The 56446-nt window shown below is 57.3% G+C and carries 57 protein-coding genes (1 of these 57 cut by a window edge); 29 read left to right on the top strand and 28 right to left on the bottom strand.

The window, feature by feature from the left end; genetic code table 11:
* Positions 1-182, bottom strand: the start of a protein-coding gene (gene greB / locus DIT71_RS00280) for a transcription elongation factor GreB (RefSeq protein WP_114611208.1). It extends 304 nt beyond the left edge of the window; 182 of the gene's 486 nt are visible here — the first part of the coding sequence; the start codon lies at positions 180-182; the stop codon falls past the left edge of the window.
* Positions 183-461: 279 nt separating this feature from the next.
* Here greB and DIT71_RS00275 point away from each other — a divergent pair, with 279 nt between their 5' ends.
* Positions 462-749 (top strand): hypothetical protein, encoded by a 288-nt coding sequence (locus DIT71_RS00275; protein ID WP_114611207.1) that lies wholly within the window; start codon positions 462-464, stop codon positions 747-749.
* Here DIT71_RS00275 and DIT71_RS00270 read toward each other — a convergent pair whose 3' ends face one another.
* From DIT71_RS00270 to ftsY, 8 genes are all read right to left on the bottom strand, one after another.
* On the bottom strand, positions 750-2225 hold the full coding sequence (locus DIT71_RS00270; RefSeq protein ID WP_114611206.1) for a sensor histidine kinase: 1476 nt from the start codon (positions 2223-2225) through the stop codon (positions 750-752).
* Positions 2212-2892 carry a winged helix-turn-helix domain-containing protein gene (locus DIT71_RS00265; RefSeq protein ID WP_027830077.1) on the bottom strand — a complete coding sequence of 227 codons (681 nt, stop codon included), beginning with the start codon at positions 2890-2892 and terminating at the stop codon, positions 2212-2214. The genes DIT71_RS00270 and DIT71_RS00265 overlap by 14 nt, the downstream gene beginning before the upstream one ends.
* Positions 2893-2996: 104 nt before the next feature.
* Entirely contained in the window at positions 2997-3776 is a 780-nt protein-coding gene (gene hyi, locus DIT71_RS00260) for a hydroxypyruvate isomerase (protein WP_114611205.1), read from the bottom strand.
* Positions 3777-3779: 3 nt separating this feature from the next.
* Complete coding sequence (locus DIT71_RS00255; RefSeq protein WP_114611204.1) at positions 3780-4694, bottom strand: NAD(P)-dependent oxidoreductase; 915 nt, start codon at positions 4692-4694, stop codon at positions 3780-3782.
* Between the two features lie 161 nt (positions 4695-4855).
* Positions 4856-5728: an RNA polymerase sigma factor RpoH gene (rpoH, locus tag DIT71_RS00250; protein ID WP_114611203.1), complete on the bottom strand. Its 873-nt coding sequence runs from the start codon at positions 5726-5728 to the stop codon at positions 4856-4858.
* A gap of 194 nt (positions 5729-5922) precedes the next feature.
* Positions 5923-6921: a permease-like cell division protein FtsX gene (gene ftsX / locus DIT71_RS00245; protein WP_114611757.1), complete on the bottom strand. Its 999-nt coding sequence runs from the start codon at positions 6919-6921 to the stop codon at positions 5923-5925.
* Positions 6914-7597, bottom strand: a complete 684-nt coding sequence (gene ftsE / locus DIT71_RS00240; protein WP_114611202.1) for a cell division ATP-binding protein FtsE — start codon at positions 7595-7597, stop codon at positions 6914-6916. The genes ftsX and ftsE overlap by 8 nt, the downstream gene beginning before the upstream one ends.
* Positions 7598-7603: 6 nt before the next feature.
* Positions 7604-8803, bottom strand: coding sequence for a signal recognition particle-docking protein FtsY (gene ftsY / locus DIT71_RS00235; RefSeq protein ID WP_114611201.1), 1200 nt, complete (start codon positions 8801-8803; stop codon positions 7604-7606).
* Positions 8804-8961: 158 nt separating this feature from the next.
* Between ftsY and rsmD the strand changes: the two genes are divergently transcribed.
* Complete coding sequence (rsmD, locus tag DIT71_RS00230) at positions 8962-9564, top strand: 16S rRNA (guanine(966)-N(2))-methyltransferase RsmD (RefSeq protein WP_114611200.1); 603 nt, start codon at positions 8962-8964, stop codon at positions 9562-9564.
* Positions 9565-9721: 157 nt separating this feature from the next.
* On the opposite strand, the gene DIT71_RS00225 is transcribed toward rsmD, so the two are convergent.
* Positions 9722-10900: a DesA family fatty acid desaturase gene (locus tag DIT71_RS00225; RefSeq protein WP_114611199.1), complete on the bottom strand. Its 1179-nt coding sequence runs from the start codon at positions 10898-10900 to the stop codon at positions 9722-9724.
* Between the two features lie 206 nt (positions 10901-11106).
* On the opposite strand from DIT71_RS00225, the gene mutM reads away from it, so the two are divergent.
* From mutM to DIT71_RS00195, 6 genes are all read left to right on the top strand, one after another.
* The gene (gene mutM / locus DIT71_RS00220; protein ID WP_114611198.1) at positions 11107-11931 is read left to right on the top strand and encodes a bifunctional DNA-formamidopyrimidine glycosylase/DNA-(apurinic or apyrimidinic site) lyase; all 825 of its coding nucleotides are present in this window, start codon (positions 11107-11109) and stop codon (positions 11929-11931) included.
* A gap of 127 nt (positions 11932-12058) precedes the next feature.
* On the top strand, positions 12059-12388 hold the full coding sequence (locus DIT71_RS00215; protein ID WP_114611197.1) for a hypothetical protein: 330 nt from the start codon (positions 12059-12061) through the stop codon (positions 12386-12388).
* A gap of 78 nt (positions 12389-12466) precedes the next feature.
* A complete protein-coding gene (yrfG, locus tag DIT71_RS00210) occupies positions 12467-13156 on the top strand; it encodes a GMP/IMP nucleotidase (protein WP_114611196.1) in 690 nt (229 codons plus the stop codon).
* A gap of 41 nt (positions 13157-13197) precedes the next feature.
* Complete coding sequence (gene hslR, locus DIT71_RS00205; RefSeq protein WP_114611195.1) at positions 13198-13605, top strand: ribosome-associated heat shock protein Hsp15; 408 nt, start codon at positions 13198-13200, stop codon at positions 13603-13605.
* A gap of 62 nt (positions 13606-13667) precedes the next feature.
* Positions 13668-14522, top strand: a complete 855-nt coding sequence (gene hslO / locus DIT71_RS00200; RefSeq protein ID WP_114611194.1) for an Hsp33 family molecular chaperone HslO — start codon at positions 13668-13670, stop codon at positions 14520-14522.
* A 176-nt stretch (positions 14523-14698) separates the two neighbouring features.
* Positions 14699-16231, top strand: coding sequence for a phosphoenolpyruvate carboxykinase (locus DIT71_RS00195; protein ID WP_114611756.1), 1533 nt, complete (start codon positions 14699-14701; stop codon positions 16229-16231).
* A 95-nt stretch (positions 16232-16326) separates the two neighbouring features.
* Here the strand turns inward: DIT71_RS00195 and DIT71_RS00190 are convergent, their stop codons facing one another.
* Complete coding sequence (locus DIT71_RS00190) at positions 16327-16503, bottom strand: DUF2897 family protein (RefSeq protein WP_114611755.1); 177 nt, start codon at positions 16501-16503, stop codon at positions 16327-16329.
* Between the two features lie 84 nt (positions 16504-16587).
* Between DIT71_RS00190 and DIT71_RS00185 the strand changes: the two genes are divergently transcribed.
* Both DIT71_RS00185 and DIT71_RS00180 read left to right on the top strand, forming a co-directional pair.
* Entirely contained in the window at positions 16588-17256 is a 669-nt protein-coding gene (locus DIT71_RS00185) for a DNA-3-methyladenine glycosylase I (RefSeq protein ID WP_114611193.1), read from the top strand.
* A gap of 110 nt (positions 17257-17366) precedes the next feature.
* Positions 17367-17639, top strand: a complete 273-nt coding sequence (locus tag DIT71_RS00180) for an HU family DNA-binding protein (protein WP_114611192.1) — start codon at positions 17367-17369, stop codon at positions 17637-17639.
* Here DIT71_RS00180 and DIT71_RS00175 read toward each other — a convergent pair.
* From DIT71_RS00175 to gshB, 7 genes are read right to left on the bottom strand one after another with little or no spacing between them, the layout of a single operon-like run.
* Positions 17636-18907, bottom strand: coding sequence for a dihydroorotase (locus tag DIT71_RS00175; protein WP_114611191.1), 1272 nt, complete (start codon positions 18905-18907; stop codon positions 17636-17638). The two genes, DIT71_RS00180 and DIT71_RS00175, sit on opposite strands and share 4 nt — an antisense overlap.
* Positions 18904-19917 carry an aspartate carbamoyltransferase catalytic subunit gene (locus DIT71_RS00170; RefSeq protein ID WP_114611190.1) on the bottom strand — a complete coding sequence of 338 codons (1014 nt, stop codon included), beginning with the start codon at positions 19915-19917 and terminating at the stop codon, positions 18904-18906. The genes DIT71_RS00175 and DIT71_RS00170 overlap by 4 nt, the downstream gene beginning before the upstream one ends.
* Before the next feature lie 31 nt (positions 19918-19948).
* On the bottom strand, positions 19949-20458 hold the full coding sequence (gene pyrR / locus DIT71_RS00165; protein WP_114611189.1) for a bifunctional pyr operon transcriptional regulator/uracil phosphoribosyltransferase PyrR: 510 nt from the start codon (positions 20456-20458) through the stop codon (positions 19949-19951).
* 32 nt (positions 20459-20490) lie between these two features.
* Positions 20491-20931 (bottom strand): Holliday junction resolvase RuvX, encoded by a 441-nt coding sequence (gene ruvX, locus DIT71_RS00160; RefSeq protein ID WP_114611188.1) that lies wholly within the window; start codon positions 20929-20931, stop codon positions 20491-20493.
* Entirely contained in the window at positions 20924-21490 is a 567-nt protein-coding gene (locus tag DIT71_RS00155) for a YqgE/AlgH family protein (RefSeq protein WP_199490924.1), read from the bottom strand. The genes ruvX and DIT71_RS00155 overlap by 8 nt, the downstream gene beginning before the upstream one ends.
* Entirely contained in the window at positions 21487-22353 is an 867-nt protein-coding gene (locus tag DIT71_RS00150) for an energy transducer TonB (protein WP_114611187.1), read from the bottom strand. Before DIT71_RS00150 ends, DIT71_RS00155 begins: the two co-directional genes overlap by 4 nt.
* Before the next feature lie 38 nt (positions 22354-22391).
* A complete protein-coding gene (gene gshB, locus DIT71_RS00145; RefSeq protein WP_114611186.1) occupies positions 22392-23339 on the bottom strand; it encodes a glutathione synthase in 948 nt (315 codons plus the stop codon).
* A gap of 296 nt (positions 23340-23635) precedes the next feature.
* On the opposite strand from gshB, the gene pilG reads away from it, so the two are divergent.
* The 11 genes from pilG to znuB all read left to right on the top strand — a co-directional run bounded on the left by pilG (position 23636) and on the right by znuB (position 39238).
* Entirely contained in the window at positions 23636-24028 is a 393-nt protein-coding gene (pilG, locus tag DIT71_RS00140) for a twitching motility response regulator PilG (protein WP_008175635.1), read from the top strand.
* A 32-nt stretch (positions 24029-24060) separates the two neighbouring features.
* The gene (gene pilH / locus DIT71_RS00135; RefSeq protein ID WP_114611185.1) at positions 24061-24423 is read left to right on the top strand and encodes a twitching motility response regulator PilH; all 363 of its coding nucleotides are present in this window, start codon (positions 24061-24063) and stop codon (positions 24421-24423) included.
* Between the two features lie 20 nt (positions 24424-24443).
* Positions 24444-24989, top strand: a complete 546-nt coding sequence (locus DIT71_RS00130; RefSeq protein WP_114611184.1) for a chemotaxis protein CheW — start codon at positions 24444-24446, stop codon at positions 24987-24989.
* Between the two features lie 91 nt (positions 24990-25080).
* A complete protein-coding gene (locus DIT71_RS00125; RefSeq protein ID WP_167507442.1) occupies positions 25081-27156 on the top strand; it encodes a methyl-accepting chemotaxis protein in 2076 nt (691 codons plus the stop codon).
* Between the two features lie 27 nt (positions 27157-27183).
* Positions 27184-28083 (top strand): CheR family methyltransferase, encoded by a 900-nt coding sequence (locus tag DIT71_RS00120; protein WP_114611182.1) that lies wholly within the window; start codon positions 27184-27186, stop codon positions 28081-28083.
* 11 nt (positions 28084-28094) lie between these two features.
* The gene (locus tag DIT71_RS00115; RefSeq protein WP_114611181.1) at positions 28095-35564 is read left to right on the top strand and encodes an Hpt domain-containing protein; all 7470 of its coding nucleotides are present in this window, start codon (positions 28095-28097) and stop codon (positions 35562-35564) included.
* Positions 35564-36616 (top strand): chemotaxis protein CheB, encoded by a 1053-nt coding sequence (locus DIT71_RS00110; RefSeq protein WP_114611180.1) that lies wholly within the window; start codon positions 35564-35566, stop codon positions 36614-36616. The genes DIT71_RS00115 and DIT71_RS00110 overlap by 1 nt, the downstream gene beginning before the upstream one ends.
* 11 nt (positions 36617-36627) lie before the next feature.
* Entirely contained in the window at positions 36628-37089 is a 462-nt protein-coding gene (locus DIT71_RS00105) for a chemotaxis protein CheW (RefSeq protein WP_114611179.1), read from the top strand.
* An 86-nt stretch (positions 37090-37175) separates the two neighbouring features.
* Complete coding sequence (locus DIT71_RS00100) at positions 37176-37670, top strand: Fur family transcriptional regulator (RefSeq protein WP_114611178.1); 495 nt, start codon at positions 37176-37178, stop codon at positions 37668-37670.
* Complete coding sequence (gene znuC, locus DIT71_RS00095; RefSeq protein WP_114611177.1) at positions 37660-38439, top strand: zinc ABC transporter ATP-binding protein ZnuC; 780 nt, start codon at positions 37660-37662, stop codon at positions 38437-38439. The genes DIT71_RS00100 and znuC overlap by 11 nt, the downstream gene beginning before the upstream one ends.
* Positions 38426-39238, top strand: a complete 813-nt coding sequence (gene znuB, locus DIT71_RS00090) for a zinc ABC transporter permease subunit ZnuB (RefSeq protein WP_114611176.1) — start codon at positions 38426-38428, stop codon at positions 39236-39238. Before znuC ends, znuB begins: the two co-directional genes overlap by 14 nt.
* On the opposite strand, the gene DIT71_RS00085 is transcribed toward znuB, so the two are convergent.
* From DIT71_RS00085 to DIT71_RS00075, 3 genes are all read right to left on the bottom strand, one after another.
* A complete protein-coding gene (locus tag DIT71_RS00085) occupies positions 39229-39483 on the bottom strand; it encodes a CDGSH iron-sulfur domain-containing protein (protein ID WP_114611175.1) in 255 nt (84 codons plus the stop codon). The two genes, znuB and DIT71_RS00085, sit on opposite strands and share 10 nt — an antisense overlap.
* An 80-nt stretch (positions 39484-39563) precedes the next feature.
* Positions 39564-40658: a patatin-like phospholipase family protein gene (locus tag DIT71_RS00080; RefSeq protein ID WP_114611174.1), complete on the bottom strand. Its 1095-nt coding sequence runs from the start codon at positions 40656-40658 to the stop codon at positions 39564-39566.
* Positions 40659-40733: 75 nt separating this feature from the next.
* Positions 40734-41651, bottom strand: a complete 918-nt coding sequence (locus tag DIT71_RS00075) for an alpha/beta fold hydrolase (protein ID WP_114611173.1) — start codon at positions 41649-41651, stop codon at positions 40734-40736.
* A 195-nt stretch (positions 41652-41846) separates the two neighbouring features.
* Here DIT71_RS00075 and folE point away from each other — a divergent pair, with 195 nt between their 5' ends.
* The 3 genes from folE to DIT71_RS00060 are packed head-to-tail and all read left to right on the top strand — an operon-like array spanning position 41847 to position 43295.
* The gene (gene folE, locus DIT71_RS00070) at positions 41847-42413 is read left to right on the top strand and encodes a GTP cyclohydrolase I FolE (protein ID WP_114611172.1); all 567 of its coding nucleotides are present in this window, start codon (positions 41847-41849) and stop codon (positions 42411-42413) included.
* 26 nt (positions 42414-42439) lie between these two features.
* Positions 42440-42820 (top strand): dihydroneopterin triphosphate 2'-epimerase, encoded by a 381-nt coding sequence (folX, locus tag DIT71_RS00065; protein ID WP_114611171.1) that lies wholly within the window; start codon positions 42440-42442, stop codon positions 42818-42820.
* Positions 42821-42836: 16 nt separating this feature from the next.
* Positions 42837-43295 (top strand): CoA-binding protein, encoded by a 459-nt coding sequence (locus DIT71_RS00060; protein ID WP_114611170.1) that lies wholly within the window; start codon positions 42837-42839, stop codon positions 43293-43295.
* A 135-nt stretch (positions 43296-43430) separates the two neighbouring features.
* Here DIT71_RS00060 and DIT71_RS18060 read toward each other — a convergent pair whose 3' ends face one another.
* Complete coding sequence (locus DIT71_RS18060) at positions 43431-43616, bottom strand: hypothetical protein (protein WP_227537884.1); 186 nt, start codon at positions 43614-43616, stop codon at positions 43431-43433.
* Between DIT71_RS18060 and DIT71_RS00055 the strand changes: the two genes are divergently transcribed.
* Positions 43604-45673, top strand: a complete 2070-nt coding sequence (locus tag DIT71_RS00055; protein WP_319921915.1) for a bifunctional diguanylate cyclase/phosphodiesterase — start codon at positions 43604-43606, stop codon at positions 45671-45673. The two genes, DIT71_RS18060 and DIT71_RS00055, sit on opposite strands and share 13 nt — an antisense overlap.
* Positions 45674-45731: 58 nt before the next feature.
* Positions 45732-46055 (top strand): hypothetical protein, encoded by a 324-nt coding sequence (locus tag DIT71_RS00050; RefSeq protein ID WP_114611169.1) that lies wholly within the window; start codon positions 45732-45734, stop codon positions 46053-46055.
* 354 nt (positions 46056-46409) lie between these two features.
* On the opposite strand, the gene DIT71_RS00045 is transcribed toward DIT71_RS00050, so the two are convergent.
* The 4 genes from DIT71_RS00045 to DIT71_RS00030 are packed head-to-tail and all read right to left on the bottom strand — an operon-like array spanning position 46410 to position 51507.
* Positions 46410-47918, bottom strand: a complete 1509-nt coding sequence (locus tag DIT71_RS00045; protein ID WP_114611168.1) for a TniQ family protein — start codon at positions 47916-47918, stop codon at positions 46410-46412.
* The gene (locus tag DIT71_RS00040; RefSeq protein WP_167507443.1) at positions 47915-48853 is read right to left on the bottom strand and encodes a TniB family NTP-binding protein; all 939 of its coding nucleotides are present in this window, start codon (positions 48851-48853) and stop codon (positions 47915-47917) included. Before DIT71_RS00040 ends, DIT71_RS00045 begins: the two co-directional genes overlap by 4 nt.
* A 37-nt stretch (positions 48854-48890) precedes the next feature.
* Entirely contained in the window at positions 48891-50864 is a 1974-nt protein-coding gene (locus DIT71_RS00035) for a DDE-type integrase/transposase/recombinase (protein WP_114611166.1), read from the bottom strand.
* 34 nt (positions 50865-50898) lie between these two features.
* Positions 50899-51507, bottom strand: a complete 609-nt coding sequence (locus DIT71_RS00030) for a TnsA endonuclease N-terminal domain-containing protein (protein ID WP_114611165.1) — start codon at positions 51505-51507, stop codon at positions 50899-50901.
* Between the two features lie 268 nt (positions 51508-51775).
* On the opposite strand from DIT71_RS00030, the gene DIT71_RS00025 reads away from it, so the two are divergent.
* Both DIT71_RS00025 and DIT71_RS00020 read left to right on the top strand, forming a co-directional pair.
* A complete protein-coding gene (locus DIT71_RS00025) occupies positions 51776-52441 on the top strand; it encodes a hypothetical protein (protein ID WP_114611164.1) in 666 nt (221 codons plus the stop codon).
* A gap of 655 nt (positions 52442-53096) precedes the next feature.
* Positions 53097-54656 carry a hypothetical protein gene (locus tag DIT71_RS00020; protein WP_114611163.1) on the top strand — a complete coding sequence of 520 codons (1560 nt, stop codon included), beginning with the start codon at positions 53097-53099 and terminating at the stop codon, positions 54654-54656.
* Positions 54657-54947: 291 nt separating this feature from the next.
* On the opposite strand, the gene DIT71_RS00015 is transcribed toward DIT71_RS00020, so the two are convergent.
* A complete protein-coding gene (locus tag DIT71_RS00015) occupies positions 54948-55298 on the bottom strand; it encodes an MbcA/ParS/Xre antitoxin family protein (RefSeq protein WP_114611162.1) in 351 nt (116 codons plus the stop codon).
* A 66-nt stretch (positions 55299-55364) separates the two neighbouring features.
* Positions 55365-55706 (bottom strand): hypothetical protein, encoded by a 342-nt coding sequence (locus DIT71_RS00010; protein ID WP_114611161.1) that lies wholly within the window; start codon positions 55704-55706, stop codon positions 55365-55367.
* Positions 55707-55939: 233 nt separating this feature from the next.
* Here DIT71_RS00010 and DIT71_RS00005 point away from each other — a divergent pair, with 233 nt between their 5' ends.
* A complete protein-coding gene (locus DIT71_RS00005; RefSeq protein WP_114611160.1) occupies positions 55940-56398 on the top strand; it encodes a metallophosphoesterase in 459 nt (152 codons plus the stop codon).
* Positions 56399-56446 lie beyond the last annotated feature (48 nt).

Raw genomic sequence — 56446 nt, 5'->3', positions numbered from 1 at the left:
CGGTCTATTTCCCGTAGCTGTTTCTTGCCGTAGATGTACTCGGCATTTTCGGAACGATCGCCCTGAGCAGCAGCTTCACGCACGGACTGTGTGACCTCCGGGCGCTTTTCCTTCCACAGGTAGCGCAGCTCGTCGCGCAGGGCGCTTTCACCCTCCGCCGTTATGTAGCGGGTTCTGGCCATATAAAAACCATCATTCAGAAATAAAAAAACCCCGTAAAAACGGGGTAAGGCTAGCGCTGTGCTGGAGGGAGAAGCAAGCGGAGTTTCCGCTGGCTTCCATAACTACAGCCTTAATTCTGCACAGTCGAGGTTACACGGCAGTGGCCGTACGATTACGTTTTTTTCAGGGCAGAGATTAGGTTGTTCACTCTAGAGAGCAGCGTTATCGTTCAGCTTAAATAAATGTATTACCACTTGAAGCTTTTTACTGCTCAACACTTTCAGAAACGGGGCACTGACATGAACACCAAAAAACTCATCAACACTGCGCTGAACGGCCTGGACACTATCGGCTACCGGCTTGATCAATACGGCGTTACTGACAGGTTGAACCGCCACAATCTGGCCGCTTTCATCATGCTGGAACAGAAGCATCTGGAAGGCGAGTGGGACAGTTTCCAGGCGAGATACGACCGCCGCCGCTCACAGGTCGACGGATTGCTGACCGCTATCGAGACCCGCACCGCCCCCCTGATCAGGCCTCTGGTCAGCCGCGTCAACCAGTTCCGTGGTGTCGCCAGCAGCTGATCAGGTACCTCTGAGCTCTGCCGGGGAGCTCTGCTCTCCGGCGTCCGAGGCCGGAATTGTCTGGGAATCCTTCAGGCGTCGTCTGTTCGGAGAGTAGGCCGGCATGCGAATCGTCACCCTAAGGCCCGGATACTCCTCACCCGGATGTTCATCGCTCAGGGAGATGGTTCCCTTATGTATCTCCGCTACGGCGCTTACAAGGCTGAGGCCAAGGCCATTCCCCGGCAGTGACCGGCTCTTGCCCACCCGGTAGAATCGCTGGAACACCTGGTCCTTCTCTTCGTCTGGAATACCAATGCCGCTGTCCCCGACCTCGAAGACCGCATCGCTCCCTTCCCTGCGAACGTTGACCCGGATCTTGCCCTGTTCCGGAGTGTACTTGATGGCGTTGTCGATCAGGTTGCTGACCATCTGGAACAGCAGATCCCGGTCCCCCTCAATCACTACCTGGTCTTCCAGCGACTGCTCGAAATCCTGATCCTTGTCTTCCGCCAGTGCCTCGTAAAGTTCACACGCATCACTGACCAGTTCCCCCAGAGACACCTGCTTCATGTCCGAGGTGTTGCCACGGGTCTCCAGCCGTGCGATCCGCAACAGCGCGTTGAAGGTGGCCAGCAACTGGTCGGCTTCCGCCACTGCGCGCCCGGCCTGCTCGCGGGCCTCGTCGTTGTCCACCGACATCAGGGTGTTCTCCAGCTGGTTGCGCAGCCGCGTCAGCGGGGTTCTCAGGTCATGAGCAATACTGTCGGAAACGTGGCGGATGCCTTCCATCAGGTACACGATCCGGTCCAGCATCTGGTTGAGATTTTCCGCCAGCTGGTCAAAGTCGTCATCGGTACCGCGTGTGGGAATACGCAGTGACAGGTGACCGTTCATGATACGTCGGGAGGTATTGTTGATCACTTCGATGCGCCGGGTGGTGCTCCGGCTCATCAGGAAACCACCCAGCAGGGCCAGCGCCAGGGTAATCCCCATGCCCCAGTTGATGGCGGTTTCAATCACCCGCTTGAGATTGGTAAGCTCCTCCACATCACGACCGACCAGCAAGCGCAGGCCACCCTGGACCTCGAAAATACGGGCACGGGCCAAGCGCTCAGGACCTGTCCAGCCTACCGACTCGTCCAGCGTGAAATTGATCCAGCCGCTTTCCGAACGTGAGCCATTGGGCCAGGTTTCAATATTGCCGGCAAGCTTGAGAAAGTCGTCGGTGGTCAGCAGATATATGGATTTGGCATTGGGGTCGCGAGCGACACGCTCGCGGATGATGGAAATCAGGCCATTGATGCCGCTGCCGCGGTACTGCTCGGCAAGGCCCGCGATTTCCGCCTCGATGGTTTCATCGGTCTGTTCAGTCATGAACCCCGCTGTGCGCCAGTAGATAAACGCCAGCAACAGGAAAACCGAGGTGGCAAACACCACCATATACAGCAGGGCTAACTGGAATGAGGAGGTTCTGAGCTGGCTAAGCAGTTTCACGCAACATGTACCCTGCGCCCCGGATGGTCTGCAGCAGTGGGGTATCGAATTCCTTGTCGATTTTTGCCCTCAGGCGGCTGATATGAACATCAATCACGTTGGTCTGGGGGTCAAAATGGTAATCCCATACCTTTTCAAGCAGCATGGTTCGCGTGACCACCTGACCGGCATTGCGCATGAGATATTCCAGCAGGCGGAATTCCCGTGGCTGAACATCGATGTTATGCCCTGCCCGTTTGACGGTCCTGGCGAGCAGGTCCATTTCCAGGTCCGCCACCCGCAGCACGGTCTCGGTTTCCGCAGACTGGCGGTTACGACGCACCAGAGATTCGATCCGCGCCAGTAATTCGGTGAAGGAGAAGGGCTTGGTGAGGTAATCATCGCCACCGCCACGCAGGCCTTCGACCCGGTCATCCACATCGCCCAGGGCGCTGAGGATCAGTACAGGTACCTGGTTACCGGTAGCACGCACCGTTTTGATGATCGAAAGACCGTCCATGCCCGGGAGCATACGGTCGACAATCATGATGTCGTAGTCTTCACTCGCGGCCATCATCATTCCATCTTTGCCATCCGCCGCATGATCCACGACAAAATCAGACTCTTTCAGCCCTTTGACAAGGTAGTTTGCCACGTCCTGATCGTCTTCAATTACCAGTGCTTTCACCGGTTATCCTCCTGAATAGCGGATTACATTAACAGCTAGGGTACGAAGAACGTCGGTTGCCGGCCAGTTACGATCCTGTAAGAGGGTGTCGCCAATGGCGACGGTCACTTTCTCTCGCGAAACCAGTCCAGGCTTGCCGTCGTGTCGCCGCTGGGGCGATATTCCGCACTTACCCAGCCACCATACCCCAGACGGTCAAGGGCCGCGAAAACATTCCGAAAGTTAATCTCTCCGGTACCGGGTTCATGACGTCCCGGATTATCCGCAAACTGGACGTGGCCGATCCACGGCAGCAGGCACTCCAGCGAGCGGATGAGGTCCCCTTCCATGATCTGCATGTGGTACAGGTCATACTGCAGTTTCACGTTGCCGGCATCTACCGCCTTAATCAGCTGCATCACCCGGGCAGAAGTGTCCAGGAAGAATCCCGGTATATCTACCCGGGAGTTGATCGCCTCCAGGCACAGGGTCATGCCTTCATCGTCCAGTCGGGCGGCGGCATGCTCCACGTTGTCCACCAGGGTCTGCCAGGCCAGTGATTCGTCCAGGGTATCCGGGCGAATGCCGGCCAGACAGTTAACCTGCCTGCAGTCGAGGGCACGGGCATAGCGGATGGCCAGGTCAACGCCTGCCCTGAATTCATCGGTACGGTCGGGGAGACAGGCAATGCCACGTTCGCCGGCGCTCCAGTCACCCGCGGGCAGATTGAACAGCACCTGGGTAAGCCCATTACTCTCAAGCTCCCGCTTCAGCTCCTGTTCCGGCCATTGGTACGGAAACAGATACTCAACCCCGGAGAAACCGGCCTCCCTCGCCAGCCGGAAGCGGCCGATAAACTCCGCCTCGGCAAACAGCATGGAGAGATTGGCAGCGAATGCAGGCATGGCTTATCCCTTACGTTTGATGGCCGGCGAAGTGCCCAGAAGGGCGCCATTGAGATGTTCCAGCTCCAGCAGCAGACCGCTGTGGTCCACGTCACTGTGGCCGTTGGCAACCAGGCTCCGGTATTCATTATGCACCTGCTGGGCCAGCGGCAGCGTCAGCCCTTCGGAGCGGGCTTCATCCAGAATCATACGCAGATCCTTGAGCTGAATCCGGGCCGGCGCTCCAGGTGAGAAATCACGGTCAATCATGCGCTGCCCATGAAGCTCCAGAATCCGGCTACTGGCAAAACCACCCATCAAGGCCTCCCGCACGGCTGCAGGATCGGCACCACCCTTCGCCGCCAGCAACAACGCCTCCGAAACCGCACCGATGGTAATACCCACAATCGCCTGATTGGCCAACTTGGCCAGTTGCCCGGCACCGACAGGACCAATCGACGTACATTTACCCAAGGCCTCAAAAACCGGCCGCATCCGCTCAATATCCGCCTCAGCGCCCCCGGCCATAATACTCAGCGTCGCCTGTTCCGCCCCGACCGTCCCACCGGACACCGGGGCATCCACATACCCGGCGCCCCGCTCCCGGGCCAGTTCCGCATGGCGACGCGCCAGCGACGGCTGAACCGAGCTCATATCAATATAGACCGCTCCGGCCTTGAGCGCGTCGATACCGCCCTGCTCCATCATCACGCTGTCCACTACATCGCCGTTTTCGAGCATGGTGATCACGACATCGGCATGTCGAACAGCGTCTTTCGGTGAGCCGGCAACGACGGCCTCATCCTTAAAAGGCTCACATTTGCTCGCGGTACGGTTCCACAATGTCATGGGATAACCCGCGTTCAGAAGATTCCGAACCATGGGCGTGCCCATCAAGCCAATGCCAAGAAAAGCTATACGAAGATGGTGTGAGGTCATACTTTCTGGATCCCTATTGCCAATGCTGGAGAAGTGGGTGGGCAGGCTGTCTCAAAACCGTGCGGAGCCACGGATGGCGGTGTTTCGATTATACAAACAAAAACGCCACCAACCCCGCAAAGGGTGGTGGCGTTCTGACAGAAGCCGATGTCATTCCTGGCTTATGCGGCGACAGCCTCTTCCGTCGTCATCTGGGCACGAATCTTCTTCATTGCATTCTTTTCAAGCTGACGGATACGCTCCGCGGAAACACCATACCGGTCGGCCAGCTCATGCAACGTAGACTTGCTGTCTGACAACCAGCGCTCCCGCAGGATATCCTGGCTGCGCTCGTCCAACAGCGCCATCGCTGACATCAGGCGGCCGTTGGAATCGTCCGTCCAGTCCGACTGTTCAAGCTGAGTCGCCGGATTACTGCGATGATCTTCCAGATAATATTGCGGTGCCTGATAGGCATTGTCTTCATCATCATCCTGGGGACCGTCAAACGCGGTGTCGTGGGAAGCCAGCCGGCCTTCCATTTCCCGGACCACCCTGGGCTCCACGCCCAGGTCACCGGCCACCGCTGTCACCTCGTCGTGGCTCAACCAGGCCAGACGCTTCTTCTGGCTGCGCAGATTGAAGAACAGTTTGCGCTGGGCCTTGGTGGTGGCCACTTTAACGATACGCCAGTTACGCAGGATGAACTCGTGAATTTCCGCCTTGATCCAGTGCACCGCAAAAGAGACCAGGCGCACTCCATATTCCGGATTGAAGCGTTTGACCGCCTTCATCAGGCCCACATTGCCTTCCTGGATCAGGTCGGACTGGGACAAGCCATAACCGGCATAACTGCGGGCAATATGGATTACAAAACGCAGATGCGAGAGGATCAGCTCTCGGGCGGCATCCACATCACCTTCATAATACAACCGCTCTGAGAGCTTGCGCTCTTCCTCGACAGACAAAACCGGAATGCGGCTGGCTGCCTGGATATAGGACTCCAGATTGGCACCCGGAACCAGTCTGTCAATCACCTGTAAATTCGTACCCATATCTTTTCCTCCAGACAGGACGGCCTATAAATATAACAATCAGAACTTTGACCGCCACGTACCTAAAAAGTTCCTTTAATTCCCGTTAAAGCGTTTTAAATCAACAAATTGGGAACTTGTTTACTCCTCTGAACTACCCTTAACTTAAATCAACTACAACAATTTTTTCAATACGGTATTCCCGAAGTGAAGGATCACCCGCCAGCTATTTCGCCAGGCTCTATATCATCAAGATGGCGCTTTACTGCGACCCACGCTCCCAACCAGCCTAACAGCATGGCGGCAATTATCAACGCCAGCGCTCCGTCGACACTCAGCCCGTTGAGAGAAAAGTCGCTGCGGTAAAGCCCTGCCAGGCGCTCGACCGGCCCACTGAGCCACCAGAGCGACAATTGCAACAGTATTAACGCCACTATACCGCCCCCAAGGCCAAACCAGGCACCGGTGTAGAGAAACGGCCTGCGTACGAAGGCATCCGTGCCCCCCACCAGTTTGGCCACCAGAATCTCGTCGCGGCGGTTCTCGATGGCAAGTCGCACGGTATTGCCAATGACCAGCACAACGGCTGCAGCTAGCAACAGCGCCAATGCCCAGACTGCGCGGCCGAGCAGATCGGTCATGGCATTCAGGCGCTGCAGCCAGCCCAGATCCACCTGCACGCGCTCAACCCCATCCAGTCCCTCGATAACAGTGAGCAACATTTCCACGCCGTCGGCAGTGCGGGAGTTTTCGCTGGGCGTAACCAGCAGCGTGTGGGGCAGCGGGTTCTCGTTCAGATAGTCCAGAGCGTCCTCGAGGCCGGAAGAGGCCCGGAATTCATCCAGCGCGGTATCCCGATCAATCAGCTCCACCTCGGCCACACGGCTGTCGTCGGCCACCCTGGTTGTCAACGCCTGCGCTTCCTCAATGGAGACCGAGTCGTTCAGGTAGGCGGTCACCCGGGCCGAATTTTCCCAGCCTGCGCTGACGCCCTCCAGGCTGGCCAGCAACAGCATCAGTGCCACCGGCAACGCCAGTGCCACGCCCATGACCGTCCAGGTCATCATGCTGGCGATCGGGGACTGCCACAGGCGCCGGGCACTGTCCACGGCCACTTTCCGGTGATGGTTCAGGTAGCTTTCGGCCTGCTCCCGCCAGGGCGAACGGGCACTTCTGGCTCCGCGACTCCGGGGCTTGCGGGGATCGTTAGCCATGCCGGCCACCCCCGGCGCCAGGCTCTGACATCAGCCGGCCGTGATCCAGCGTAAGGGTGCGGCGCCCCAGATCGTTGATCAGGGCAATGTCGTGGGTAGCAATCAGTACTGTCACCCCCACCTGACTGAATTCCGTGAACAGGCGCATGATGTCGGCAGACAGTTCCGGATCCAGGTTGCCGGTGGGCTCGTCCGCCAGCAAAACCGGGGGCTTGTTGACCACCGCCCGGGCAATGCCTACGCGCTGCTGTTCACCGCCGGAAAGCTGAAGCGGATTCATTTTTTCCTTGCTCAGTAGCCCGACCTTGTCGAGCGCCGCACGCACGCGTCGGCCAATATCCCGGGCAGGCGTACCCATGACCTCCAGGGGCATGGCAACGTTGTCGAACACGGTACGGTCGAACAGCAGCTGATGGTTCTGGAATACCACGCCGATATGGCGGCGGATATAGGGCACCTGGCGACGCGGCAGGGTATTGAGCACCTGTCCGCCGACAATCACCTCGCCAGCACTGGGGCGCTCCATTACCATGATCAGCTTGAGCAGGGTACTTTTGCCGGCACCCGAATGGCCGGTGAGAAACGCCAGCTCGCCCCGCTCCAGACCGAAATTGACCTGGCGCAGAGCCGTATGATCGCTGTCGTAACGTTTGCTGACCTGGCGAAACTCGATCATCGAGGGCTACTTCTCCGGGCTGTCGTCGAACAGCGCATCCACAAAGGTGCGGGCGTCGAAGCTGCGCAGGTCGTCCACCTGCTCACCGACACCAATGTAGCGGATGGGAAGCTGCAACTGCCTGGCGATGGCGAACACAATGCCGCCCTTCGCAGTGCCATCCAGCTTGGTCAGGGTAATGCCGCTGACGCCCACCGCCTGCTGGAAAACCTGGGCTTGGCTGAGGGCGTTCTGGCCGGTACCCGCGTCCAGTACCAGCATGACTTCATGGGGCGCAGTGTCGTCCAGCTTCTTGATAACCCGCACAACCTTTTCCAGTTCACTCATCAGGTTGTCCTTGTTCTGCAGGCGCCCGGCGGTATCGGCAATCACCACATCCACACCCCGGGACTGGGCTGACTGCACGGCATCGAAGATCACTGAGGCGCTATCGGCGCCGGTGTGCTGAGCCACCACCGGTACCTTGTTGCGCTCACCCCAGACCTGCAGTTGCTCCACGGCAGCCGCCCGGAAGGTATCCCCTGCGGCCAGCATGACCGACTTGCCTTCACGCTGGAACAATGCCGTCAGCTTGCCGATCGTGGTGGTTTTGCCCACGCCATTAACGCCGACCATCAGGATCACATAAGGTTTCTTGCCGCTGTCTATCTCCAGGGGTTTGGTGACATCCGCCAGCAGGCCGTGAAGCTCATCCCGAAGCGCCTTGCGCAGGGCCTCGCCGTCCTTGAGCTGATTGCGCTCAAGCTTGTCCGTCAGCGACTCGATAATTTCCGACGTGGCGGTAACGCCCACATCCGCCATTAGCAGCGTGGTTTCGATTTCCTCTAGCAGATCCTCGTCCACTTTCTTGCCAACGGAGAACAGATCGGCCAAACCGCCAGTCAGGCTGGCCCGGGTTTTACCAAGACCATGACGGATGCGCTCGAAAACACTGACCTGGGGCGCTTCTGGTTCCGGCTCGGGCACTGCCGGCACTTCAGCAGGCGCCTTCTCGACCACGGCAGGCTCTTCAGGTGCCTCGGCAGGGGGGGCACTCTCAGGCTCTGCCTTTTCCTCTGCCTTGGGCGCAGCGCCTTCCGGTGCCTCTGGCTTCTTCTGGGGCACCGGCCTGGGCCGCGGCACACGCCGACGGTTGGCGGCCACATCCAGAACAAATACAAGGACAAGAAAGGCCAGAAGGCCGATAGCAATCCACTCTGCCGTCATAGTCATACCACTGATTGTCGATTCGCGGGATAAAAGAAAGGCGTTATTCTAGCAGACTGCCTGGCCTAAGTGATGGCCGCAGGTGACTCTCCCGACAAACCTTCGTAACATGGTGCGACTTATACGCCGAGGCGCACCGATCAGGAGGCATTTCCCACATGGCGCGCAACCAGAAACCCAGGCCCGCCAGCGGCGACGGTGAACTTCGCATCATCGGCGGTGACTGGCGCAGCCGCAAACTGCGCTTCCCCGAAGCCGGTGGCGTCCGCCCGACGCCCGCGCGCACCCGCGAAACCCTGTTCAACTGGCTGACATTCCACATCGCCGGCAGCCGCTGCCTCGACCTATTCGCCGGCTCCGGCGCCCTCGGCCTGGAAGCCCTTTCCCGGGGCGCCGGCACTACCGTCTTCGTCGACCACACTGCTGCACTGGCCCAGGCCCTGCGCAACAACCTGCAGCTATTGAAATCAGATAACGGAGAAGTGACCTGCCAGAACGTCGACACCTACCTCTCCCGGACTCCGGCCAAGCCGTTCGACATCCTGTTCATGGACCCGCCATTCAGACAGGGCTGGCTGGAAAAGCTGTTCCCGCTGATTGCGGATAATGGCTGGGTTAAACCGGAAGGCTGGATCTACGTGGAGCACGAAAGCGAACTGCCGACACCCACGGCGCCGGCCAACTGGACACTGCACCGACAAAAAACAGCAGGCCAGGTGACCTACTGTTTGTTCAGAGCTGAAGGATCAGCAACTACCTGAAAAACCGCAGCGAATGTTCCACTACGGTCAAATCGGTGTCGGGGTGAGGTGCCTTTTCTGCCGGGAAAAGGTGTCTGAGCAAAGCGAGTTCTTTTCCCAGAAGAAAAGGCACCCCACCTCGGGACCAGACACCTGAGCCATCAGGCTAAAAGGACCATCACGAAGAAGGCCGCAGAGAGTAAGCCCGCAAATGCGCCGCAAAATCCTCCAGATAACGAATACCACTGGCCTCCGCCTCCCGGCACCATTCCACCAGCGCCTGAAGTTTCTCCTGCGGCTTCAGTCCGCGTCGACGCCAGAGCTCCTGCAGTTCGTTACTCTTCTCGTAAATCTGACGCAGCGCCGCATTGCGCTCCAGCACAGTATCCAGATGCTCCTTTTCCTTCGGCTTGATCAGGGTAACCTCACGGGATAACAAACGCTTCAGGCTTCGATACCGGGGGCGAACTTCATCATCCATCAGTGCCTTCTGCTGTCGCAGCACCGGCTCCATCACCCGCTTGCGGTACTGGCGCATGATATCGAAGCGGCTGTTGGTAATCGCCTGCACGGTCTCTACATCCACTTTCTGCTTGCCAGGCACGTAATGGGCAATGGGCTTAAAACCCTTGGGTTTTGCCAGGCCGAAGAACTCGAAAAGGCGAATGTAACCCCAGCCGATATCCACTTCGAACCAGCGGCGGGACAGCTTGGAAGAGTTGGGGTAGGTGTGATGGTTATTGTGCAGCTCTTCACCGCCAATCAGGATACCCCAGGGTGAAATATTGCGGGCATTGTCTGCACATTCGAAATTGCGATAACCCATGAGATGACCGATGCCATTGACTACGCCGGCAGCCCAGACCGGAATCCACATCATCTGTACCGCCCAGATCCAGATTCCGTTCACACCGAAAAGCAAAAGGTCGATGACCGCCATCAGCTGGATACCCAACATCGGATAGCGGCTGTAGACCTTGTTCTCCACCCAGTCTTCCGGCGTGCGCTGGCCGTAGCGCTCAAGGGTTTCCTGAGTGCCCGCCTCATCATACAGTTCGGCACCCTCGAGAAGCACTTTGCGAATGCCCAGAATTACCGGGCTGTGAGGATCTTCCTCGGTTTCGCACTTGGCATGGTGCTTACGATGGATGGCCGTCCACTGTTTGGTGTTCTGTGCTGTGGTCAGCCAAAGCCAGAAACGGAAAAAATGCGCCAGTACCGGATGCAGATCCAGTGAGTTGTGGGCAGAATGGCGATGCAGGTAGAGCGTGACGCTGATGATTGTGATGTGGGTCAGTCCCAGGGCCACCAGGATTAGCTGCATCACCGAAAGGTCCGTAAGACCATTGTACCACATAGAATTTTCCTCATTCGATATCATAGGGTTGCAAAGTGCATGACGGGCCCTGCAGAAAGCCTTCGGCCTGGCGGATCCGGTACTGCCAAACAACCGTATCCCGACACTTTAGCGTACAGTTGTTAGCTGGAACAACCGTATTTGGCAGCCAAATTGTTACTGAATACACTAACCGGTTATCACCCACGCGGCTGGAGCGGAGCACCTTGCCAGAATTACCCGAAGTAGAGACCACCCGACGCGGCATTGCTCCCCATTGCGAAAACCGGACAATCACTCGGGTAACGGTGCGAGACAGTCGCCTGCGCTGGCCGGTTCCGGACAATCTGGCTGAATTGCTGGAAGGTGGCGTGATCCACACCGTGGAGCGTCGGGCAAAATACCTGCTTATCGGGGTAAGCTCGGACACGGTGGCCGGCTCTCTGATTGTGCATCTGGGCATGTCGGGCAGTTTGAGGGTGATCACCGACCAGAGCGAACCCCTGCTGCATGACCATGTGGAACTGACGCTGGATAGCGGCACCCGCCTGCGCTTCAATGACCCACGCCGATTCGGCTGCTGGCTGTGGTCCGAAAATCCGCACCAGCATCCGTTAATTGCCAGCCTGGGGCCAGAGCCCCTGGCACCGGCGTTTAACGGCAGCCTGCTCTACCGGTTGTCGCGGGGCAGGAAAACCCCGGTCAAGTCCTTCATTATGGATAACCATGTGGTCGTGGGTGTGGGCAACATCTACGCCAACGAAGCTCTGTTCAAGGCCGGCATCCATCCCCGCCGTGCCGCCGGTCGTATCAGCCTGGACCGTTATAACCGTCTGGTAGAGGCCATCCGTGAAACCCTCAGCGCCGCTATACTGATGGGGGGAACCACCTTGCGGGACTTCGTGAACAGTGATGGCAAACCCGGCTACTTCGCCCAGTCGCTGTTGGTCTACGGCCGCACCGGCGAGCCCTGCTGTGAATGCGGGCAGACATTGAGGGAAACACGGATGAACCAGCGCTCAACGGTTTACTGCAGCAAATGCCAGCGCTAGCGTTCAGACAACGACTGAAACAGAAAAAGCGTTTGAAAATACGTGAATATGATTCATAGTTAACAGAATATCCATAATCGCAAGCTACTATGAACGGCAACAGATGTATCGCCAGGAGAAACACGAAATGACCGGTAAGATTCCCCACATCGTTATCACCGCCTTCGCGGTTTGCCTGCTGGCGTTTTCCTCTGCCGGCCATGCCCAGGCGATTGATGAAGAACCCTCGGCATTGGCAATGACCGGAGATGCCCTGCTCGTTCGCCCGGCCCTGCTAGCCACCACTATCATTGGCAGCGCTGTGTACCTGGTATCCCTGCCATTCTCGGCACTGGGCGGTAACGCCGCTGAAGCCGGGGAAGTTCTGGTTGTCGGTCCGGCCAGGGCCACCTTTGTTCGCTGCCTGGGTTGCACCCGCACCGGCCGGAAACCCGAAACCATCCAGCAAGACGACTGATCCGTAGAATTCCGCCTTGCCAATCTACGCATACTTCGGCAGCCTGACGATTAATCAATCCTCAGGCTGATTTTGTATATGGTGAACTGGCACGCCCTTGATACCGTGTTCCTGGACATGGACGGAACCCTGCTCGACCTGCACTTCGACAACCATTTCTGGCTGGAACACCTGCCCAGGCGTTACGCCGAACACAACAATCTCAGCCCCGAACAGGCCCGTGACACCATCATCCCCATGATAATGGCCGAGCGCGGCTCCCTGAACTGGTACTGCACCGATTACTGGAGCGACCGCCTGAATCTGGACATCACCGGCCTCAAGGCCGAAGTGGGCGATCGCATCGGCTACCTGCCCCACGTCACCGACTTTCTCGCAGCCGTCCGAAGCGCCGGCCTGCGCTCGGTGATCGTTACCAACTGCCATCCCGACCCCCTGGGGCTGAAACTGCAACTCACTGGCCTCGACAGCCGGGTGGACAACATCATCTCCAGCCATCAGCTGGGCAAACCCAAGGAAGACCCGGCCTTCTGGCAGGACCTTGCCACTCTTGAAACCTATCAGCCCGCCGCCACCCTGATGGTGGACGACAGTTTCCCGGTGCTGGAAAGTGCCCGCACTGCCGGCATTGCCCAATGTCTTGCCATTCTGGCCCCGGACAGCAAACAGGCGGCCCGCAACAGACACCCGGAGATTCCGTCGATTCATCACTTCAATGAAGTCCTGCCGGCCCTGCGTCAACGCCAGCCCCTGCCATCCGGCCAGTGAGACAGCTATACTATGACCATACGCTGATCAGGTGAGGAGACATGACGGCAACCACTACTGAGGACACCCGCGTAAGACTCGACAAATGGCTGTGGGCCGCACGTTTTTACAAAACCCGCAACCTCGCCAAACAGGCCATCGAAGGGGGCAAGGTTCACTACAACAGCCAGCGAACCAAACCCGGCAAGCTGGTCGAACCCGGCGCCAAGGTCACCCTGCGGCAGGGATGGCAGGAACGCATCATTATCGTGGACGACATCAGCGAGCGTCGCCGGGGCGCTCCGGAGGCACAAAAGCTCTATCACGAAACTGAAGACAGCGTGAAGCGCCGGGAAGAACTTTCATGGCAGCGCAAAACCATGCAGGCGGCGCAGCTGCCACCTGCCCGGCGGCCCTCCAAGAAAGATCGCCGGGACATCCAGCGCTTCCGGGAACACAACGGGCTCTAGTACCCTGTGCTTCCCGCCTCAAGGACTACAGATTCCGACTCTAACGCTCAGGAGAAAACACCATGGCATCCCGGGACCAGTTCCAGCGATTTATTTTTGAAGACAGTCAGGTCCGGGGAGCCTGGGTGAGGCTCAACGACAGCTACAGCGAAATTGGCAACCAGGCACCCTACCCCGCTTCTGTAAGGCGCATCCTGGGTGAATCCCTGGCCGCCAGCGTCCTGATGAGCAGCACCCTCAAGTTCGAAGGCAACCTGTCACTGCAGGCCCAGGGCAAAGGGCCGTTGCGCACCCTGATGGCCGAGTGCAGCCACGACCGGTTCATTCGTGGCCTGGCCCGTTACGACGAACACGCCGTTACCGAGGACTCCCTGGACACCCTGCTGGGCGAGGGCAGCATGGCCATCACCATCTCCCCGGACAAGGGCCAGCGCTACCAGGGCGTGGTGCCGCGGGAGGAGGAAAACCTGGCCGGCTGCCTGGAAGAATATTTCGAGCGCTCCGAGCAGATTCCCACCAGCTTCTTCCTGTTCGCCGACGACAACTGCAGTGCAGGCCTGATGCTGCAGAAAATGCCCGGCAATACCGAACAGGATTCCGACTTATGGGACCGGCTCAACCACCTGGCCAGCACCGTGGAAGCCGATGAACTGCTGAGCCTGGACAGTGAAACGCTGCTCCACCGCCTGTTCCATGAGGAAACCGTGCGTCTGTTCGATGCCGAGCCCGTCGCCTTCCGCTGCAGCTGCTCCCGGGAACGAACTCTCGGCGCGCTGGAGGCTATCGGCCAGGAAGAGTGCTACAGTATTCTCGATGAACAGGGCTCCATTGAAATGGATTGCCAGTTCTGTCACCAACACTATCGCTTCGATAGGAATGATATTGATCACCTTTTCACCGGTCATACGTTACACTAGCTAACCGGCTGAATCGCCCGGAAGCCAGTCTCAGAGCGGCTTCCAGGGCTGTCGTTTTTTACCGGCGCCTCTGGCATAATAGCGCGCCTGAATTGGCTCGATTGCTCAGTTTTCCGTCAGTTTTTTAGAGGAGGCGGCCTGTGCAATCACGATCACATCCCGAGGGCGAGGTCGAAGTGAGTAACACTTATAATGATCTGTGTGCAGCACGACTGGTTGAGCTGGCACTGGAAAGACGCGAAGGCCAGCTGGCCGCAAACGGTTCACTGGTGGTAAAAACCGGCGAGCGTACCGGCCGGTCTCCGAAGGACCGCTATATCGTCGAGGAGCCAAGCACCTCTGACGACATCCACTGGGGTCCTATCAATCGCCCGTTCGATGCTGAAAAGTTCGATGCCCTCTGGGATCGCGTTGAAGCCTACATGGCCGAGAAAGACAGCTTTGTAAGCCACGTCCATGTCGGCTCCGACCCGGAACATTACCTGCCGGTACGCATGACCACCGAAACCGCCTGGCAGAATCTGTTTGGCCAGAACCTGTTCATTCGCCCGGACAGCTTCAATCCGGCCGACAAGCAGGAATGGCAGATCCTCAACGCTGCCAATTTCGAGTGCGTGCCCGAGCGGGATGGCACCAACAGCAATGGCTGCGTGATCATCAACTTTGCCCGGCGCAAGGTACTGCTGGCCGGAATGCATTATGCCGGCGAAATGAAGAAGGCGATGTTCTCAGTACAGAACTTCCTGCTGCCGGAAAAAGATGTACTGCCCATGCACTGCTCAGCAAACGTGGGCGAGGACGATGAGACCTGTCTGTTCTTTGGCCTCTCCGGTACCGGCAAGACCACCCTCTCCGCCGACCCTGATCGCTTCCTGATCGGTGACGACGAGCACGGCTGGGGTCCGGGCACCGTCTTCAACATCGAAGGTGGCTGCTACGCCAAGTGCATCGACCTGAGCCAGAAGAACGAACCCATCATCTGGGACGCTATCCGTTTCGGGGCCCTCGTTGAGAACGTTACTATCGACCAGGACACCCGCGAGCCGGACTACTCTGACGTTTCACTCACCGAAAATTCCCGCGTGGCCTATCCGCTGGAGCACGTTGAAAAGCGGGTTCCTGAAAACCGCGCCGGTGAGCCGTCACACATCGTCTTCCTGACTTGCGACATGACCGGCGTATTGCCACCCGTGTCAATCCTCAGCAAAGAAGCCGCGGCCTATCACTTCCTCAGTGGCTACACCGCTCTGGTGGGCTCCACCGAAATGGGCTCTTCTTCGAAGCTGAAGGCCACCTTCTCCACCTGCTTCGGCGCACCTTTCTTTCCGCGCCCAGCTGGCGTATATGCCGAGCTGCTGATGAAGCGCATGGATGAATTTGGCAGCAAGGTCTTCCTGGTAAACACTGGCTGGACCGGCGGCCCCTACGGCGTGGGCGAGCGCTTCAGCATCCCCACGACCCGTGGCATCATCGCCGCCATCCAGAACGGTGCTCTGGATGACGCCGAAACCGAGCATCTGCCAACCCTGAACCTGGAAGTGCCGGTAGACGTGCCCGGCGTGGACAACAACCTGCTGAACCCACGCAACACCTGGGCCAGCAAGGACGAATATGACGCGAAGGCCGCCGAACTGATTGGCCAGTTTGTTGAAAACTTCAAGAAGTTTGATGTTTCCGACGCCATCGTGGAGGCCGGGCCAAAAGCGTAAACCCGCCTTTACCCTGAAAAGCGTCCTGCTCTTGGAGCACGGCGCTTTTTTTGTGGCAGCAACCGCCCAGCGTAAGTCACGGCAAAGCTAGCGGATTACCATTGCTCCCGGTCCTCGGCGCTCTCCTCGGCTTCAATTTCTGCCTTGCGCTCCTGGATTTTCTTCATTTTTTCTTTGGAAATCGGCATCTTGCCGCTGTCGCGCAACATGAACAGCCCGCCCAGCACCAAGGCAATGGCACCGAGCAGAAAGACCCATCCTATCGTCGGCATAAGCATGTCTCCCTGGCCGGATTGGTTTCCTTTATAGTGGACCACACAGCTTCAAACCTACAACCGGATTTCGGATATAACTCCATGTCCTTTGCCAGAATTTACAACCAGGCGGCTGCCCATAAAGGCGGGGAAGCCGCACTTCGTTCGATGCTGCCCCGGGTGGCCGAACCCGGCGAACTGGAAGCAAAAAGCGACGACCGCTACCTGTCGGAGGTTACCCGATGTGTTTTCAAGGCCGGCTTTGTGTGGCGGATCATCGACAACAAATGGCCGGGTTTTGAGGCCGCGTTCCAGGGTTTTGTGCCGCTTTACTGGCAGCAGGTACCGCCGGAGGTGCTGGAGGAGCTGGCGCAGGATGAGCGTATCGTGCGGAACATGCAGAAAATCCGCACCGTGCCCGAAAACGCCCGGATGATTGTGGACGGAGCCCGTGAGCAGGGCAGCTTCGGGGCTTTTCTGAACCAGTGGCCCTCGAGCGATCAGGTCGGGCTGCTGATGTGGTTCAAGCGCCACGGCGCCCGGCTTGGCGGCAACACCGCCCAGTATTTCCTGCGTCGTGTTGGCTGGGATGGTTTTATTCTCGCCCCGGATGTGGTTGCCGGGCTCCATCGCGAGGAACGGCTGGACGCAACGCCCGGCAGCAAGAAAGCCCTGATTCAGGCGCAGCAGGCCTTTAACAGCTGGCATCAGGAAACCGGCCTGCCCTACAGCCACCTGTCACGGATTGTGTCGTACTCGGTGGGCAGTTAATCAGCGTCGTTACCGGTTTGCACAAAGCGTCGCGAACAGCTATACATTTGCCAGCCGGTACTGTCGCAACCCCCGGCCAATACCCAAAAAACGACAACAAGGAGTATCCAATGCGCAAACCTGAACTCGCTGCCGCCGTGGCAGATCAGACCGGATTAACCCGGGACAAGGCCAGCGAAGTCATCACCGCTTTTACCGACCAGATCTCTGCCGCTGCCGCCCGCGGCGAAGATACCACCCTGATCGGGTTCGGTACCTTCAACATCCGCAGCCGTGACGCTCGCGATGGCCGCAACCCTCAAACCGGCGAAACCATCCGCATACCCGCCAGCAGAACCGTCGGCTTCAAGGCAGGCAAGGCGCTGAAAGACTCGATACGCTAGGCTGACAGACTGGGCCAGGCCTGTTGTCCGTTGCACAGGGTGAGGCGAACGACACCGGGCAGATCTTTGCCGGGCAGAGGCACATGACGCCCGGCGGAGCAAAGATTGGCGCGGCCCGGAGTCCAGCTGGCCTCCGGGTCGAACACACACAGGTCTGCCACCGCACCTTCCCGCAGTTCCGCAGACCTGCCAATGACCGAAGCCGGCCCCGTGGTGAGTGCCCGGATCAGGCCTGCTGCCTCCAGTTCCCCGCGTTTTACCAGCAACAGCCCCATAGACAGAGTGCTTTCAATGGTGGACAGCCCCGGCTCGGTGGCCGCCATCGGTGCCTGTTTGGCAGCAGAGTCGTGGGGCTGGTGCTGACTGGTGACGGCGTCGATCACACCCTCCCGCACTCCGGCCAGCAGCGCCTGCCGATCTTTCTCCGAGCGTAACGGCGGCCGAACGTGGTAGCGGCTGTCAAAACCGGCCAGCGCGTCTTCGGTGAACATAAGCTGGTGCATGGCCACATCGGCGGTCACCGCAATACCGCGCCTGCGGGCGTCCGCCAGCATTTCCACACTGCGGGCGCAGGATAACTGGCCCAGGTGCAGGCGTACGCCGGTTTCTTCCGCCAGCAACAGCATTTCCATCACGGCTGCAGTTTCAGCCACTTCCGGGATACCCAGAAGCCCCAACCGGGAGGCCACCAGGCCATCATGGGCGTAACCGTCAGCAGCAAGAGCCTGGTTCTCGGGGCTGAACATCACTGTCAGCCCGAACGTTTGAGCATAAGCCATGCAGCGACGCAGCACCCTCGCATTCTTCACCGGGCGGGCGCCGTTGCTCATGGCAATACAGCCAGCCGCCGCCAGGCCCGCCATATCACTGAGCAGCTCACCCTCCAGGCCGCGGGTGATAGCACCCACGGGCAGTACCCGCACCCCTGAGCGCTTTGCTGCCACATCCAGAATCAGATTGGTGACGGCACCGGAGTCGTTGACCGGCGAAGTGTCCGGGGAAGCGCACAGGGTGGTGAAACCACCATGGGCAGCGGCCAGACTTTCCGAAGCTATGTTGCCTTTCTGACCATTGCCGGGCTCCCGCAGGTTGCAGCACAGGTCCACAAATCCCGGCGCCAGAGTACATCCCGTGGCATCAAAATCGTAATCAGCAGGCGCGTTCACGGCAGCATCGCCGAGTGCTGCAATCTGACCGTCCCGGATCAGCATTGTGGTTTCAGTGTTGTTGCCGGCCAGACGGCCCCCGCTGATTTTCAGACTGCTCATGCCTGGGCCCTCCCTGCCAGTTTGCGGTTGCGATCGGCCATCTGGCCGCCCATGGCCATGGACATCACCGCCATCCGGATGGCAATGCCGTTGGTCACCTGGTTCAGGATCACCGATTGCGGCCCGTCGGCGACCGCCGACTCGATCTCCACGCCGCGGTTGATGGGGCCGGGATGCATCACAATGCATCCGGGATCAGCCAGGGCAAGCTTCTCCTGACTGAGGCCGTAAAGCCGGTAGAATTCCCGCTCGCTGGGCAGCAGCGCCCCTTCCATGCGTTCTTTTTGCAGCCGCAGCATGATTACCACATCCAGGTCTTTCATGCCCCTGGCCATGTCGTATTCCACCGTACAGCCCAGACTCTCTACGTCTCGTGGCAGCAAGGTGGCCGGGGCAATCACCCGCACCTCAGCGGCCCCCAGTTCATTCAGGGCCCGGATCTGGGAGCGGGCCACCCGCGAGTGCAGCACATCGCCGACGATTGCGACTTTCAGGCCCTCAAAACCACCCTTGTGCTGGCGGATGGTGAGCATGTCCAGCATGGCCTGGGTGGGATGGGCGTGGCGCCCGTCGCCAGCATTGATAATGGCCACTCCCGGGGTCACGCTTTCTGCGATGAAATGGGGGGCGCCACTCTGGGAGTGACGCACCACGAACATATCACTGGCCATGGCCTCAAGGTTCAGCAGGGTGTCAGAGAGCGACTCGCCTTTGGAGGTGGCAGAGGTGTTGATATCCAGGTTGAGCACGTCCGCAGACAGACGCTTGGCAGCCAGCTCAAAGGTACTGCGGGTACGCGTGCTGGATTCGAAAAACAGGTTAACCACAGTACGGCCGCGCAATAACGGCACCTTCTTGATGCTTCGCTCACCCACTTCAATAAAGGAGTCTGCAGTGTCAAGGATTTCGGTCAGCAGCGCCCGGTTCAGGCCATCGAGGGTCAGAAAATGGCGTAACTGGCCGTCGTCGGTAAGCTGCAGGGATGTTGAAGAAGGATCGTTTACCGTCATGTGTCGCCTGTTGGTGTTGTGCGTTCGCTGATTACTTGCCCGTTTCCTGCAACTCTATGTGCAATGGGTCCGGGCCGCGCAATTTCACCCGCTGATGTGATTGCAGGGCCAGCACCCGCCCGGTTACGTCCGGCTGCACCGGCAGCTCCCGGGCGCCGAGATCCACCAGCGTGGCGAGAATGATACTGGCCGGCCGGCCGTAATCGAAAATTTCATTCATCGCCGCACGGATGGTTCGACCACTCATGATCACGTCGTCAATCAGGATAATGTCCCGGTCTTCCGTGCTGAACGGCAGGCTGGAGGGTTTCACTTTCGGATTCAGGCCAATACGGCTGAAATCGTCCCGGTAAAAGGAGATGTCCAGCTCACCCCAGGGCTCTTTCAGGTCCAGGCGCTTGCTCATGACGTCCGCCAGCCAGACACCCCCGGTGCGGATACCGATCAGCGCCGGGGCGGTCACGCCCCGCTCTTCCAGCTTCTGGCGCAGGCCGGCCTCCAGATCGTCCAGCAGCCGGTCCATATCAAGCAATGCAGTCATTTGAGCCCTCACATACAGCAGCCTGAGCCGGGTCAGGCGGTACCGGTTTTCTGTTGGTTAAACCAGGTCTCCAGAATCAGCACGGCGGCACGATCATCCACGCCATCACGGCCGAAATCGCGACTGCCACCGGCAGCCATGACATCGCCCTTGGCCTCGAAACTGGTCAACCGCTCGTCCACCATTTCCACCTCAACGTGAAAACGGCCATGCAAACGTTTGCCAAACTTGCGCGCCCGGGCACACATGTCGTTCTCGGTATCGTCCATGTTCAGAGGCAGGCCCACCAGCACCCGGTCCGGCTTCCACTCTTTGAGGAGGCGCTCAACCTGGTTCCAGTCGGGAACACCATCACGGGCCGGCAGCATGGTCAGGGGTTTGCCGGTTCCCAGCAGCTCCTGGCCACTGGCAACACCGATCCGTCGAGTGCCGAAATCGAAGGCCATCAGGCGACGGTTGCCGGCCTCAGGCATGCCCGACAGACTCGCTGAGCTGGTTGAGATCAATGCCGATCAGTTTCAGCACGGCCTTGTAACGATCTTCCCACGGGGTGCGGAACAGGATATCAGCGGTGGCAGGACAGGTCAGCCAGGCGTTGCTTGCCAGCTCTTCTTCAAGCTGTCCTTCGCTCCAGCCCGCGTAGCCCAGGCACACCAGGTAGTTTTCAGGCCCCCTGCCTGCCCCGATGTCTGACAACACGTCGCGGGACGTGGTCAGCAGGACGTCTTCGGACACCCGGGCGGTGTTCTGCCAGCCCGCGTCCGGGGAATGCAGCACGAAACCTCGCTCGGTCTGGACCGGGCCGCCACCGTAAACCGGTACATCCAGCTCGCCACCTTCCATATCCAGTTGCTCGAGGATTTCCCCGAGATGAATATCCAGCGGGTGATTCACCGTCAGCCCCAGCGCGCCCTCATCGGAATGTTCACACAGGTAAATAACCGCGCCGTGAAAACGCGGATCCTGCAGGTAGGGAGACGCCACCAGAAACTGGTGGCGCAGACTGTGTGGAGAGTATTTTGATGCTGTCATCCTGATGTCAGCCCCCGCCGTTCGAATACCCAGGTACGGATAATTTCCAGTTCATCGACATTTTCGCGCATGTCATCCGGGAAGGGCGCGAAGGGCGACGCCATTCGCACGATGCGTATGGCGGCATCATCAAGCACCGTGCTCCCGGATGATTCGAGTATAGCCAGTTCCTTGATTGTGCCATCCTTTTGCAGGGAAACCAGCATCCGCAATGTGCCGTAGATTCCCTCACGCCTGGCTTCCGTCGGGTAGTTGATATTTCCAACCCGGGTTACCTTGCTGACCCAGTTCTGAACATACCAGGCGTTGGTCGATTTCAGGGTGGAGGCTGCGGTAACACGCATGACCCGGGGTTTCTTGGCATAGGCCCGGCGCTGCTGGTCGAATCTGGCCTCCAGGCTGGCAATCTCCAGGCTACGCTCCATCAGGCTCTTCTTTTCCTTTACCGGTAACGGCTCGTCCGTTTCCGGCTGCGCAGCATCGGGTTCCGACACCTGGCGCTCACTGCGCGCCTCCGTCTGCACCACCGCCTGCGCCTGCTGCTTCGCGGGCTGAACCTGCGAAGGCGGTTCCGGCTGAACCTCGGCAATCTCCTGCTGGCTGATATCCGAGGGTTGCGGCGACGTCATTTCCACCGGTTCTTCCTCGGTGCCGCTGCCTTGCTGGCTGGTCTGTGCGAGGAAATCCGCAGCTTCCGGATCGGTCTCGTCATCAAACTGGGACAACGTGATTTCCATGGTCTGGGCGGAAGAGCGAGGCGGCTCCGGCGCAAAAGTAATGCCCAGAACCACGATGGCATGAAGCGCCAGCGCCATGAAAAGTGTAAAAGAAAACCGATCGAAATCGCTGACCTGTACTGCCATTCCTGAAGCTTACCTCGGTTAAACCCGGCTACGGACCATTATTTCAGACGACGCTCGATGGCATCCATCAACTGGCTGGATATATCGATGCCAAAGGCAGCATCAAGTTCCCGGATGCAGGTGGGGCTGGTGACGTTGATTTCCGTCAGGTAGTCACCGATCACATCGATACCGACAAAAATGAGCCCCTTTGCCTTGATCACCGGCGCCACACGGTCACAGATCTCCCGGTCACGGGCGGTCAGTTCGCGGCCTTCACCCCTGCCGCCAGCGGCCAGGTTTCCGCGATTCTCGCCGTGGGAGGGAATACGGGCAAGCGCATAGGGGATCGGTTCACCATCAATGAGCAGTATGCGCTTGTCACCCTGCTTGATTTCGGGAATATACTTCTGTGCCATCGCCTGGTGGGCGCCGTGATTGGTCAGGGTTTCAATGATCACCCCCAGGTTGTCGTCATTTTCCTTGATTCGGAAAATGGAACGCCCGCCCATGCCATCCACCGGCTTCATAATGACATCCCCGTGCTCGGCGTAGAATTCCTTGAGCCGCTGGGCGGAGCGGGTCACAAGCAGCGGTGGCGTGCAGTCTTCGAACTGGGCAGCAAACAGCTTTTCGTTACAGTCGCGCAGCGTTGCCGCGGGATTGACCACCAGGGCGCCCTGTTGCTCGGCAATTTCCAGTATAAAGGTGGCCATCAGGAACTCGCGGTCTACCGGCGGGTCCTGCCGCATCAGAATGACGTCCAGATCACCCAGCGCCCTTTCCTGAGCGGGCCCCAGGCGGAACCAGTCTTCCGGGTCCATGTGTACGGTCAGGTCGCGGGTCCTTGCCCTGGCCTGTCCGCCCTTCAGATACAGGTCCGGCAGCTCCATGTATTCAATTTGCCAGCCCCGCTTCTGGGCGGCCAGCAGCATTGCCAGCGAGCTGTCTTTCTTGAAATGGATCTTCTCGATGGGGTCCATCACAATTCCGAGTCGGACTGTCATAATGCCTCGTCAGCTAAAAGGTTGAAAACACGAACCGGTCTGCAGAGTTCTGCGCGGGATAAATGCTATGCTCCGATCACAGATGGTATTGTACCCGAGCCGTGAATGCATCCAGAGAAATCCCGTATCAATTACGTGACTTGCCGGGCAGAAGTACATTTGGTCACAAAGTTATACTTTTTATCCGGCCCCCAATACTCTATAAATGAGCGGGCTTTATAGAAGAACGCTAACGTTTGTGTTAAAAACCCCGGTTGCAAAATAACGACAGTCGCTGAGCGCAAGGCAGTTGGACAATGGACGACAACTTCGAGAATCTGAAGATCATGGTGATCGACGACAGCAAGACCATTCGTCGCACCGCCGAAACCCTTCTTAAAAAAGTCGGTTGCGAAGTCATTACCGCAACGGACGGCTTTGACGCTCTGGCAAAAATCGCCGACTCCCAGCCCGATATCATTTTTGTCGATATCATGATGCCTCGGCTGGACGGCTATCAGACCTGCGCACTCATCAAGAACAACTCCTCTTTCAAGAAGACGCCGGTCATCATGCTCTCCAGTAAAGATGGACTGTTCGACAAGGCCAAGGGCCGTATTGTCGGATCAGACCAGTACCTGACCAAACCGTTCAGCAAGGACGAGCTTCTTAACACCATTCGCCAGTACGTTCCCCAAGCGGAACAGTAAAGCTGCTGAAGCAAAGAACCATTGAGGACACCATGGCCCGCATTCTGATTGTTGACGATTCCCCCACCGAGGTTAAGAAAATCTCGAGCATTCTTGAAAAGCACAAGCACGAGGTGCTGACAGCGGACAACGGCGCTGACGGAGTGGCCAAGGCCCGCGCAGAAACTCCGGACCTGGTTCTGATGGACGTCGTCATGCCCGGCCTCAATGGCTTCCAGGCAACCCGCCAGCTGACCCGTGCCCCGGAAACCGCCTCCATCCCGGTCGTCATCGTGACCACCAAGGACCAGGAAACGGACCGTGTGTGGGGTACCCGCCAGGGTGCCAAGGGTTATCTCGTAAAACCCGTCGTTGAAGACGACCTGATCAAAACAATCAACAGCCTGATTGCCTGATCCCCAACCGTGGAGTAAGCATGTCCGCCCAGGCCGCCCCTTTTGCCGTTCTGACGGATATCGCCCGACGCAGCCGCGCCATGGCTGCCGGCCTGCCGGAACAACAGGAAGCCGTCGAACTCTGGAACGGCATTGGCTTTGTTCTTGCAGGGGAGCGCTATGTGGCGCCGATGGGTGAGGTCACTGAAATTCTCCATGTCCCCCGCTACACCCACATACCCGGGGTTCATCAGTTCATGATGGGCGCCGCCAATGTGCGGGGCCGCCTCCTGCCGCTGGTCGACCTTGCCGGTTTTTTTGAAGTCCCCCGCTCTTCACGCAGCCCCCGTGAGCGCCGGGTACTGGTTGTGGAGCATGGTGACGTATTCAGCGGGCTGGTGGTCGACAGTGTCTCAGGCATGCAGTATTTCGCAGTGGACAGCTTTGTGGCCTCGCCACAGGATGTGCCTGCAAGCGTTCAGCCGTTTGTAAATGGCGGTTACGAGCGTAATGAGGAAGTCTGGAAAGTGTTCTCCGCCGCCGGGTTGCTTGGCGACGAACGTTTTCTGGATGTAGCGCAATGGTAAGGGTGGTGACGTCGGCAGGAACACCTTCCCGCCTGCCCAACGCCCGCAGAAACAAACTTGCCAATATTACGAAGAGGCCGGGAGCCAGAAAATGAAGAATAGAGCCGGAAGACTCGGTATGGGACAGGGGGGCAATAAACTGGTTGCCGGCCTGATCGCCGCACTGATCGCATTGACCGTCCTGCTCGTTGCAGTGCTGTTCATTATCAACAAGGACAGCCAAAACGACCAGGCATACATCGCCCACGCCTCGGAGCTGAGGGTACTGTCACAGGAAATCGCCAAGAACGCGACGGAAGCTGCCGGCGGTACCGCCTCGGCCTTCGACGCGCTGCGACGCTCCCGTGACGAGTTCGAGCGCCTCTGGGGCTATGTGACCGACGGCAACCCGGAGACCGGCCTCCCGCCGAGCGAGATTGCCCAGAACAGTGGCGTCCAGGAAACCTGGAACGAAGTGAGGAACAACGCCGACAGCATCCTCTCCACCCGCGACGCGGTACTGGGCCTCCACGAAGTGGCCCGCACCCTGAACGAAACCATCCCGCAGTTGCAGGTGGAATACGACGACATCGTTCAGATCCTGCTGGATAACGACGCCCCTGCCGAACAGATCGCGCTGGCCCAGCGCCAGTCGCTGCTGGCGGAACGGATTGTACGGTCGGTCAACAACGTATTGTCCGGTGATGAAGACGCCGTTATCGCCGCCGACCGTTTCGGTCGCGACGCCAGACTTTTCGGCCGCGTTCTCGATGGCCAGATCAATGGCAACCCGGCCATGGGCATTTCGCAGGTTAACGACGAAGACGCCATCTACGGCCTTGAAGCCGTGGGCGAGCTGTTCGAATTCGTATCCCAGAACGTAGACGCCATCCTTGAAGCCTCTCCCGACCTCTTCAAGGTGCGTACTGCGGCCAGCGATATCTTCCAGAACTCACAGGTGCTGCTGGATGAACTGTCCGTGCTTGCCGCAAGATTTACCGGCCAGGCGGACTCCCGCTTTATCAGTCCCACACTTGCCTTCATTATCCTGGCAGCCATGATCGGGATCGTTGTGATGATCGGTGTGGTTCTCTACCGTGAGGCCCAGGAGCGCCTGGCGACCACCCAGGAACAGAACGAACAGAACCAGAACGCGATCCTGCGACTGCTGGACGAGCTGGCCGACCTGGCTGATGGTGACCTGACGACAGAGGCCACGGTCACCGAAGACTTTACCGGCGCCATCGCCGACTCCATCAACTACGCGATCGACCAGATGCGCGGGCTGGTGCAGGCCATTCGTGGCACAGCGGTGCGGGTAGCGTCAGCCGCCCAGGAAACCCAGGCCACGGCCATGCATCTGGCCGACGCTTCCGAGCACCAGGCCCAGGAAATTGCCGGCGCTTCTGCAGCGGTTAACGAGATGGCGGTGTCCATCGATCAGGTATCCTCGAACGCGGCTGAATCCTCCGCGGTTGCGGAGCGGTCGGTTGCGATCGCGAAGAAAGGCACGGAAGTGGTACAGAACACCATCCGTGGCATGGACAACATCCGTGAGCAGATCCAGGAAACCTCCAAACGGATCAAGCGTCTGGGTGAGTCTTCCCAGGAAATCGGTGACATCGTATCGTTGATCAATGACATCGCCGACCAGACCAACATCCTGTCCCTGAACGCGGCAATCCAGGCCTCCATGGCCGGTGATGCGGGCCGGGGCTTTGCGGTGGTCGCGGACGAGGTTCAGCGCCTGGCGGAACGTTCCTCCGCAGCAACCAAACAGATTGAAGCGCTGGTCAAGACCATCCAGTCTGACACCAACGAAGCGGTTATCTCCATGGAGCACACCACCGCCGAGGTGGTCCGTGGTGCACGCCTGGCGCAGGACGCGGGTATCGCACTCGAGGAAATCGAGAACGTATCCATGAGCCTGGCGGAGCTGATCCAGAACATTTCCAACGCCGCGCGCCAGCAGTCGTCTTCTGCGGCTCACATTTCCAACACCATGAACGTCATCCAGGAAATCACCTCGCAGACGTCTTCCGGTACCAACGCGACTGCAAAGTCCATCGGTAACCTGGCAGAGATGGCGTCTGAACTGCGGTCCTCTGTTGCGGGCTTCACACTGCCCGAGGAAGACTCGACCGACCTGGAACAAGAGGAAGACAGCGACGTTCCGGTGGTGAGCTGATTATCGCCCCGAGGCTACTGACAGTTTATGGCTGAAACACGTGACCATCTGTCACCTGCCGACGGCATCTGGTCACTGCGCCGACTCCCCGAGATGGACGAGGCGCAGTTCGGCCAGTGGCGGACACTGCTCGAGGACCGTACCGGCATCATCCTTTCATCAGACCGCAAGTCGTTTCTCGTGACCAACCTCGGGATCCGCATGCGGGAGATCGGATGCAGCAGTTACCAGGCCTACTACGAGCAAATCGTTTCCGGCCCGGAGGCCATCGTGGAATGGTCCACCCTGGTGGATCGGCTGACAGTACAGGAAACCCGCTTTTTCCGGGATCCGGACGCCTTCAAGCTGGTGTCTGACTACGTGCTTACCCGGCCCCGAGAGGCGTTGAAAAAACGGCCCCTCGAGGCCTGGAGTGTGGGTTGCTCCACCGGCGAGGAACCCTACACGCTGGCGATGCTGTTGAACGAGTGCATGGAAGGCCTGTCGCTTCGGCCCCTGTTCGGGATTACCGCATCCGATATCAGCAAGCCGGCCATCAGCAAGGCCCAGTCCGGCCTGTTCAGTGCGCGCAAGCTGATGGGAATGGACGAAGCCCTGAAGGCCAGATACTTCCGGCCGGCAGAGCGGAACAACGTCGAGATTGTAAACGGCATCCGGGAGCGGGTTTGTTTCACCAGGCTCAATGTGCTGGACCTGAAGCACGCTCCCATGCACGGAATGAACATTATCTTCTGCCAGAATCTGCTGATTTATTTCCGGCGCTGGCGCCGGCGGGAAATTGTTAAACGGCTTGCAGAGCGGCTGGCGCCCGGGGGATTGCTGGTCCTGGGCCAGGGAGAATTGACCAACTGGCAGCCCCCTGGTTTACAGAGGGTACCCTCGGAAAATGTGCTGGCGTGGATCAAACGCCAGACTGACGAAGAATAACCGGAGTGGTTATGGGCAATCACCATGACAGCATCGCCCTGGACTGGGTTCGCGGCGAGATACAGGACACCCTGACCCAGGGGCAGCAGGCGTTGGAGGCGTATGTCGAGAGTCGGGATGATACCGCTCGACTGCGCTTCTGCCTGAACTATCTCCATCAGGTTCACGGTACCCTGCAGATGGTTGAGCTTTACGGCGCAGCCCTGCTGACCGAGGAAATGGAGAAGCTCACCCAGGCCGTCCTGAACGAAACCGTCGCCAGCGTGGACGACGCCGTGGAAGTACTGATGCAGGCTATCCTGCAACTTCCCCAGTACCTGGAGCATCTGGCCAGCAGCAGGGATGATTTTCCAATGGTGCTGCTGCCGCTGCTGAACGATCTCCGGGCTGCGCGGGGTGAATCGCTGCTGTCTGATACCTCACTGTTCAAGCCTGACCTGGCACCCTCGAAGGTTGCCGCAGCTGCCAATGTGTCCCAGCGACTGCAGGATCCGAAAGTACTCGGCCATATCCGCAAGCTTCGCCAGATGTATCAGTTCGCCCTGGCCGGTGTGGTTCGCGAGGACGATCTGGATGCCCACTTTGATTACATGCAGAAGGTCATCCAGCGACTGATCCGGTTGTGCCAGAAAACCCCGCGGGGTCAACTCTGGAAAGCGGCTGGTGCCTTTGTTGAAACCCTTCAGCAGCACGTGAACCCCGTCAACAGCGCTGTCAAGGCATTGTTGCGGGAACTGGATTCGGAAATCCGCCGCCTGACCGACGAGCATGTGGATATTCTGCAACAGCAGGTTCCCGAAGCCCTGCTCAAACACCTGCTCTACTACGTGGCCCGGGCACGGGAACTGAACACCCCACTTGTGCGGGAGCTGCGCGACAGCTACCAGCTTGAGCATGCCCTGCCCTCTGACGACGATGTGGACGCCGCCAAAACCCGGGTATCCGGTCCCGGTCGCGACGCCATTCACTCGGTGGTCAGTGCCCTGAACGAAGAGCTGGCCAAGCTCAAGGATCAGCTGGACCTGTTTGTCCGTGCCGAGCTACGGCAGAACGATGAGCTGGAGGAACTGCTCCCCGGACTGCGCCAGGTGGCCAACACCCTCGCTGTGCTGGGCCTTGGCATACCCCGCAAAGTCGTTACGGAACAGCTCGAACTGGTGGAAAAACTCTCGGTTCAGTCCGAGGCAGTGGATGACGGCACCCTGATGGACATCGCCGGCGCCCTGCTGTATGTGGAAGCCAGCCTGGCCGGCCTCGACAGCGATCGGCAGTCTGATAATAGCCGCGCCATTGACGATCAGCAGTCCGTCAACCTGGGCTCGCAGGAACTCGGGGAAGCGAGCAGTGCCCTGCTGAGGGAATCACGTAACACCCTCGAGCAGGTCAAGACCGCCATCGTCAACTTCATTGCCTCCCAGTGGGAAACCGGCGAGATCGAGCATGTGCCCGGGTTACTTCACAGTATTCGCGGCGGCCTGAGCCTGATACCGCTGGAGCGGGTGCCGGCTATGCTTGCCTCGGCCGAGCGCTACATCACCGATGTGCTGCTTGGTGGCAGGCAGGTTCCGGACTGGAAGCAGCTGGATACCCTGGCGGATGCGATTACGAGCATCGAGTACTATCTGGAGCGGCTGGCGGAGGGCATTGAGGACAATGACAGTATTCTGGGCGTAGCCGAGGCAAGCCTCAACGATCTGGGCTTTCCGGTTGACGCAGAGCCCACCTGGCGGCATCCATCGGAAGAACAGGTACCGGTGGTTGAGCCGGAACTGCCCGCAGAATCGGCCGAAGCGGACGCCAGGGGTTCGGATGAAGAGCTGCTGGACGACGAGATACTCGGCATCTTTGTCGAGGAGGCCGAAGAAGTACTGGAAACCATCAACGAATTCTATCCCCGCCTGCGCCAGAACCACGAGGATCGCGAGGCACTGACCGAAGTCCGCCGGGCATTCCATACCCTCAAAGGCAGCGGCCGCCTCGTCGGCGCCAGCAGTATTGGTGAACTGGCCTGGTCGGTGGAAAACCTGCTCAACCGGGTCATTGACCAGACGCTTCGTCCCAGCGACGACATGTTCGGCCTGATCGACGATGTCATCGACCGAATTCCGGCGTTGATCAGTGATTTCCGGAGTGGCCAGTCCGACGGTGACGTGGCAGCGCTCATCGAGCGCGCCCAAGCGATGTCCACCACACGCAAGACCGACAGTGACGGCATGACCACCGCGGCTGCAGAGTCTGACAGCGCTCCTGCCGAGGTGGAAACCCGGTCAGAGCCGCCGGCGGCTGCAACAGCGCCTGCTGCAACGGATGACGCCGAAGACGATCTTATCGACGATGAAATTCTCGAAATCTTTATCGAGGAAGCCGGTGAGGTTCTGGACACCATTCGCGAATTCCTGCCCATGCTGCTACGACAGCACGATGACCGTACCGCATTGTCTGAAGTCCGACGGGCATTCCACACCCTCAAGGGCAGCGGCCGCATGGTCGGAGCGACAGCCGTGGGCGAACTGGCCTGGTCGGTGGAGAACATGCTTAACCGTGTGATCGACGGCAGCATCTTCATGAACGATGACATTGCCGGTTTGCTGGATGAGGTAACCTCCGTACTACCGGCACTGGTCGACGATTTCGAGAAGCGGCGCGCTCCGTCCCTTGACACCTCGGCGCTGGAAGCCCGTGCGGCGGCCCTCGCCAATGGCGAGATTCCCGACGCCAGCACCATGCCGCCATCGGAGTTGCCGACAACTCCGGACGAGGGACACACCGCTGAGGCCCAGGCAGACGATGACGGCGCCGTCGACCCGGTGCTGCTGGATATTTTCGAGAGCGAGACCGAGACCCACCTGCAAACCCTGCAGGACTTTATTCACTCCGCCGGTGACAAGGCGAGCGTTTCCTACACCGACGATCTCTCGCGGGCGCTGCATACCCTCAAAGGCAGCGCGCATACCGCGGGAATCGCTCCCATTGCCGCCGTGATCACGCCGCTGGAGCGGTTTGTGAAAGAGGCCCGTGCCCAGAACAAACGGGCTGACCAGGACGTTGTCGGCCTGATAGGCAATGCCTGCGACTTCCTGACCCAGGGTCTCAGCCAGCTCCGGGAAAATCCCCAGAAAGACCTCCCCGGTACCGACACCTTCCTGGAAAAGCTGGATCAGATCAGCAACGCCACGCTGCGGGGTGCCCGCTCCCGAGATGAAGAAACCGAAGACGACAACCGGCCACAGCTGGTCCAGCTGTTTCTCAGCGAAGGCCTGGACATCCTGCTGGACGCCGACCGGATTCTTGATGAGTGGGCAGACGATCCCGCACAAATCTCCGCACTGGAAACCCTGCGCGCGGAGTTGCAGCAGTTGACGGACGGTGCCCAACAGGCTGGCCTGACAGACGTTGCCGAGCTTTCGGGCGCGCTTGCGAATGTTTACCAGCGCTCTGCGACGCCGGGGTTCCGGCCCGATCCGCTCTTTTTCGATACCATCCGCGCGGGCCACGAACACCTGATCAACATGATGGATCAGGTGGCTGCAGGGCTTGCCACTGAAAGCGGTGACGAACTGGTTGCTGACCTGGACAGGCTCGCTCTGGACGTTTCCAGCGAGGAAGCCGGTGAAACAACGGATACCTTTGAGCAGGCGTTCACCGGTGATCTGGAGGAAATCGACCGCAGTTTTGAGCTTGAGGCCGAGGACACCCCGGAAGAACAAAGTGACGAACTGCCACCACTGACGGAAACCGACGAAGAGATGGACCAGGAACTGGCGGAGATCTTCCTGGAGGAAGCCCGTGACCTGGTCGACAGCACAGCCGATGCACTGCACAGCTGGAGTGACGACACCCACAATCTTGACCTTCTGCGCCTGCTGCAAAGGGACCTGCACACCCTGAAAGGGGGTGCACGCCTTGCCGATATCCCGTCGGTTGGCGACCTGTCCCACGAACTGGAAAACCTCTTCGAAGGGCTCACGGAACAGCGTCTGGCCGTTACCGGCGAGCTGTCCGACCTGCTGTTCCGCTGCCACGACCGTCTGGCGGGGATGGTGGATGCCCTGGAGCAGAACGAACAGCCGCGGCCGGCACCGGATCTCATCAGTGAGATCCACGCTTACATGGACAGCGCCACTGGCTCCCGTCCGGTAACCGACGTGAACCACGACGACACCGGACCCGAGGGGGAGGAAGACATTCCCCTGGCCGAGCTCGATGAGGAAGAACACGGCACCGACCTCTCCCACCTTGATCCGGAGCTGACGGGTATTTTCCTGGAGGAAGCCTACGACCTGATCAACTCTACAGGCAGCGCCCTGCATGCCTGGAGTGAGGACACCTCAAACCGTGAGGTCGCGGCGGAACTGCAACGTGATGTGCACACTCTCAAAGGTGGTGCCCGCATGGCCGGTGTCGAGGCCATTGGCGACCTGACCCATGTACTGGAGGACCTGTTCGAGAAGGTGGCCGAAGGCCGGCTCAGTGCCAGTGATGAGATGAACGATCTGCTGTTTGCCTGCCACGATCGGCTGGCGCAGATGGTTGAACAAGTCGCCACGCAAAAACCCTGCCCACCGGCAACAGAGCTGGTCGCCCAGGTGAAAGCCATTCTTGGCGGCAAACCACTGCCGCCGGCCAAGCCCGAAGAACCTCTGGAAGAGCCCGAAGCGACAGCCGATACGGCCGACGAAACCGACGAACAGCCCGGCTCCGTTGGGGATGCCGTTTCACAGGCGTCCGATGATGATCTGGCGGGCATTTTCCTGGATGAGGGCCTGGAGATTCACGAAGCCATTGGCGAGTGCCTTGCCCAGTGGCGCGATGAACCGGAAGAACTGGTCGGCGTTACCCAGCTGCAACAGGAGCTGCACACCCTCAAGGGTGGCGCGCGCCTGTCCGATGTTGACCCCATTGCGGACCTGGCCGAGGCCTGGTCCGATGCGCTGGATCCACTGATTGCCGGCTCCAACAACCAGGCTGTTGTGCTGGAACTCAGCGAGAAAGCCCATGACTCCCTGCGGAGCATGCTCGCCAGCCTGGAAGATGGCAGCCAACCCGCTGCAGACAGGACACTCGTCCAGGCACTGCAGGATGCCCATAAAGCCCGGAGCGGAGAACTGTCCCCAGATTCTGCACCTGCCGAAGCATCCGGCGAGGAAGAGGCTGTCGATGCCGAAGTGCTGGAGATCTTCCTGGAAGAGGCCGGCGAGATACTGGACCAGCTGGAACAGCTACTGGACGACTGGCGCAAAGACCCGGCCAACCACCACTTCAATCAGGAAGCCCAGCGGGCACTGCACACCCTCAAGGGCGGTGCACGGCTGTCACAGCTTTCCAGGCTGGGTGACCGGGCTCACAGCCTGGAGACGCGGCTGATTGACCTGGGCGGCAATACGCCGGGCGATGACGCCTGGCAGGCCATTACAGAAGACCACGATGGCATCGTGAGCCTGGTCGCGGATATCCGTAACCGGTTCGAGAACACCGGTTCGGCCCCGGTGCCCACCGAAACACCAGCGGAAACACCGGCGGCACCAAAAATGCCCGAGCCGGCCGCAGAGAAACCTTCCGCACCGGAAAAACCGGTGGCGCCGGCGCCCAGGCCCGGCAAATCGCCGTCCAGGGCACCTGCGAAGTCGGCCGCCGCCCAGCGCGCACCCCAGGAAACCATCCGGGTATCCGCACCATTGCTGGACGAGCTTGTTAATCTGGCCGGTGAAACCAGCATTACCCGTGGCCGCCTGGAACAGCAAACCAGCGACTTCAGCCACAACCTGGAAGAAATGGCAGCCACCATCGAGCGCCTGCGTGAGCAGCTGCGCCGGATGGAAATCGAGACCGAGACCCAGATTCTGTTCCGCGCCGAGAAAGAGCACGGCCCGGATTACGGCGACGACTTCGACCCACTGGAAATGGATCGCTATTCCGCGATCCAGCAACTGTCGCGGGCACTGACGGAATCCTCATCGGACCTTGCGGACCTGCGGGAAACCCTATCTGACCGGGTGAGGGATACGGAGACCCTGCTGGTACAGCAGTCGCGGATCAACACGGAACTTCAGGAAGGTCTGATGAAGACCCGGATGATTCCGTTTGCCTCGATGGTGCCCAGACTGCGCCGGATCGTCCGCCAGATCAGCGGCGAACTCGGCAAGAAAGTCGAGTTTGATGTCCGTAACCCGGAAGGGGAAATGGACCGCAACATCCTCGAACGCATGATCGCACCGCTGGAACACATGCTGCGCAACGCGCTGGATCACGGCATTGAGGCGCCCGCGGACCGCAAGGACGCCGGCAAGCCGGAAACCGGTGAGGTCACCCTGTCCCTGACCCGTGAAGGCGGTGATGTGGTATTGCGAATGATCGACGACGGTGCCGGCATACCGGCCAGGGTCATTCGCGACAAGGCCATTCGCCAGGGCATGATGTCGGCTGATGAGGAGCTCAGCGAGCGGGAAGTCCTGCAGTTCATCCTGCAGCCGGGTTTCTCCACTGCCCAGCAGGTTACCCAGATTTCCGGCCGCGGCGTCGGCATGGATGTGGTTGCCAGCGAGATCAAACAGCTTGGGGGCAGCCTGGACATCGACTCTACCGTCGGCAAGGGCACCGTATTCACCGTTCGCCTGCCGTTCACGGTATCCGTTAACCGGGCACTGATGGTGTCCACTGGTGAGGACTTCTACGCCATACCGCTGAACACCATCGAGGGGATCGTGCGGGTCAGTACCTACGAGCTTGAGGAATACTACAAGCCGGACGCGCCCCTGTATGAATACGCTGGCCAGCAGTACCGTCTGCAGTATCTGGGCAGCCTGCTGAACAGTGATCATCATCCCAAACTTCAGGGCCAGGCCCTGCCACTGCCAGTCATCCTGGTGCGTGGTGCGGAGCAGCCCATGGCCCTCCAGGTAGATAGCCTGATGGGCAGCCGTGAGATCGTCGTTAAATCCCTGGGCCCGCAGTTCAGCACGGTCCGGGGTGTTTCCGGTGCCACCATTCTTGGTGACGGCAATGTGGTGGTGATCCTCGACCTGCCCGCCATGATCCGTTCCGACATATTGTCGGAACGCCAGCGCATCGCCAGCCTCGAAAAAGCGAAAGAAGCGTCGCGCCGCGAGCAGCAGGCCACCGTGGTCATGGTGGTGGACGACTCGGTCACCGTGCGCAAGGTTACCTCGCGCCTGCTGGAGCGTAACGGCATGGAAGTCATTACTGCCAAAGACGGCCTGGATGCCGTGGCGCAACTGCAGGATCACCAGCCTGACATCATCCTCCTCGACATCGAGATGCCGCGCATGGACGGGTTTGAGGTGGCCAGTTTCGTGCGCCACGATGACCATCTCAAGGATACGCCGATCTGTATGATCACTTCCCGGACCGGTGAAAAACACCGTGAACGGGCACTGGCCATAGGGGTCAACGAATACCTTGGCAAACCGTTCCAGGAAACCGAGCTGCTTGACACCATCAATCGGCTGACCGGGAATCAGTGATGACCGGCCAGCCAGGACGGCCAACGGTCGGCATCGTCTCGGATATCGTCCTGCAGCGTCACCGGCTGCAGGAAGCGACCTCCCGATTCGGCCTGGAGGTCAGCTTTTCCGGTGACCCGGATCGCCTTCAGGGCTATCGTGTATTTCCCGATGCCAGCCTGTGGCTGATTACCCTGGAGGACGAGGCAGACCACCCGGTCCTGTTTGACCATCTGCTGGAAAATACCCAAGCGCCAGTCCTGTTCGGACTGGACCCGGCGCCGAAACCCGGCACTACCGAATACTTTCGCTGGGAACGCAGGTTACTGGACAAGCTCGAGCAATGCCTCGGACACCTGGAGACCCTGGATTCCGCTGCCGAAATCGAAGAGCTCGTCAACAGGCAGCTGCCGACGGCAGCCGCGCCCCAACTGCCCCACTGGATTCCGCCGGCTCCGGCGGACCTGCCCGCAGAAGAGGTCTGGATTCTGGGCGCATCACTCGGTGGCCCCGCCGCGGTCAAAACGTTTCTCGACAACCTGCCGCCCGGCTTACCGGTGGGTTTTGTCTATGCCCAGCATATCGACAACAACTTCACCGAAGTACTGACCCGGGTACTGGGGCGTCATGCTCACTACCAGCTGAAGCCGGCCGAGAGCGGATACCGTATTCACAACGGTGACGTGATACTGATGCCGGTTGATCATGAATGGACCCTGGATGACAGCGGTGCGCTCCAGCGGCGTGATACGCCCTGGCCAGGCCCCTACGGCCCGTCTATTGACCAGGTGCTGCTGAACATTGGTGATCACTATGGAGCCCGTTGCCATGCCATCGTGTTTTCCGGCATGGGCAACGACGGTGCCATTGCCGCGCCCCTGCTGAAGGCCTATGGTAGTCGCATCTGGGTCCAGGAAAGCAGCAGCTGTGGCAACAGTTCGATGCCCGACTCCGTGGCAGCCACCGGCTGTTCCGTGTTCCGTGGCAAGCCGGAGCAGCTGGCCCGGGAACTCGTCAAAACGATTGAAGCATCCTGCCTGCTCAAGGGCCGGCAAAATCGGGATTCCGCCTGAGGAAATGAGCAATGAACGACAACAGCCAAACCCTGCCCTGCGTCATGATTCCCATGTGCGAAAACCAACTGCTGTTACCGAACGTTTCGATAGCGGAAGTTGTGGATTTTGCCAGTTCTGACCCGGCAGCCAACACCCCGGAATGGCTGGTGGGAGAGCTGAACTGGCGCGGCCTGAAGCTGCCGGTTATTTCCTACGACGCAGCCAACGGCGGCAAGCTCACAGTTCCCGGCGGCAATCGGGGGCGTATCGTGGTGCTCAACACCATAGGAGATCACCACAACTCGGTGCCTTTCATGGCACTGGTTACCCAGGGCATCCCCAGTCAGACGCGCCTGGAGGAAGACCAGGTGAGACAAGTGGATGGCGATACCGGCCCCGCGGACCTGATGGTGGTGGAAGTGGAAGGCGAAACCGCCATCATCCCCGACCTTGGCTACCTCGAATCCCTGGCACTGGAAGCATCGCGCTGACCAAGCCACCCTCGCTGCATTCAATGAAGACGTGGCACTGTGTTTTGCTAATGTTATAATGTTGCAAATTCCGCAGGACAGTGCCCATGTCATCCAGCGCTCTTCCCTACCGTCCCCACAATCATCAGGCCTGCGTCGCCCAGGCACTGGCTGATGCCAGGACCATCTGTCAGCAGCATAATGCCCGTCTGACACCAACCCGCGAACGGGTTCTGGAGTTGATCTGGCAATCTCACAAGCCCCTCGGTGCCTATGACGTGCTCGCGGTTCTGGCAGAAGACGGCCACAACGCGGCGCCGCCCACCGTCTATCGCGCGCTCGACTTCCTTCAGCAGCAGGGCCTGGTGCACAGGATCGCTTCTCTCAACGCCTTTATCGGTTGTACCCATGCCGGTGAGCGTCATAACGGCATGTTCCTGATCTGCCGTAGCTGCGGCAATGTGCTGGAACTGACAGCGCCGGGCGTATCGAGTGCCGTAACACGGGCGGCGGCGGAGGAATCTTTCCAGCCGGACAACGTGACCATTGAGGTGGCAGGCTACTGCCCCCGCTGTGCATCGGAACCTGCCCATGACGGATGAAGCCCTGCTGGAACTGAAACAGCTTACGGTCCGCTTCGATGACCGGCCTGTGGTTGATCACGTGGATTTGCGTGTCCGGCGGGGCGACATCATCACCATCATCGGCCCGAATGGTGCCGGCAAGACCACGCTGATCAAGGCGGTACTGGGCCTTCAGCCAATCTCCGAAGGCTCCCTGACCATGACCCCGGGGCTGACCATCGGTTACGTGCCCCAACACCTGACTCTGGAGAGTACGCTGCCGATCAGCGTCAAGCGCTTCATGCTGCTCAGCGGCCGCCCGCAACAGGCATGCCGGGATGCGCTGGCAAAGACCGGCGTTGAGCATCTGTTCAATGCCTCGGTCCACCACCTCTCCGGTGGCGAGAAGCAGCGGCTTCTGCTGGCCCGGGCGCTGGCCCGACGACCGGACCTGCTGGTGCTGGATGAACCGGCGCAAGGCGTTGATATAAATGGCCAGGCAGCACTCTATGACCTGATTCGAGGCCTGCGGGACGAGCTGAACTGCGGCGTCATCATGATCTCCCACGACCTGCATCTGGTGATGGCGGCCACCGACAGGGTCATCTGCCTGAACCAGCACATCTGCTGCAGTGGATACCCGGCAGACATCTCCCACGACCCGGCCTTTATAGAAACCTTCGGGCAGCCGGTGGCGGAGAGCCTGGCGGTGTACCATCACCACCACAATCACAGCCACGACCTGCACGGCGATGTGGTCTCCGGCGAGGATGGTGTTCACCGGGAGTGCTCCCATGCCCATCATTGATGCGGTCCTCGGGGACTTCTTCTGGCGCGCCCTGATTGGCGGCCTGGGTGTGGCCCTGGTCGCAGGCCCACTGGGCTGTTTCGTGGTGTGGCGGCGCATGGCCTACTTCGGAGATACCCTGGCCCATTCCGCGCTGCTGGGCATTGCCCTGAGCTTTCTGATCAGTGTGCCGGTCAACCTGGGTGTGATCATCACCTGCGTGGTGCTGGCTGTCGCCCTGGTTCTGTTCTCCCGCAGCAAGACCCTGGCCACCGATACCCTGCTGGGAATTCTGGCCCACAGTGCGCTCGCCATTGGCCTGGTGACCCTCAGCTTCATGCCGGATATCCGGGTCGATCTGACCGGCCTGCTGTTCGGCGACCTGCTGGCCATGAGCCGCCATGACCTGCTCTGGATCTACGGCGGCGCCGCGCTGATTCTGGGGTTACTCACGGTGCTTTGGCGTGGCCTGCTGATGAGCACCATCCACGAGGAGCTGGCCAGGGTTGAAGGCGTGCCGGTAGAACGCCTGCGCCTGGCACTGATGCTGATGTTCTCGATCGTCATCGCTGTTGCCATGAAGATTGTCGGGGTGCTGCTGATTACCGCGTTACTGATTATTCCAGCCGCGACCGCCCGGCGGCTGGCAAACAACCCCGAGCACATGGTGGGGCTCGCCATCGTATTCGGTTTTATCGCCGTTAGCGGTGGACTGACACTGTCCTGGCACTTCGATACGCCGGCCGGTCCGTCAGTGGTTGTTACCGCATTTTCCGTGTTCCTGCTGATCTACGGCTCTGCCCGCCAGGCTCAGTCCTGACTCAGGGTGTTGTGGGTGCCATCGCACAGCGGTGGTGTTCCGGTGTGTTTGCAGCCACAGAACACCACCTTTTCCTCTTTCTCGGCGGTATATTTTACCGGCGTGAAGCCAGTGCCCTTGTGGGAGCCGTCGCAGAACGGCTGGCTATTGCTACGGCCGCAGGCGCACCAGAAATAGTTTTTGCCGGCCTCCACCAAAACGGAATAGGGCGTGGTACTGGCTACTACTGGTTTCTCATCAGTCATCGGATAATCCCTGGTTATTTTTTGGCATTCCCGGGAAGTATAGTCAACATCAGGTTTTTCGCTGCCGGCAACTTAAGCAATCAGCGCTTCCCGCCCAAAGGTCGCAACACGTCTTTCAGGCGGCCGGACTCCACCAGTTCCATGAACTCGTCGCCGAGGCGGTCACTCTCCGCAATGGCCTTGCGCCAGGCACGCTCACGGCCGGCGTCGTCACCAAGGTAGCGCTCGAAATCCTTGCGGTCCGGCAGTTTTTTATCCGGGAGCGTCTCCAGATATTCCGGGGACGGCGACACCAGCAGCACGTCCCGCAGCCGGGTGGCATCACCCCTGCGCCAGGGCAGGGTCTTGTCGAACCAGCCGGGAACGACCCTATCGGTGAAGTGGGGATAAAGAATCACGCCAGGCTGTTTGTAGGGCAGATCCAGGTGATAGTCCAGCAGGCCACCGTCACGATAGAGTCCATCCGGTGCTCCGGGGAGGTTGCGAACGCCGGACATCACCATGGGAATGGAGGCGGAAGCCAGCAGGGCTGGCATCAGGTTGTCGCGGCTCAGGGCTATGTCATGGCTGGGGAAGTCCACCAGTTTGCCCAGGGGCGCTTTTTGCCGGGCATCGTGGACGATGCCACGCTCCATAAAACGGCCCAGATGGCGGCGGCTGACCATGTTGGCGCTGATGGCGTTCATCAGACCCAGGCTGAGACGACCCCTGGTATCGTGCTCCAGCATGCCGCGGCTGCGGACCACGACAATATTCAGGCGATACCAGGGATGATTGAGGATGTGTTCCTCACAGCCGGCCAACAACTCCTCCAGGAACAGCACACTCTTGCGGCTGACTTCGGCCATACTGACGCCCTTGGCGAAGCGCTGGGCAGTGTACAGATCCGCCAGCCGTGCCAGCTGTGCCCCAGGATCATCGGTGGACGCTACCGCTGCAAACCGCCAGCTTCCGATTGATGAACCAATCAGCGATCGCACCTGGGGCACCCGCGGCAGAAAATCCCCGAAAATTGCCCTGTCCAGCCCGGAAATTCCCAGCGCCTTGGGGCCACCGGCTGCGCCGGGCACAACATGCACATCGGCTGCAGTGAAGGCTTGTTTCTGCAGCCGTGCGAGGGCGCGGCTGCCGGCGCGAATGGTCAGCGCTGGCGCGCGGGTATGGACGGCGGTCATAGCGGCTCCTTGATCAGAGCCAGCGAGTTTATCGAACTGCAGGCCGGGCAGCCATAGGCGCAGCATTGCACCTGGCTACATCGTTCGCCGGCAAAAATCCCGCCAGGCCCGGTAAACTTCCGCGGCGCTCTCGTAATGCGGGTAATGGCCGACATTGCGCAGACTGATAACATCGGCATCCGTTATCAACTCACGATAACGCCTGGCCATTGCCGCCCCTGAGACCGGGTCCGCGACACCGGAGATCAGCCTCATTGGCTGCGTGGCATTCTGTAGCGCACCCACCCAGCGATGGCGATGGCAACGGCGTTCTTCCATGAAGTGAATCAGGTTGTGCAGGATGCCGCGGCCATTGTTGTAGGTCAGCAGATACCAGAAGTCATCCATGTCGTTCTGCGCAGGCGCATTATCGGGCCCGAACAGGCGCCTGAGATTGCGCTCGAAAGCGGCCCGGGTCAGTCCCCGGCTGATCAGCCCTCCCAACGGACTGCGCAGCAATTTCTGTATTAGCAGGGGGTTGTGGACCTCCGGGAAAAGCGCCCCGTTAAGAAAGCCGACCCGAATAATGACAAATGGCAGGACGCCCTCCTGCTCGCGAGCCAACAGTTCCTGGGCCACACTGCAGCCGTAATCGTGGGCAAGGATACTGACCTTTTTCAGTCCCAGGCCGGCGATCCACCCCTCAATCATGTCCGCCTGATCTTCAATACTGTAATCATAGAGCGCCGGCTTGTCCGAGAAGCCAAAGCCCAGCATGTCCAGGGTCAACAGCGAGTAATGCCTCGCCAGCATGGGCCAGAGCCGGTTCCAGTCCCAGCTCGCGGTAGGAAAGCCATGCAGCAAAACCAGGGGATCGCCCTGCCCCCCCATGCGGCTGAAAATGGCATGCCCGCCGTAAGAGAACCATTTCCCCTGCTGCTGCCAGCCCTCCAGAGTCCCTTGCCCTGCGCCATTGGCTGTCAGGCCCTGCGCTCCCTGTGTCACCTGTTCCATTGCGGATTCCTGAAACCTGCTCAAGACTGGAACTCTAAATCAAACCACCCGGGGCCGCCATATCTGGTCCGGCATTTTGCGAACCGGGTTGGCGGGGGGTGGTCTTTTTGAACTGCCGAGTCGTAGATGTGGAGGACATTGGCAATTTCCCTTAAGCTTTCGCCTTTGAACCGACTACCGACACCGGAAGCCTCTATGACCAACAAGCTTGACGACCTGGCCAGCCATTTTCAGCATATTATCGCCGGCCTGGGCGAAGATCCTCACCGCGAGGGCCTGCAAAACACGCCACTGCGGGCGGCCAAGGCCATGCAGTTTCTCACCCAGGGGTACAGGCAGAGTCTCGAGGTCCTGGTCAATGATGCTGTTTTCGAGTCCGCCATGGATGAAATGGTGGTGATTCAGGACATTGAGCTTTACAGCATGTGTGAGCACCACATGTTGCCGTTTATCGGCAAATGCCATATTGCCTACCTGCCTCAGGGCAAGGTTCTCGGGCTGTCCAAGTTTGCACGCATTGTTGACATGTATGCCCGCCGGCTGCAGATCCAGGAAAATCTCACCCGTGAAATAGCTGAGGCCATTGAAATGGTCACCGGCGCCAAAGGCGTTGCCGTGGTTATTGAGGCCCAACACATGTGCATGATGATGCGCGGTGTGGAAAAGCAGAACTCACGTATGAAGACCTCGATGATGCTGGGCCAGTTCAGGAAGTCCCAGGCCACACGGACCGAATTCCTGACGCTGATCCGGGACCGCTGAATGTCCACCAACAACCAGGAGGCCAGATGAGTGCCGTGACCGGAAACCACCAAGCAACCGTGCGCATAAAAGACCTGCTGTTACGCGCCTATATTGGCATCAAGGAAGAGGAAATCAGCAATCAGCAGGACGTACTGATCAATGTCCGGCTGACCTACGATGCTGCGGAGGCGATCAACCAGAACGATATCCGTGTGGCCCTGAACTATCGCACCATCACCAAACAGATTATCAGCCATGTCGACGGCAACCGTTTTGCCCTCCTGGAGCGCCTTACCCATGAAGTGCTCAGCATTGTCATGGAGCACGAGGCAGTGAGCTGGGCAGCAGTGGAAATCGACAAGCCCCATGCGTTACGCTATGCCGAATCGGTGTCTGTCTGTCTCGAGGCACACCGGGCCACCTGACCAACCGGTACCCTCCATGTCCCGTAACAATCCCGAACAGCTGCGAAAAATACTTGAAAGCGTCCGCACTATTGCCCTGGTCGGCGCCAGTGACAAATCCAACCGCCCCAGCCACGAGGTGATGGCCTATCTTCAGGGACGCGGATACCGGGTGATACCGGTGAACCCCAGGTTAGCGGGCAAAACGGTTCTCGGTGAGCGCGTTTATCCCGATCTTGCTTCGCTTACCACACCGGTGGACATGGCAGACCTTTTCCTTGCCCCTGATCGCACCGATCCGGTCATCGACGCTGCCATCAAACAGGAGATACCGGTTGTCTGGATGCAGCTCGGTGTCATTAATGAGGAGGGTGCGTTACGGGCGGAAGCAGCAGGCATTACCGTTGTCATGGACAAATGCCCCAAGCAGGAAATCCCACGTCTGGGCATACCCCCTCTGACCCAACCAGCAGTGTCCCCGCGCGAAGACCGGTAGTCCATTTCCGGGCATGGATTCAACAACGGGTAACAGATCATCTCGGTTATCCCTCATAATGGGTATAATTCAGCCGATATCCTGTTCAGTGAACTTCAGCAACCGGAGCACTTTGTGGACAAACCTGCCTCAGCGCTAGCCCTGTTTATCAGGGTCTTGCTGAACCCGGCATTTCCAGCACTGATTTTCCTCGTGTTTCTGGTAATAGCCCTGGTTTTGCAAAACGGCATCAAAAGGCAGGATAGCGCCCAGATCCAGGTCAATCTGGACAACGAAGCTCTCGCCATGGCCAATCGCCTTGAGCGGGAATTCCTGGTTCATGCCGAGGCCATCCGCCGAATGGCGAAACGGCTGGCAGCCGACCCGAGTATATATCCCGGGAGGTCTGGGAGCAGGATGCGCGAAACTACCTGGCGGATTTTGGTGTCTACCAGGCAATCGAGTGGATCGACGGGAACTTTGTTATCCGCTGGATGGAACCTCTCGCGGGCAATGAAGAGGCCATCGGCTATAACGTCGCCTTCTCACCGGAACGAAGGCAGGCTCTGGAATTCGCCAGGTCTACCGGCAGTCTCGATATTTCCGGCGTTATCGACCTGAAACAGGGCGGCAAAGGACTGGTCATTTACGCACCCATACTCTCCGGTGAGGCCAACAACGGTTTTATTGCCGGCGTTTTCAAAATGGAGACCCTTGCCAGGCAACTGCTTTCCAGGCGCGCCCTGGAGTCCTTCCGCATCGATATACTGGAAGCTGGCAGCCCCACGTATGCCTTGAACCAGTCGGTCACCACCAGCCCCTCGTTCGCCAGCAGTGCCAGCGTTGAATTGCCAACCATGGACTGGACGCTGACAGTTTCCCCGTCCGTTTCCTGGGTGAAAGACCAGCGCAACGACTGGCCCTTTGTCACTTTCGTGGTCATGTTATGTATGGGGATATTGACCAGTCTCACAACCTTGCTGGTGCAGCAGATTCTCAAACGCAATCAGGCGTTGCTCAAAACCCGCCAGGAACTGGATGCGGAAATCGGCCAGCGTCATGCAGTACAGCAGGATCTGGCACGGCTCGAGACCACCGACACATTGACTGGCCTCGCCAACCGCCGCTTTTTCATGGAGGACCTGGTCCACACCCTGAGTATCGCGGACCGGCAGATGCGGCAGGTAGCTCTGGTAATGATCGACCTTGACCGCTTCCAGATGCTCAACGATTCCCTCGGTCACCAGTTCGGGGACGAACTGCTGATCAAGGTGTCCGAGCGTCTGAACGCCCTCAGCGACGAGAGGATCATGGTCGCCTATTCCGGCGGGGACGAATTCATGATCTGCCAACAGCATGTGGAAACCATTGACGACGTCATCAATCTGCTGGGCCAGATCAAGCAATGCTTTGAAGAGCCTTTTGATGTCCAGGGCGAAAAGCACGGCGTCACCGCCACCATGGGAGTCGCGGTGTATCCCCAGAGCGGACTGGACGCTGATACCCTGATGCGTAATGCGGACGTGGCGCTTTACCGGGCCAAGGAGCAGGGCCGCAACACTTACCAGTTCTATACCGAGGGCATGCAGGATCGGGAAGTCATGCGCCTGGAGCTGGACAAGGATCTGGACCAGGCCCTGGCCAACGATGAATTCGTGCTTTACCTCCAGCCCCAGCTGGATCTCAATGATTCCTCCATCAACAGCGTGGAAGCCCTGATCCGCTGGCAGCATCCCCGCCGCGGCCTTCTGCCGCCTGTGGACTTCATTCCCCTGGCGGAAGAAAGCGGGCGCATCACCGATATTGGCCGCTGGGTGGTCAGGGCTGCGTGCCGGCAGCTGGCGAAATGGCAGAACAGCCCCTATGCCAATCTGCGCATTGCGGTGAACCTGTCAGGCCGGGAACTGGATGATGAAGGTATTGTTGACCATATTCAGGAAGTGCTGGACGCTCATGGCGTTCCCGCCGACCGCCTGGAGGTGGAGCTGACAGAAGAGATTTTCATCCAGAATATCGAGCACAACCTCAACCAGCTATCGAAACTTCATAAGCTGGGGGTGCACCTGGCCATCGATGACTTTGGCGTTGGCTATTCCTCGCTGGGTTACCTGCGGGATTTCCCCGTGGATCTGCTGAAAATCGACAGGTCCTTCATTACCGATGTCACTGAGCGCCACGACGACGCGGTGATTACCCGCGCCGTCATCAACCTGGCCCACAATCTTGGCATCCAGGTGGTGGCCGAGGGGGTGGAAACCCGGGAACAGCTGAACTTCCTGAAAAATCACCGCTGCGACCTTATCCAGGGCTACCTGATCAGCCACCCGCTGCCTGCCGCTGAACTCGAGAAGGCGTTGAGCGCCGGTCTGCTGAATGTCGAAACGCCGGTGGGTACCTGATTGAAATGAGTGCCTTGAATCACCACTATTGCGGTATCAGCATCCAAGGTATCGACTAATGAGTTCAAACTATCTGACCAAGGAACAGAACGACCGCTTGCGGCAGTGGGAGTCCTGGAACAAGACCTATTTCATTTTCGCGTTTTTTTCGCTGATCGTGATTCTGGTCTTCAGTAGCCAGCTCGGGCTTTCCAGCGGTGATAGCTGGGGGCCGCTTGGTATTCTCATTGCCGTCTTGATCACTCCTATCATCGTCCTGCAATTGCGCCTGGAGTGCCCTGCCTGCGGGCACAAAATTGGCTGGCAAGCCAAGCTGATGGCCCCGGACCAGTGCAAGGCCTGTGGCACCTTCCTCCGGTCTGTCGATCCAAAGATAAGGTGAGATCGCGCTCCTAGTGGATTAGGGGGTTTCGGAGGTGCCTGCAAATTTACGGAGCTGGGATGACCAGCCTAAGGTGGGATTTTTCATTCATTTTCACCTTTAAGGTGAGATTTTTGCGCGAGCACGTGGAAAAAGGCGCAGTCGCTACCCTAATCCTTGTATATATAGCTGAAAAGGGGGAATTAGGCAAAGCAGGTGTGATTGAATTTCAGGGATAGAGTGAAGGAATTGGGCAATCTTTCGCGGGGATACTCAAAGCACGTGAAGCACCCGGCTGGGCTCCAGGAAGTTTTCATGGACGGGAAAGTAGGAATAGGACAGCGTCTTCAGACGTAGAATTTTGGGTCGGGGGAATTAATCCCCCTGAAGCATAAACTCGAACAGTGATGGCCCATCGACCCATTCCTGCCATTCACGATGTGTTGCCCACTTGAGCTTCCTCTCGCCCACGAGACGCCCTACTTCTGATTCGGAGCATTCAAGCGCCGCAATGACATCGGTTAAATGGACGGAGCGACGTGTTGCCAACGTTCGCTCATTAACAAGCCACGCTTCAAACCTTGATCGGTCCACGTAAATACTGGATAGCAAGTCCCCTCGCTTAAATCCTCCGGGAACTACCTTCCTCAGAACAGCATTTATCAACCGACCTGGAGTGGTCAGATTCCTTCGAAAGACCGCAGAGTCAGTTCTTACCTCGATTGCAGTCTCGGTAGCAAAGTCGGGGAATTCCAGAAAAATGCTGATCATGGCTCGTCCGTCAAATCGGCGCTGGCGAGACTGGGTGATATTTTTATGGGTAGGAAAAACTTCGCCATTAAACAGGTCATGGACAGCGTGTTCATCCCAGCCTGTTACTCGTGCCATCGAGGAAATACGGTGTTGATACCTGTAATCAACGCCACCTTCGGCTTCGAAATGTCTGTCCCGACGCGCCGGTGAAATATATCGGGTATTCTCGGGGAACGTTTTTACCTTGGAAAAGGTGTCGAATGGGATCGCAAAACCCTCGCTCGGTCCATTCCAGACTTTCAGGAGTCCTTTTGCAAACAACTGACAAGGAGCCTCAAGTTGCGCGTCGCCCAAGGGCAGTAGATCATTTCTCTGCTGATGACATTCCTTACGCCAAAGTGCAAAAACTTCTGGATCTTCGAGAACTCTGTACGCCCTCGCCACGTAGCTTGAGTGGTCAGTCAGGAGTGGAGCCGCTGTAATACTGTCGTGAATCGTATCGAAGGGCCTCATGACATAAGCAATTGCCCGACAGATGTCGTGAATTAAATCGGAATTCATTGAGGTTGGATCGTTGCCCAAAGTATCCCAGATCATCGATTCTGTGCTCGAAACAGTAGTTACCGGTTGGCCTTCGATTTCTCCCCAACTCTCCTCACATCCGTAGCATCCGATAAGCAGGCTCGATGACCATTTCATCGCCTTGTCGCATTTTGGACACCTGGAAACAAGCAATGCCGAGTGTTTTGGGCATGTTGAAGTGAAGGCAAGGTTCCATCTCCAGTCCAGGATACCGCGCTCAGCCACGCATTTGGGACAGATTCTCGGATACCCATAGCGAACATCCCGAATCATCCGGTTGAGTTCATCAGTCCAACTTAGACTGTCGATTAACGCGAAATGCGTAAGCAGATGCCCAATAGGCCGCTCCAGTCTTTTTTCGAGGGCAACTACCAAGTTTTCACTGACTGTTTCGTGCCAACCCTTGTAGCGTTTTGTAGACTGATGACATCCCAGAACCTCGAAAATTTCTGAGGGATCGAACAGGCAGTTCACTTTTCCGACCCGAAGCAGAAAACCGTTCAGTGATTCCCCAGAAACCGGAACGGGACGCGCAGCAAGCCGTTTCATGCCTCAACAGTCCAATGCTTGGAGTCTTCAATCCGTGCCGCTTTGAGCGCTTTCCGGGCCCGTTCATTTACCTGCTCGGGCGGCGCAGAAAATGGATCGAATTTTCCAAGGGCAGGATTCAGGGAGCGCCCGCAAAAAGCCCGCCTCAAGTCATTCAGGCCGACGGTCTCTCCGGGCCCAGTATTCGTGATGGCCGCCATTAGCAGGTGCGTGATCAGCCTCGGAATACCTTTAGTTGCCAGGTATAGCCTTGTCAGCATTTCCTCATTTTCGAGCGGAATAATCCCAAAACCTTTCTTTTCAAGGGAACGTCTGCACGCGTGCATGTATTTGCAAAACTCCTTTAGCCGATCGTCAGCATTGAATGGCTTCAGCCGCACCTGTCGGTGAGCAAACCTTTGGTAAAGCTCCTCGTGCTTTGCAATCGAACGGTACCCCGGAGGAGTCCCTGCCATGACGACCGCAAGCTTGTGCGTATCCATAACGAGTTTGATCTGATTCACGACCCCTCGCGTGTTGGAACTTGCCTGCTCCGGCAAAAAGTGCTGAAACTCGTCAAGAATCAACATTTCGACGCTTCTTTCAACAATAAACTCATCCAGTTTTTGCCTTAGCTCCTCAGCAGTGCCTTTGATGGAACCTTCGTAACTGGATGCTCGAAGGATTTGCTGAATCAGTGTTTTCTGCGTTGGCTCTGACGGTACAGAAACCAGGATAATCGGCTCTTTCGACCCATCGGGCCCTTCCAGATCCTTACGGTTTTCCAGGTGATGCTTGCGGTAGGATTTCAGAATAGAGGATTTGCCAAGGCCGGGGACACCCATGACGAGCATGCCTGTTCCCTCGACACCAGACATCGAGTGTGTAAGCCTGATTTCATTCAGTGCTTCAACAAACCGGTTGTGCTGAGTTCGCCATTTCGCAAACTCTTTCACGGATGGTGCGAGTCCAACTGACTGACTGTCTGCCCTGCTAGTCATCTTCATAGTCCCCGTCGTCGTCGTAATCGATTAGGTTTGATTCATCGGTCTGCGAATCAGACATTTCCCAACCCTCGTCGAATTCGTCAAAACCCCTATCCTCGTCTTCTCTCTTGCTTCGGATCGCCTCATGAATCTTTTCCGTAGGCGCGCGCGATGACTTCCGTGAGGCGCAAGAGCGCATTTGGGCATCGTGTTCGTTATTCGCCTCTTGAACGGTCTTGCTTGATTTCGCCCGAGGTTTGCCAGTAAAACCTTTATCCTTGTATGTTCGGCCGCGACGAACTTCTAATTCGGCATAACTCATGCCAGCCGGAATGCTCTCGTCAGTAACGAATGCCTGAATAATTTCGTCAGTTTCGGGATCAATGACGTTGACCGAAGACACATCGTTGTAGGTGTATTGAACAGTTACTTCAGGCTCAAACCCTCTCTGCTTGAGCCTCATCCCAATGAGCTTGACCCTGCCCTCCGGATCGTTGTACTGAAGATTGTTCACGCGAACTCCCTGGTGGCAATGTTCGCTGGAGATAGTGCAGGTCCTGATCTCCCCTTTCGTGAGCTGAATCCGCTCAAAATGAGTCGGTAAGTAAGGGGGCCAATCGGAGACCTGGTTTTCCCAAACATCGTAAGGGGTGCGACCTTCCAGCCCGCGATGGGGAGAATGGTGGTATGTATCAAGCAACCACTCGTGGAGGGCCGTACGAAACTGGCCAAGTGTCATGGATGCTTTCTCTTGAATAGTTGCATCCAGATTTGGGCGATCCGTATATTTCCCGCAGTAACTGCGAAGGTTTTGTGCGAAGCCCCTGCGAAGCGTTAAAAAGAACCGTTCAATGAATGGCTTTCTCCAGCCCGCATATGTCTCAACAATCCGAGATTCAGAACCGGCATCGATTACAAAGGCTTGCGTAGCAATACTGGCATAGCCCGTGCCACCATCGCTGATGATCACTTCCGGGGCACCGTACATCGGCCAGTCGCTTTCAACACTCGAGGGAAGATAATCGATCGGCTTTGGACAAATAGCATGCTTGTAGCTGTCAATCACGGAGCCAGATGACTCGCCGCGACCGACTTGAACCACCAGGCCGAGAATTGAACGGGAGTAGCAATCCATCACTGCAAAAATTGTAACCGGCCCGAGATAGCGACCTGCCTCATCTTTCACACCGATTGCCAGATTTACTGCGTCAGCTTCGACTCGTTCGAGAATTCGGTCAATCCGAACTTTTTTCGTCGCATTGCGCGACGCTTCCTTTGCCGCGCGCTTGCCTTCACGCTTCCTGATCTTCTCAATCGGATCTTCCATACCCTTGATCCATTTGCGGAATGTTTCGCGGCACGGAGGTTCGACCCTTGGGAATGATGAACCGGCCTCAAACTTGGCCTCCAATTCCTCAATGAAGCAGTTGTAGGCATGTTGAACCGTCGGTTTGCCCAGTTTCAGGTAATGATCGTCGATCATCTCAAGGGCAAAATCCTGAATATCCTGAGAGAACGATGACTTGCGACGACGGGTGCCCTTGTTGAGGGTTACTGCAACGCCATGTGGGCTTTGATTGGCATCGGCGGACCATCGCGCGAGTTGAGCAGGGGAAACCGGATGGCTATCACCAATCTCTCGGGCAATTCTGGCGATCACCTGTCGCCTGATCTTGATTCCGCCAATATGGTTTTTCGTGGTTACCCGACGCAATTCCTTGACGTAAGCTGAACGGCGGTTGAGTTCATCAAGATCCATTAAGGATAAGTCGAGTGCCTTTGGTGCAGCGACCTGGTGTTTCGGAATCAGGTGAAGTGTCTTGTGAAATTCAGCTTCAAGATCGGCACGAGCCTTGATCAGCGTCTTGTGACGATCATCGTCAAAAGTCAAAGCAACGCTTGTATCAGGCAGCACCGTCACGGTTGCCAGCAACCCTCGATAAGAAACGCGATTTCCTGTCAAAGCAATAGAACTGATCATATCCAGTGTCTCTCCTCGGGTTGGGCGGGTGCTATTACCAGTGCAGTTCGAGTTCAGACCAGGGCTTGGTCAAATCGCAGGAGATGAGTCGATGCGCAACAGCCCTGCGGACGAATGACGGTTCAATTTCCAGGTAACTGACGTATTCGCGTAGTCCAGACATGGAGGCAGAGCGTGCCGAGCTTGCGTTCAGAAGAGTGGCAAGTTCTTTCATGGGCGTAGAGGTGTCGAGAACCGGAGCCAGAAACCGAATGTTCTGGGCGCGGTATCCGATCCTAATGTCATTTTCTGTAAAAATCCGAAAGACTTGGCCTCTTTCCGCAAAATACCGGGTAAGCTTTGAGGCCTTGTGGCAAAACTCCGGTTGGTTCGCGGCTTTGGCGGTTTTGATCTCGTCGACATACTCGACTCCGCCTTCAACGACCAGGAAATCCGGCGTATAGCGTCTGGGACGCCGTCTGAGATGGAACTGAATTGAAAAAGGCTGGCTTTCCACACGGTCGGCTTTACGCTCAAAGCGGACCAGATTGAGATAATCCAGCTCAAGCGTGCTCTCGACCGCAAAGACTCGATCATAGTGAGCTGAGTAAGAAAGATATGAGGAGCGGATCGGTGATTGTTTGGCCAGTTCGCGTTGTTTCATGTGTGATTCCAATTTTTGATGTCCGGGGCTTCAGTGAATAGCTCAGATTCTGAACAGTTCAAGTTTGTAATCATCTGTTTTCATTGAATATTTAATTTCATCGAAAATAACTCCTTCGCTCTCTCTTCATTGGTAAGTAACTAAATGGAGAGCGAAAACCGGACAGAGAAATGAAAAAAACTTGCGGAATTCTGAAAATTTTCCCGCACAAAGTTTTTTATTACTTTTTGTTAATTTTTGGTCGGTGTACGCAAAGGGGACATGATCAATGGACGTCACAGAATCAGTAATGACCTTCAGCCCATCTGATATTGCGGCTAATGCAATGCATGGCTACGTAAGGGAGGCGGCCCTTTCCGTCGCAAGGAAAAAGCTGGGGCATCTTTTTGGAGAGGGTGGGGGTTCAGAGATCAGGGAAATTTCCGAGGACGCCCTGAATTCGGTAACCACGGCTCTTCTGAACGCCCGCTATCAAAGTTGCCCTGTTTTAGAGAAAGGGAAGTTCCGACCACTAAAAAAGGACGAAAGGCCGAAAAGCGAGGTGCTCAGACATCCGGTTTCCAAGTACGTGTTAACGGGAGTCTCTCATTACTGCAATACGCGCCTTAGGCGCTGGTCTGGCAGCAATGAAAAAGGTGAGGCGGGCTCACGAGCCAGGCACCAGATTAACTCTACGTTGGCAGATGACGCCGACTTCTGGGATCAACATATGCGCGATGCTGGGAGCTTTGACGCTGCGGATGGAGACCGAGTGGATAAAATCCTGCTCGAAAAGGGAATGTCTTCAGAAGATATCGACTTGATAAAGTGCAATCTGGCGGGCTGGAGCTTTGTGGATCTCGCAGACCAATTCGGTGGCACGGCAGATAAGTATCGCCGGCGTGTTCACCGCGCTCTTGAAGCAGCCAGTATAGACATCAAACTACTCAAGTAGCATCGGGTGTTCCGATTGTGAAGAGCATAGTCTCCAGTTAGTACAGGAAAATCATAGCCTTAAAAAGCTAACCCCCCTGTTCCCTGAAATTAACAACAACACCCTAAGTGCAGCAGGACAGGGACGTTCTATTCGAATCATTGTCACAGTGCTTCGCGACTCCGAAATTACCGAAAAGCTTCGTGTGTGCTTGTGATAAAGGGACCGCTCAATCTTCAACAGTTTTAGATTTACTCTGAGGCAACTACACTATCGAGTAATCGTAAGACTATAAATAATCCAACAGCAGCAGTCCGTCAGTCAATACTTGACCCTGCGTTTATTGACACGTTTCGGCTATTGCCATTCTGCTAACAAAGCTCATTGATTGTCGTATTTACAATAAAAGCACCGCTACATCCATCTCCTGGCAACAGCCCCAAGACCAGTCAGCTGAGACCAATCATTGCGCTCAGGTGTTGCAAAATTCATGGTTGCTGCTTTCCTTATGATAATGACAAGGACGACTGATTGCGGCAGCTTGATAGGATATCCGCCTCGACCCCCAATCGTTCTCGCGACCCAAATTTTGATTTCAGGTCCTTCGCAGATCGCCTACACAATATCTGCCAAGATGAAAACAAGTTTCCTCACCTCATATGAGGGTCACTGAAACATGATCAATTCTGGAGATGAAGAATCTGATGACGAGCACTTCTTGACCATAGATGAGAAGAGACGGTCAGACCTTGAGCGCTTCAAACTTGGACCGCGTGTCTGGAATAAGTGGGTGGATGAGCATCCAAATGAGTCGGTCGATTTTCAGTTCGCTGTTTTCGACTCGGGCTCAGAAATACTAGATTTCGAGCCATACAAATTCCCTTCGGGAACAATCAATTTTGAACAGGCTCGATTTCTGGGGCGGGTCTCTTTTTCAGGGGTAAAGTTCGTCTGTAAAGATCTTCTATTCCATAAAGCAATCTTTTCAGAGAGCGAAATTGATAACACCGCTGGCTTTTGGATTTTTTTCATTAATACCGAATTTAATTGTGAAACTCTCGACTTCGCAGAAGCAATGTTTCACGAAGGCGTATCATTCAGCTCTGCTAAGTTCGTTTGCTCTGAAATCTTTTTTTCTAATTGTTCTTTTCTTGCTGGCGACTTCACGGACAAGCTCAGAGTCGACTTCGGACAATGCAAGATAGACTGTCGCTATTTTGGCTTCAACGGTTCAGTGTTTGGAGATACATCTAAGCCACTTGAAGACCATTTAGCGAACTTTTCGGACGCGGTCATTCGAGCCGAAACCCTGTCTATCGGACAAACCAGCTTCCGGTTTTTTCGCATCCTTTTCGATAATGCCCAGATCGAAGCGCGCCGATTTGACCTGAACAATTTATCATGTGAAGAGTGCAGCCTATCGATGGCCGCTATGTCGTTTACCGGCACCATGATTTTTTCACCGGAGACATGGACTGACTGCCCGCTTCTATCAATGAATGCTGCGGTGATCGAAGGTTCATTGACTCTTGATAATATTTCAGGTCCGACAAGCCTCGATCTGAGACTGCTTTCCGTATCAAGAACACTTTTCTTGACCAACATCGATATTGATCCGCTCATGCTTAGGCCGCCCACTCAACGCCCGGCTATTGCAGAACACCATTCCGTCGAGTGGTTCAAAATGACGCGCCCAACACTCTATTGCCTTTCAGCCCATGCGCTGAAAACAACCTTCGGCAAAGAAGTCTACCCAGAAGATGAGCATTTGCTATTCCGTGCGCTGAAAATACTGGCCGAAGACAGCGGCAACCATAGACTTGCGCTTGATGCCAACGCCGTTGAATATCGTGCCGATTTCCGACACGCTTATACAGGGGTTCATTTACTGCTGGTTCAGATGTACAGCATCTTCAGTGATTACGGTCGCAGTGTTTTTCGTCCAATAATCGGACTCACCCTTTTTTATCTACTGACCATAATTTTCTATCTGACACAAACCACCAAGACGGTCTCTGCCTCAATGGAAGGGGCTATTACGCTGGCTTCTGCCAATCTTTTTCCCTTCACCAGCGCAAGTGTTGCTGCCCGATCAACTGCGTTGCTATCCCTGTTTGACAATCTTCACGCTGTACCCGGTATCGTCATGATGTTTGGTATCGTCCATGGTGTCATTTCTGCTGTCCTGGTCTTTCTCGTGGCGCTCGCGCTTCGAAACATGTTCAGGCTTCGATAATACTGCGTACGCCTTTTGCGGTTATTTTGATTCTGGAACAGCTCCATACAATTTCGGCAATCCAGTAATGTGGCAAGGTCGGTGGGAAAGTAGACACCTGCTTGTCACCAGGATCAAGACACAGGTAATGCGGTCCTATTCAGCCTCGTATCGCCTATTTTGAAACATTGCGGAGCCTGGTTTCATTCCGGCTTCCAATTGTCGTCGGATTGATTGGTGGAACGTGAATTCTTGTGTATGGGCTTACCCCGGTGCAGTGGAAGAAAGTGATTGATTTGAGTTCGGCACCACTTAAATCAGCTGTCCATCGAGATACCTTCGTACAATGGAAGGATCCCTCATCATGACAGAGAGCGCGGATTCCCCATCAAAACCGGCGTTTGGCTTTTTAATCCAGCTATTGGCCTGCTGTTGAGTTGGGAACAAAATCCGGAGGTTCTTGTAAATGCCCAGCACGTACGAAATACGTTCAAGCGTCTTTTTCGAAATTACAATATCCGAGCTACTCGACACTCCAAGCAGCTGAAACTTCTCTTGTTCAGATAGTCCCCATTCCTCAGTTATTCGACGAAACACCTTGAGCGCAGTGTTGGAGACAACCGAGGGGTCGGTGTCCTTTAAAAGCTGTCTTTCCTTTTCCATGAGATTGCTCCCGATTCGTAGTGGATGGCTGGCGACTACCCGTTTTCGGATATGCCCCTGACAATTTCATTGGCTGTCCCGGCAGCGCCACTCTTCAACGATCTCATCAATATCTACGGAGTTCTCCACGTCACCGCCAATTTCATCGATCGAAACGTACAGCCCCGCCCGACCGTAATGACAATCAGATATCACGAGCTTTTGATTATTCCGCTCGGCTGCTGAATCGAGCATGCGAAACAACAGTTCCCGCCCCTGCGTTGCCAAATCCTCGGGATACTGAAAAATCAGATTTCGGTACCTCTGAGACGCTGGAGGCAATGCTTCCTCCCAGGCCCTGGCATGCTCAATCAATCTTTTTTTCCGCAGGTATTTGTTCGCTGAAACCACCTTCTTATTGTCACTCATACCAACTCACCAAATTAAAGTTATTTATATTAGAAGCTTACAAATCGCTCATTTAATTTCTCTAAAATTAACTAATAAAATAATTATTTATAGTTTAATTATTGTTTAAAAACAGTTATTTACACACAACAAGGAGAAGTCTATATTGGAAATACAGAAAGTCAAAAATAAAAAGTAAATGATCACATGAGCGACACATATAAAAACTGGATTTCTCTCGATAGGGGTTTCACATGCGAATTGTCTGCATATCTGACACGCACGGCAAGCATGAAGACATTAAGCATATTCCGGATGGGGATCTACTGATTCATGCAGGGGACTCGCTCGGAATCGGAGGGATTTTTGACTTGGAGGATCTCAACGTTTGGCTTGGAACCCTCCCCCACGAACATAAAATCCTGATAGCTGGTAATCATGACTGGTGTTTTCAGACTCGTTCGGAAAGAGCGCGTGCGACCGTTACAAACGCTACTTACCTTGAGGATTCCGGGATTACGATTGGCGGTTTTTATTTTTGGGGAAGCCCCTGGACCCCCAGGTTTCGCGATTGGGCCTTCAACCTTGATCGTGGTGAGCCGCTCAGAACGCAGTGGCAACGGATCCCACTCAACACTGATGTATTGGTTACTCATGGCCCACCAGCGGGTATACGCGATACCGTCGTGACTCCAATTGTAGTGGTCCAATGATTCCGGACACCAACGTAGGTGGTAATATCGCCACCATAAGCGAGGTGT

Source organism: Marinobacter vulgaris (genome assembly GCF_003344045.1).
Taxonomy (GTDB): domain Bacteria; phylum Pseudomonadota; class Gammaproteobacteria; order Pseudomonadales; family Oleiphilaceae; genus Marinobacter; species Marinobacter vulgaris.
The sequence above is the reverse complement of the archived record's forward strand: the minus strand, read 5'-3'. Positions and strand labels throughout refer to the sequence as shown.

What these genes read in the sequence shown, in the direction of transcription:
- DIT71_RS00080 (WP_114611174.1), bottom strand. Translation starts at nt 40,658, where the DNA reads ATGACCGCCGTCCATACCCGCGCGCCAGCGCTGACCATTCGCGCCGGC.
- DIT71_RS00005 (WP_114611160.1), top strand. Translation starts at nt 55,940, where the DNA reads ATGCGAATTGTCTGCATATCTGACACGCACGGCAAGCATGAAGACATT.
- hslO (WP_114611194.1), top strand. Translation starts at nt 13,668, where the DNA reads ATGGCATCCCGGGACCAGTTCCAGCGATTTATTTTTGAAGACAGTCAG.
- folE (WP_114611172.1), top strand. Translation starts at nt 41,847, where the DNA reads ATGACCAACAAGCTTGACGACCTGGCCAGCCATTTTCAGCATATTATC.
- DIT71_RS00125 (WP_167507442.1), top strand. Translation starts at nt 25,081, where the DNA reads ATGAAGAATAGAGCCGGAAGACTCGGTATGGGACAGGGGGGCAATAAA.
- DIT71_RS00100 (WP_114611178.1), top strand. Translation starts at nt 37,176, where the DNA reads ATGTCATCCAGCGCTCTTCCCTACCGTCCCCACAATCATCAGGCCTGC.
- DIT71_RS00155 (WP_199490924.1), bottom strand. Translation starts at nt 21,490, where the DNA reads ATGACAGCATCAAAATACTCTCCACACAGTCTGCGCCACCAGTTTCTG.
- DIT71_RS00255 (WP_114611204.1), bottom strand. Translation starts at nt 4,694, where the DNA reads ATGACCTCACACCATCTTCGTATAGCTTTTCTTGGCATTGGCTTGATG.
- pilG (WP_008175635.1), top strand. Translation starts at nt 23,636, where the DNA reads ATGGACGACAACTTCGAGAATCTGAAGATCATGGTGATCGACGACAGC.
- DIT71_RS00105 (WP_114611179.1), top strand. Translation starts at nt 36,628, where the DNA reads ATGAACGACAACAGCCAAACCCTGCCCTGCGTCATGATTCCCATGTGC.
- DIT71_RS18060 (WP_227537884.1), bottom strand. Translation starts at nt 43,616, where the DNA reads ATGAACCAGGAATTCCCGCTCAAGGCGATTGGCCATGGCGAGAGCTTC.
- DIT71_RS00225 (WP_114611199.1), bottom strand. Translation starts at nt 10,900, where the DNA reads ATGTGGTACAATGGTCTTACGGACCTTTCGGTGATGCAGCTAATCCTG.
- DIT71_RS00190 (WP_114611755.1), bottom strand. Translation starts at nt 16,503, where the DNA reads ATGCCGACGATAGGATGGGTCTTTCTGCTCGGTGCCATTGCCTTGGTG.
- DIT71_RS00010 (WP_114611161.1), bottom strand. Translation starts at nt 55,706, where the DNA reads ATGAGTGACAATAAGAAGGTGGTTTCAGCGAACAAATACCTGCGGAAA.
- DIT71_RS00180 (WP_114611192.1), top strand. Translation starts at nt 17,367, where the DNA reads ATGCGCAAACCTGAACTCGCTGCCGCCGTGGCAGATCAGACCGGATTA.
- DIT71_RS00025 (WP_114611164.1), top strand. Translation starts at nt 51,776, where the DNA reads ATGGACGTCACAGAATCAGTAATGACCTTCAGCCCATCTGATATTGCG.
- DIT71_RS00020 (WP_114611163.1), top strand. Translation starts at nt 53,097, where the DNA reads ATGATCAATTCTGGAGATGAAGAATCTGATGACGAGCACTTCTTGACC.
- rsmD (WP_114611200.1), top strand. Translation starts at nt 8,962, where the DNA reads ATGGCGCGCAACCAGAAACCCAGGCCCGCCAGCGGCGACGGTGAACTT.
- rpoH (WP_114611203.1), bottom strand. Translation starts at nt 5,728, where the DNA reads ATGGGTACGAATTTACAGGTGATTGACAGACTGGTTCCGGGTGCCAAT.
- DIT71_RS00120 (WP_114611182.1), top strand. Translation starts at nt 27,184, where the DNA reads ATGGCTGAAACACGTGACCATCTGTCACCTGCCGACGGCATCTGGTCA.
- znuB (WP_114611176.1), top strand. Translation starts at nt 38,426, where the DNA reads ATGCCCATCATTGATGCGGTCCTCGGGGACTTCTTCTGGCGCGCCCTG.
- DIT71_RS00130 (WP_114611184.1), top strand. Translation starts at nt 24,444, where the DNA reads ATGTCCGCCCAGGCCGCCCCTTTTGCCGTTCTGACGGATATCGCCCGA.
- DIT71_RS00115 (WP_114611181.1), top strand. Translation starts at nt 28,095, where the DNA reads ATGGGCAATCACCATGACAGCATCGCCCTGGACTGGGTTCGCGGCGAG.
- ftsE (WP_114611202.1), bottom strand. Translation starts at nt 7,597, where the DNA reads ATGATCGAGTTTCGCCAGGTCAGCAAACGTTACGACAGCGATCATACG.
- DIT71_RS00175 (WP_114611191.1), bottom strand. Translation starts at nt 18,907, where the DNA reads ATGAGCAGTCTGAAAATCAGCGGGGGCCGTCTGGCCGGCAACAACACT.
- DIT71_RS00030 (WP_114611165.1), bottom strand. Translation starts at nt 51,507, where the DNA reads ATGAAACAACGCGAACTGGCCAAACAATCACCGATCCGCTCCTCATAT.
- DIT71_RS00015 (WP_114611162.1), bottom strand. Translation starts at nt 55,298, where the DNA reads ATGGAAAAGGAAAGACAGCTTTTAAAGGACACCGACCCCTCGGTTGTC.
- ruvX (WP_114611188.1), bottom strand. Translation starts at nt 20,931, where the DNA reads ATGCCTGAGGCCGGCAACCGTCGCCTGATGGCCTTCGATTTCGGCACT.
- znuC (WP_114611177.1), top strand. Translation starts at nt 37,660, where the DNA reads ATGACGGATGAAGCCCTGCTGGAACTGAAACAGCTTACGGTCCGCTTC.
- DIT71_RS00185 (WP_114611193.1), top strand. Translation starts at nt 16,588, where the DNA reads ATGTCCTTTGCCAGAATTTACAACCAGGCGGCTGCCCATAAAGGCGGG.
- DIT71_RS00170 (WP_114611190.1), bottom strand. Translation starts at nt 19,917, where the DNA reads ATGACGGTAAACGATCCTTCTTCAACATCCCTGCAGCTTACCGACGAC.
- DIT71_RS00050 (WP_114611169.1), top strand. Translation starts at nt 45,732, where the DNA reads ATGAGTTCAAACTATCTGACCAAGGAACAGAACGACCGCTTGCGGCAG.
- DIT71_RS00075 (WP_114611173.1), bottom strand. Translation starts at nt 41,651, where the DNA reads ATGGAACAGGTGACACAGGGAGCGCAGGGCCTGACAGCCAATGGCGCA.
- hyi (WP_114611205.1), bottom strand. Translation starts at nt 3,776, where the DNA reads ATGCCTGCATTCGCTGCCAATCTCTCCATGCTGTTTGCCGAGGCGGAG.
- DIT71_RS00035 (WP_114611166.1), bottom strand. Translation starts at nt 50,864, where the DNA reads ATGATCAGTTCTATTGCTTTGACAGGAAATCGCGTTTCTTATCGAGGG.
- pilH (WP_114611185.1), top strand. Translation starts at nt 24,061, where the DNA reads ATGGCCCGCATTCTGATTGTTGACGATTCCCCCACCGAGGTTAAGAAA.
- ftsY (WP_114611201.1), bottom strand. Translation starts at nt 8,803, where the DNA reads ATGACGGCAGAGTGGATTGCTATCGGCCTTCTGGCCTTTCTTGTCCTT.
- hslR (WP_114611195.1), top strand. Translation starts at nt 13,198, where the DNA reads ATGACGGCAACCACTACTGAGGACACCCGCGTAAGACTCGACAAATGG.
- DIT71_RS00110 (WP_114611180.1), top strand. Translation starts at nt 35,564, where the DNA reads ATGACCGGCCAGCCAGGACGGCCAACGGTCGGCATCGTCTCGGATATC.
- DIT71_RS00085 (WP_114611175.1), bottom strand. Translation starts at nt 39,483, where the DNA reads ATGACTGATGAGAAACCAGTAGTAGCCAGTACCACGCCCTATTCCGTT.
- folX (WP_114611171.1), top strand. Translation starts at nt 42,440, where the DNA reads ATGAGTGCCGTGACCGGAAACCACCAAGCAACCGTGCGCATAAAAGAC.
- DIT71_RS00060 (WP_114611170.1), top strand. Translation starts at nt 42,837, where the DNA reads ATGTCCCGTAACAATCCCGAACAGCTGCGAAAAATACTTGAAAGCGTC.
- pyrR (WP_114611189.1), bottom strand. Translation starts at nt 20,458, where the DNA reads ATGACTGCATTGCTTGATATGGACCGGCTGCTGGACGATCTGGAGGCC.
- DIT71_RS00150 (WP_114611187.1), bottom strand. Translation starts at nt 22,353, where the DNA reads ATGGCAGTACAGGTCAGCGATTTCGATCGGTTTTCTTTTACACTTTTC.
- DIT71_RS00275 (WP_114611207.1), top strand. Translation starts at nt 462, where the DNA reads ATGAACACCAAAAAACTCATCAACACTGCGCTGAACGGCCTGGACACT.
- gshB (WP_114611186.1), bottom strand. Translation starts at nt 23,339, where the DNA reads ATGACAGTCCGACTCGGAATTGTGATGGACCCCATCGAGAAGATCCAT.
- DIT71_RS00215 (WP_114611197.1), top strand. Translation starts at nt 12,059, where the DNA reads ATGACCGGTAAGATTCCCCACATCGTTATCACCGCCTTCGCGGTTTGC.
- DIT71_RS00045 (WP_114611168.1), bottom strand. Translation starts at nt 47,918, where the DNA reads ATGAAACGGCTTGCTGCGCGTCCCGTTCCGGTTTCTGGGGAATCACTG.
- ftsX (WP_114611757.1), bottom strand. Translation starts at nt 6,921, where the DNA reads ATGGCTAACGATCCCCGCAAGCCCCGGAGTCGCGGAGCCAGAAGTGCC.
- yrfG (WP_114611196.1), top strand. Translation starts at nt 12,467, where the DNA reads ATGGTGAACTGGCACGCCCTTGATACCGTGTTCCTGGACATGGACGGA.